Consider the following 57,671-nt stretch of genomic DNA (forward strand, 5'->3'; position numbering starts at 1 on the left):
GCACCGACGCGTCCGGGAAGCGCTCGCGATCCTGCGCCAGCGCCAGCACGCAGACCGGCTGCGCCGAGCGCAGGATCCGGGCGAGGCGCTCATCCGGGTGGGCCAGATCCATCGGCAGATACGCACCGCCTGCGCGCAGCACCGCGACCAGGGCGATGATCAGCTCCAATGAGCGCGGCAGCGCGACCACCACCCTCGCCTCGCGGCCGACGCCTTGCGCCTGCAGCTGCAGCGCCAAGGCACGGCTGCGCTGCTCCAGCGCGGCGTAGGTGAGCTGCTGCGTGCCGAAGACCACGGCGACAGCCTCGGGCGTACGGTGCATGCGCGCGGTGATCAGTGCGGCGAGGCTGACCTCGGGCACGGGGTGCGCGGTGGCGTTGATGTCATATAGATAGCGCTGCGCTTCTTCTGGCGTGCACAGCGGCACCGAAGCGATGTCGCCCCCAGCGGCCTGCACCTGCAGCGCGGCCGACACGAAATGCAGCAGCCGTGCGGCGTGCGCCTGCACCTGCGCGGCGGTATACAGCGCAGGATTGGCCTCGATCTCCAGATCGAGCACGGCGCTGCCGTCGCCACGGAAGCCAAGCGTCACATCATCGACAGGACCAGTGGAGAGCACCTCCAGCGTGGCATGGACGCCGGCCAGCTGCAGCGGCCGATAGAACGGCTGCACGTTGACCAGCGGGCCATGCAGGCGGCGCTGGCCACCAATCAAGCCCAGGTCACGCCGCAGCTGCTCGCCGCGGTAACGCCCGTGGCGGCGGCCGCGCATCAGGCGCAGGGCGACCTCACGCACGAAGGCATCCACGCTGCCCTCGCCGGCCGTGACCCGCAGCGGCAATACGTTCATCACCATCGCCGGCACACGGGCGGAGACGCTGCCGAGCCGGCCCATGAACGGCACGCCGATGATGGCCTCCGCTTCGCCGCTGATCCGGCGGCAGTATTCGGCGCCGAGCGCGGTCAACAGGTCCGGCCAGGGCTGGCCGATCGCGGCGGCGGCACGGTGCAGGCGCTCGCGCAGGGCCGGCGCCATCGGCTGTACGTGACGCAGTGCATCCGGTGCGGCGGCAGCAAGCCCGGCCTGCAGACCGGTGGCGGCCGGCGCACCGGCCATGAGCTCGCGCCAGTAAGTGGCATCGCGCGTGCGGCGCTCGCTGGCACGGTACGCGGTGTCTTCCTCCAACGCGGGGGCCAGTGGCGCCAATGCGGCGTGTGATGCGTTGCCCGCATACAGCGCGCAGACCCGCTCGGTGAGCAGGCCCATGCCATAGCCATCGGTGGCGAGGTGGTGCACGCGCAGATACCAGACGCTGCGTGCCGGGCCCAGCAGGAACAGACGCTGCTGGCTGAGCCGGTCGCGGGCCGGATCGACTGGATTGAGGCGGTCGCGCTCCATGGCCTCGCGCGCCGCCGCGGCCGGGTCCGGCTGATCGGACAGATCCATCACCTGCAGCGCCGGCGTGTGCTGTGGATCGACCCACTGCACGGGCAAGCCCTCTGCGCTCTCGACCATGCGCAGCGCCAGTGCCTCGGCTTCCTGCGCGGCCTGATCGGCGGCGCGCACGAAGGCCGCGACGTCCAGCGCCCCTTCGATCCATACCGCATGGGCGGTGTTGAAGGCCGGGTTGTCCGGCGCCAGGCGCTGCGCGTACCACAGGCCAGCCTGCGCCTCGCTCAGCCCGCGAACGATAGGCTCGGCCGCACCGGGTACCGCACGGGCCTTCATGCGCTGGCCGCCGCCTGTGCCTGCAGGCGCTGCACCACCGTCCACCAGCCGCCGAGCGTGGCGTGCTCGGCCAGGTGGCTGAACTCCAGCGCGATGCCGGTGTTGCCCCAGGCCAACACCAGCCCCAGTACACGCATCGAATCCAGGCCGAGGTCCATCAGGTTCTCCTCGGTGCTGATGTCCTCGGGCGCTTCGCCGAGCATCTCGGCGATATCGGCGCGCATGCGCGCCAGGGTGAGTGCGGTCATGCGAGGGTCTCCAGCAGGTGATCGGTGGTCATCGGCACGCCACAGGTACGGGCGATCCAGTGCAGGGCGAGGTCATGATCGGCGCGCGAGAAATCGGCCACGGCATCGGCGGCGATGAAGCTCTCGATGTCGCGCTGGAAGCCCTCGGCGACGGTGGCGGTGCAGCCGATGTGCGCGTACACGCCGGTGACCAGCAGCTGATCGCGGCCTCGCGCACGCATCATCGTCTCCAGATTGCTGCGCTGGAACGCGCTGTAGCGGTGCTTGACCAGCACGTGATCGCCCGGCGCCGGGGCCACGGCCTCGACGATGGCTTCGTGCTCTTCGGTGGCGGACATGCCCGGGCCCCACAGATCGGCCTGCAGGCCCCGGTCGCGGCGATCCTGGTTGCCCCGCTGGGCGGTGTAGAACACCGGGATGCCACGGGCGCGGCAATGCGCGAGCAGGCGGGCGATGTTGGCCACGGCCGGTGCCAGCGGCGCCGCGTCCGGCGCGAACGCGGCCAGGAAGTAACGCTGCATGTCATGCACCAGCAGCGCCAGGCGCTCGCTCTGCGGCTGCCACGCGCCGCGCGGGGTGGGCAGTTCGGCCTGGGTCGGCAGGGGGTACGGTTGGATCTTGGGCAGCGCCATCAGCGCGTTTCTCCTGTCTGTTGCATGAAACGTTCGCGCAGCTGGGCACGCAGYTCGCGGCGGCTGATCTTGCCGACCGCGGTGGTGCCGAAGGCATCGACGAACACGATCTGGTCCGGCACTTTGAACGCCGCCAGGCCACGGCCGCGCACCCACGCCTTGAGGCTGGCGGCCTTGGTCGGCTCGCCCTGGGCAATGATGAAGGCGCAGCTGCGTTCACCAAGGTAAGCATCGGGAATGGAGACCACCGCGGCATCGAACACGCTCGGGTGCGCCAGCAGATGGTCTTCGATCTCTTCGGCGGAGATCTTCTCGCCGGCACGGTTGATATGATCGGTGGCCCTGCCCTGCACCACCAGATAGCCGCCCGGCAGGCGCTGCACCCTGTCGCCGGTGCGGTAGAAGCCGTCCTCGGTGAAGGCGCGTGCGTTGGCGGCGGGATCGTTGTGATAGCTGCGGATGGTGTACGGGCCGCGGGTAAGCAGATGGCCGGTCTCACCGTCGGCAACCGGGTTGCCGTGGTCGTCGACCACCAGCACCTCGTCGTGTTCGCTGATCGGGCGGCCCTGGGTGGAAACGGTGATCTCCTCGCTGTCGTGCAGGCGGGTGTAGTTGACCAAGCCCTCGGCCATGCCGAACACCTGCTGCAGGGTGCAGCCCAGCCCGGCGATCACCCGGCGCGCGGCCTCCGGCACCAGCTTGGCGCCGCCGACCTGCACCACCTGCAGGCTGGAGAGATCGTGCGTGGTCGTGGCGGCCGCCTGCGCCCACAGCAGCGCCAGCGGCGGCACCAGGCCGACACAGGTCACCCGCTCGCGCGCGATCAGGCCGAACGCGGTCTCCGGGCCCGCGCCCGGGCTCAGCACCACACGGCCACCAGCGTACAGCGTGCCGAAGAACCCCGGCGAGCTCATCGGGAAGTTGTGCGCAGCCGGCAGCGCCACGAGATAGACGCTTCCCTGGGTGATGCCGCAGATCGCGTTGCTGGCGCGGAAGGAATACAGGTAGTCGTCGTGCGTGCGCGGGATCAGCTTGGACAGGCCGGTGCTGCCCCCGGAGATCTGCAGGAAGGCGACCGATTGCGGGTCAGGATCGGCGGGCAGCTGATCAAGATCGCCTGCCAGCGACTCCAGCGCGGTGAACCCGGCCGCGTTACCGGCGATGATGACGTGCTGCACCTCGGGCACCTGCACCTGCAGTTCGCGCGCAAGGGTGCGGTAATCGAACCCCTCGTAGCTGGAGGCAGCGATATAGGCATTGGCCTCGGCCTTGCGGGCGAAATGCACGACCTCGGTGATGCGGTGCGCGGGCAATGCATACACGGGAATCAAACCAGCGCGGAACAACCCGCAGACCACGGTCACAAATTCCGGCACGTTGCCAAGCTGCACCACCACCCGGTCACCCGGGATCAAGCCCTGCGCGAGCAGGCCGGCGCCGATGCGGCCGGCCTCCTGCCACAGCTGGGCATAGGTGAGGCGCGTATCGCCGCCGACCACTGCGATATCACCGGCGAAGCGCTCGGCGCGTTCGCGCAGGAAGCCCGGAAAGGTCTCGCCGCGCCAATGGCCGGCCGCACGATAGCGCGCGACCAGGGCCGGCGGCCAGACCTGGCGCAGCGGCACCCGGGCGGAAGAGAAGGATGCGTTCATGGACAGCTCCCGCACATCAGAAAGGACGAACGTCATGGACGCCGAGCGCGGTCAGCAGGGCCATGAACTTGGCAGCCGTTTCGGCCACCTCGAGATCGGGTTGGGACTCGGCGACGATGCCGGCCCCGGCATACAGGCGCACTTCGGTGCCCTGCACGCGTGCGCAGCGGATCGCCACATACCAGTCGCCATCGCCCTGCGCATCGGTCCAGCCGACGGCGCCGGCATAGAAGCCCCGTGCGACCGGTTCAGCCTGACGGATCAGTTCAAGTGCCGGCTGGCGCGGCGTGCCGCACACCGCCGGGGTGGGATGCAGCAGTGCGACCAACGCGGCCGAGGACACCGAAGGATCCTTCAGCGTGCCGTGGATGCGGGTACCGAGATGCCACATGGTGGCGGTGGCGTGCAGTGACGGCCGCGGCTGTGCCTCGACGTGATGGCACAGCGGTGCCAACGCGGCCACGATGGCCTCGACCACGTGGCGATGCTCGTCATGGTCCTTGGCCGAGGCCAGCAGCGTCTCCGCGGCGCGTGCATCCTCGGCCGGATCGGCCGAACGACGGGCCGAGCCGGCCAGTGGATGCGAGAGCACACGGTCACCGCGTCGGGAGATCAGCAGCTCCGGGGTGGCGCCGACCAGCCAGGCCGCGTCGTTCGTGCCTGCTGCGGGCACCGGGACGACGTAGGTCGCCACGCTGGGGTCTTTGCCCAGGCGTGCGGCCAGCACGCGCGGATGCAGCGGCTGCGCGGTGGTGACCCGCAGGCTGCGCGCGAGCACGACTTTCTCCAATGGGCAGTCGGTGCGCTGCAGTTCCGTGACGGCGGCCGCCACCGCCTGCGCATACGCATCGGCAGACGGTTCGGCGAGCACATCGCCAACGAGGGTCGGCGTTTCCACGCGGACCACCGTGGGCTGGCCAGACACCTGATCCGGCTGGTAGAGCGCATCGCCCTGCTCGGGATCGAACGGTACCGCCCCCACCAGCAGGCGCGGGCCGGAGCGCGGCGCGGCGAAGAACGCAGCGACGCGCCCGGCCAAGGTGGCGGTGGCACCGGACGGCAGCCGCGCACGCACACCGTGCGCTTCCATCGCCTGCTGCGGGCTGCGCAGCAGGAAGTACGGGGCGTCGGCCGCATCAGCGGTGGCGGTGTCGGTCATCTCATCGGCCACGCCGCTGGCGAGCATCTCGTTCATGCCGCACCCCGCGCACGATGCAGGGCGGCAGAGCCCGCCAGGATCAGCAGCACCACGCCCACCAGCAGGTACGGCGCGCTCGGCGACCACCGATACAACAGTGTGCCGATCATCGGCCCGACCACCATGCCCATGCCCTGCACCGATGCCACCGTACCTGCGGCAGCGCCCTGCTCGTGCGACTCCACCGAATCGGCCGCCAGCGCCTGGAAATTGGGGAACACGAACCCCATGCCGAACGCGGCGATCGCATAACTGGCCAGCAGCTGCCACGGCACACTGACCAGCGCGACCGACGCAAAGCCCAGCCCGGAGATCAGCGCCCCGACCAGGATCCAGCGCGTCGGGCGGATGTCCTTGAGCTTCATCACCAGACCCTGCGCGAAGATCAGGCCGACACCGACGGCGGTCAGGGCCAGCCCGGCCATGCGTGCGCCGTCTGCCGGTGAGAGCTGCAGCCGATCAATCGCGAAGAAGCCGACCGTCACCTGCGCGATGGTCACCGAGATCATTGCGGCGAACACCGCCAGCAACGGCAGGCGCAGGCGGGCATCGCCCAGGCCCAGTGTCGGTTTGGGGCCGGTGTGCGTCGGCGCGACGGGCGGCGTGTCCGGCAGCCGCCACCAGATCATCAGCAGCGACAACAGCGGCAACAACGCGGCCACATACAGGGTAAGCGAGAGATTCTGGTAGGCGATCCAACCGGCGGCGGCCGGGCCCAGCACCATGCCCAGCGCATTGGCGGTGCCAAGCTTGGCCATCACGCTGCCGCGCTGCCCCGGGGCGGCCTGGTCGGCGATGATGGCCGCAGCGGTCGGCGGCACGGCGGCGTAGAACAGCCCCACCAGGGCACGCGTGCCGACCAGGACCAGCACGGAGAGCCAGACCGCCGGCGGTGAGGTCAGCGCCACATCCACGAACACCGCCAGCGCCACGTAGATCGCCGCGTAGGCCGCCAGTGCGATCAGCAGCACGCGCTTGCGCCCGATGCGATCACTGAGTGCACCCCAGCGGCGCGCCGACAGCATCCACAACACCCCCGCCGCAGTGACCGAGAGGCCGGCGTGCCACTCGGCCAGGCCCAACACCCGCACCACCGGGCCGATCACGGACACGAACGCCATCATTGCCATGGTGCCGAGCAGCGCGGCGGAAACGAGGGCGGGCAAACCGGAAACGACAGGACGTGAAGACATTGAACACCACAGCCAATAAGAAGTTGAACCACGCGGTGCGCCGCGGCGCGCGCGGTTCTGCCATCCGGTTGCGAACGCATCACCGCCCTGTGATCCATCAAATGATAACGGCTCGCATTTGCGTTTGATAGTGCAATCTGTATGGGGTGTTCATGTGCGCAGCCCCCCACCCCTGCGACAAAAAGACACTACATATACGGTTGACGAGCTCACACCACCCCACTATGTTGTGTCCATCGGCTCCCCGCTTCCGCCAGGCCCGGTGCACCGTTGCAACGCCGCGTTGCTGTTGAACGCCCCGTTGCGCCCACCTGACCGGCGCCTGGAAGCATGGCCCGTCGCCACCGATGTGAGCCTGCGGCGACGTATTCCTGCACACGCAGGGCCTGCCCACCAATCACGCCCTCTGTCCGGCTGCCGCACGGCTCTGCCGCGCCGCCTGCTGGGCTCTGCGCCATGCATGGAGAACGCATGAACACCGACGACACCGTCGCTTCGACCCTCACCCCGCCCACGGACACCCCCGTTGATGCGGCCACCTGCAGTGAGACGCTGTGGATCACCAAGGAGGGCGGCAACCGACGCATGCCGTTCGACCAGGCGCGGCTGGAGCGCACCGTGCACAGCGTGCATGGCGAGTTCCCGCAGCTGGACGTGGCCGATTACCTGCGCAGCGTGCTGGGGCAGATCGCACGCCGCCAGCAGCTCAGCGCCGATGAAATGGTGGACCTGCTGATCCGCGAGGCGGAATCGCGCATCGACCTGACCGCGCCGGACTGGGAGCACTTCGCCGCCCGCCTCTATCTGCGCCGCCTGTACAAGCGCGCCAGCAAGAACCGTTTCTACGATGCCACGCTGAAGTACGGCTCGTATGTGGGCCTGCAGGAAAGCCTGGCGGACCGCAACGTGTATTCGATCGACATCCTCAAGGCCTATTCCAAGGACGAACTGGAGGAAGCCGGGCAGATGATCGAGCCCGAGCGCGACACCTTGTTCGCCTACAACGGCCTGTACCTGCTGGCCACCCGCTACCTCGCCACCGATCACTCGCGCGCCGTCTACGAGCTCCCGCAGGAGCGCTGGCTGACCATCGCGCTGTACCTGATGCAGCACGAACACGAGCACGGCGAGCGCTCACGGCGGCGGCGCATGCTGCTGGTGCGTGAGGCCTACTGGGCGCTGTCCAACCTGTACATGACGGTGGCGACGCCGACGCTTGCCAATGCCGGCAAAGTGGGCGGCCAGCTGTCGTCGTGCTTCATCGACACGGTGGACGACAGCCTGCAGGGCATCTACGACTCCAACACCGACGTGGCGCGGGTCTCCAAGCACGGCGGCGGCGTGGGCGCCTATCTGGGCTATGTCCGCTCGGCGGGTTCCTCGATCCGCGGCGTGGCCAATTCCTCCGGCGGTGTGGTGCCGTGGATCAAGCAGCTCAACAACACCGCGGTGAGCGTAGATCAACTCGGCCAGCGCAAAGGCGCGATCGCGGTGTATCTGGATGTCTGGCACCGCGACATCGAGGCGTTTCTCGATCTGCGCCTGAACAACGGCGACCAGCGCCTGCGCGCGCACGATGTGTTCACCTCGGTGTGCCTGCCGGACCTGTTCATGGAAGCGGTGGAGCGGCGCGGCGACTGGTACCTGTTCGACCCGTATGAGGTGAAGCGGATCAAGGGCTGGTACCTGCAGGACTTCCACGATGAGCAGCGCGGCCAGGGCAGCTTCCGCGCGAAGTACGAGGAGGTCGTCGCCGACGAGCGCATCAGCCGGCGCACCCTCAAGGCCATCGAGCTGTTCAAGCGGATCATGGTCAGCCAGCTGGAGACCGGCAACCCCTTCATGTTCTACCGGGACGAAGTGAACCGGATGAACCCGAACAAGCATGCCGGCAGCATCTACTCCAGCAACCTGTGCACGGAGATCCTGCAGAACATGAGCCCCACCCGCATGATCCAGGAGATGATCAGCGGCGACCAGATCGTGACGACCAAACAGGCCGGCGATTTCGTGGTGTGCAACCTGTCTTCGATCAACCTGGGCCGCGCGGTGACGGCCGCCCCGGACCTGCTGAGCAGCGATGTACTTGAGCGGCTGGTGCCAATCCAGGTGCGGATGCTGGACAACGTGATCGACCTCAATCAGCTGCCGGTGCCACAGGCCACCATCACCAACCGCAAGTACCGCGCGATCGGGCTGGGCACCTTCGGCTGGCATCACCTGCTGGCCCTGCAGCAGATCGAATGGAACTCCGCCCAGGCCGAGGACTACGCCGACAGCCTGTACGAGCGCATCAACTACCTGACCATCCAGGCCAGCATGACCCTGGCCAAGGAAAAGGGGCGCTACAGCGCGTTCGTCGGCAGCGACTGGCAGAACGGTGAGTACTTCCGCGCCCGTGGCTATGACAGCCCGGCCTGGCGGGAACTGGCGGCGCAGGTGGGCGTCAACGGGCTGCGCAACGGCTGGCTGATGGCGGTGGCACCGAACATGAGCACCGCCCAGATCGCCGGCTCCACGGCCTCGATCGATCCGGTGTACGGCGCGTTCTACTACGAAGAAAAGAAGGATTTCCGCCGCCCGGTCGCCGCACCGGGGCTGTCGCTGGAGACCTACCCGTACTACGAGAAAGGCGCCTACCGGGTGGACCAGTTCGCCAGCATCCGCCAGAACGCCCGCCGCCAGCGCCACGTGGACCAGTCGATCAGCTTCAACCTGTATGTGCCGAGCACCATCCGCGCCAGCACCCTGCTCGCGCTGCACATGAGTGCCTGGCGCGAAGGGCTGAAGACGACCTACTACGTGCGCTCCAACGACATAGACATTTCTGAGTGCGAATGGTGCAGCAGCTGACGTACGTCAGCCCGGTAGCTGACGACCGTTGGTCGTCAGCGCACTGACCGGTAGTGCCGGCCGCTGGCCGGCAACCCCACACATGCCCCGGTAATGCCGGCCGCTGGCCGGCAACTCGTATTGCCCGCAGAGAAACTAGGACGCACCCCCATGGCCATCCCCCTCGAACGCATCAAGATCCTCGAACCGCGCCACCCCAACCGCTCCACCGGCATCATCAACGGGCGCACCAGCGGCATCCTCAACTGGAACGACATTCCCTACCCGTCCTTCTACCGCGCGTACAAGGAGCTTTCGACCAACTTCTGGATTCCCGACGAAGTCGACATGAAGGGCGACGCGCGCCAGTACGGCGAGCTCAATGCCCGCGAGAAGAACGCCTACGACTCGATCATCGGCCTGCTCGCCACGTTGGACTCGCCGCAGACGCGCTTCATCTACAACGTCGCCGAGTACATCACCGATCCCGCCGCGCATGCCAATGCGGCGATCATCGGCCAGCAGGAAGTGATCCACAACGAAAGCTACAGCTACGTACTCGCTTCGATCGCCGGGCTGGCCGACCAGAACCGCGTGTTCGAGATCGCCCGTACCCACCCGACCATCCTGGCCCGCAACGCGCCGATCATGCAGTCCTACGATGACTTCATGCGCGAGAAGACCGCCGAGACGCTGATCCGCGCATTGATCCAGTCCTCGATCCTGGAAGGCATCAACTTCTACTCCGGCTTCGCGTTCTTCTACAACCTGGTCCGCCAGAACCGCATGACCGGTACCGGCAAGATCATCAGCTTCATCAACCGCGACGAGCTGGCCCACACCAAGTTCATCAGCGAACTGATCCGCGCCATCATCGGCGAGAATCCGGCGCTGCAGGGCGAGCAGCTGACCGCCTACGTGCATGAGGCCTTCGAGCACGCCATCCAGCTGGAAACGCGCTGGACCGGCGAGGTGCTGGACGGCATCGACGGCATCGACGTGGACGAGATGATCCGCTACGTGAAGTACCGCGCCAACAAGATGGCCGGCATGCTGGGCATCGAGAAGCTGTACAGCGAGACCAATGTCAACGTGATGCCGTGGATCAAGGCCTACGCCGACAACTTCACCGAGACCAAGACCGACTTCTTCGAAATGCGCAACGCCAGTTACAAGAAGACCAACGCGGACAACGGGTTTGACGACCTGTAAGGAGGCATGGCGATGCACATCCTGCTGGCCTTCGCCTCGCTGAGCGGCAACACCCGCGAGGTGGCCACGTTGATCCGGGCGCGCTGCGAGGCACTGGGGCACCGGGTGGACTGGGTCGACGTGGATGCCGTTGACGCGGCCGTGGCGCTGGCGGGAGAGCCGCCTGCCCTGTGCCTGGTCGGTTCCTGGACGGACAACGCCGGGCGTACCCCGGCGGAGATGAAGGACTGCGTGGCCGCGCTGCGTGATCGCTTCGGGCTGCCACTGCCGTTCCCGGTGGCGGTATTCGGTACCGGCGAGACCCAATGGGGCGAGGAGTACTACTGCGGCGCCGCCCACCGGCTGGCGCGGTTCTTCGGCGCCCCGTACCCGGTGCTGGAGATCGAGCAGATGCCGCACGGCGCCGAAGACACCCACACCATCCACCACTGGACCGACACCGTGTTGGCCCATACCCAGAGCCCTACGACATGCTGACCCTGCACGCCCAGACCCCCGAGGATTACCACGCCGCCCTGCGCGAGCACCCGGCCCTGCTGGTGGATTTCCACAAGGACGACTGCCCGGGGTGCCGGATGCTGGAGATGTCGTTGGCCAGTGTCGCTGGCGCGATTGAAGACGCTGGCATGACCCTGCTGAAGGTCAGACTCGAGACGGTTGGAGAGGGATTGTTCCGCGAGCTCGGGTTGCGCCAGACCCCCACGTTGCTGGTGGTCCGCGACGGTCACGAAACCGCGCGGCTGGCGGGATTCCAGTCGCCGAAGCAGATTCTTGGCGTGCTGGGCGCTGGATGACGCATATGTGCACGTTTGGACTCGCTAATGCGGCGCGACTGCCGCTGGCTGGCGCCTCGCCAGTGCGCCACGTCGCCGTGACAAACTGGGCCTATCGGCATATACGGATTGCAGCCTCTTAAACGCACTGAGTCGATTAGATCTTTCGATCCAAACTCACATTGGGCGTTGCGTTGCAAAAATCGAAATGCTCTGCATCCACTATCAGCGTGCCTGAATGATCAGGCCCATGACGGAGAGATATCATGCAGATGGTCAGATTATTGTCCGCAGCTATCATCTCGGGGGTCGCCGTATTCACAGCATACGTGGCGGAAGGCGCACCTCCGTTCTGTGAAAAGCAATGCGACTATGGTTACAAGGCCTGCCTGAGGATAGGGGAGGAGCCGGTAAAGTGTAGGGAGGAGTATGCGAACTGCATGCAAGCTTGCAGAGACCACTCGGAACTAGCTACAGACATTCTGAGGTAGGGGGAGATCGCCACGTGGAATCGTCGCAGGCCAACCTTGGTCTGCGACTACTTCGGGTGCCTATCAATATTGAATCGCAATCGAACTCCCTAGCTCATCGGCAAGCTCTACATCCAAACCACTCCGATAATAAACCCGCGACCGGGACACATCACTTCAATTGAAGCGCTATCTGCAATTGCAGACAGCACTCCATTCTTTACTTCATATGGCCAGCGAACATAGAGGCCCGATGCTGTCGTCAGCCATTCCGTGTAATCGGCGCCAACAAGAGCCCACGACTCTTGAACCACCACTCCAACGGCAGCGTCACCAGCGGCGGCACCGCAGCAGCCAATGCCAGCAGCGCGGCCCACCACGGCCAACGCAGGCGGATCGCGGCGAGCACCGATACAACCACGTAGACCATGAAGGCCACACCGTGCACCGGGCCGAAGATCTTGACCCCGACCGGGGTCGGATCGGCTGCCTGGTACTTGAAGTACATGCCGATCAACAGGCCGGCCCAGGTCAGGGCTTCAACGAAAGCGACCGTGGCGAACACGCGGCCCATGGGGCTGATTGGCAAGGCACGCTTCAAGATGGGCTCGGGGTCGTAACGGAAAGGACCCGCATCATAGCCAGCGAACGGTTTTGATGCGAATCATTCTCAGCATGCGGCGCCGGCCCTGCCGATCACCAGCGTGCACTGATGCGGAAGTCGGCGCGCAGGCTGTCATCGTCCTGCAGCACTTTGTCCAGTGGGTGGCCCAGGTCAAGGCTGTAGCTGTAGCGCTTGGCGAGCTGTCCATTCAGGCCGACGCCGACGCTGCTGATGCTGGCCGAGGTGGGGTAGTCGTCACGTACCTCGCCATGATCGAAGAACACGTAGACATCGTGCGCCTGCCGATAGGGCCGGTGCAGTTCGACGCTGCCGAAGTAGCCTTTCACCCCGGAAAGGGTGCCGCGAACATAGCCACGCACGCTGCCGATGCCGCCCACCTGGAACAGGTTGCTTGAGGGCAGGAAGTCGCCGTTGCTGAACTGCCAACCCAGCTGTGCGCGGTACAGCAGGCCGCTGCTGCCGATGCGCTGGGTCCAGCTGGTGGATCCGTTGGCGGTCGTGAAGGCACGCCCTTCGGCCAGCGTCTCATCGGTGCGGATGCGCGAGACGCCCTGATAGAACGTCCAGTCGTAGCCGTCATTGCGATAGCCGGTGCTGACACCCAGGGTCACCGTGGTCGAATCGACCTCCGACACCCGCACATCACCGATATCGGACACGGAGTTGCTGCGCGAGACGTTGGCGATGGTGGACAGCAGCCAGTTCGGCGTGGCCACCCACGGCTGGGTGAAATCCAGACCATAGCTGGTCGACTCGCCAGTGATGTCCAGGGCGCGGTAGGCACCGTCGATGATGTTGATCTGGCTGCGCGACACGCTGGCGCCGACACGGCCGTTGCGCGTGTTGACGATACCGGAGTAGCCGATGCGCCCTTCCAGGCCACCGCGCGACCACGCCACCGAGCCGGCCAGCAGGTCACTGATCCCCGCCAGACCCCAGAACTGGCCATGCGCACCGTAGCGCTCGCGGCCGGTGGTCTCTACGCCGGAATTATCGACGAATACGCCCCAGTTGCTTCGGTCCGGCACCTCCGCCAGCAGCACGATATCGGTCTGGCCGGCGGCCTGGCCGGGCCGCATCAGTGCACGCACCTGCAGATCGGTGGTGCGGTTGAGGTAGATCAGCTCATCGCGCAGGTGATCGCTGCGCACCACCTCCCCTACCGGCTGCCGCACCCGCCGCTCCACAAAGCGCACCGGCACCTTGCCCTCCCCGGTCACCTCCAGCGTACCCAGCGTGCCTTCCAGCAGGGTGACGTCAACGCGCCCTTCGTTGATCGACTGCTCGCGCAGAAGCGCGCGTGCCGTACTGATCCCGGCTGCCTCGTAAGCTGCATTGACGTCGGCCACCAGTGTCTCCAGCTCGGCCAAGTGGACCTCGCGCCCCTGGTAGCGGGCGGCGATCGCATCGAGCGTGGCCTTCGGCAGCAGCGCCGATGGACTGAAACGCACCTCGTTGAGCACGAAGCTGCCACGGACATCGGCCAGCCCGCGTTGCCCGGCCGGCGGAGGCGCCGGCTGCACCGGGTCCACCACCGGGCGCTCCGGCTGCAGCGGCTGGCGCTGCTCGTAGTAGCCGTCAATGCGCTGTGCGGTGTCCTTCCCCGCGGTGCCACTACTGTTCTGCGCATGTGCAAGACAGGGCAGCAGCGCGCTGCCGATCAGGAACATCCCTCGGTACATGGTGTGTTTTCCGTCGTTCATCAGTTGGGCGCCCCTAGGTTGACCGCGCCGCCCGGGGCCGGAGCCACCACATCGCGGGCGTTTGCTTCATCACCTTCCGCGGGCGCACGGGCGGGTACCGCCATCTCCGGCGAGCGGAGATTGAGCATGCGGCCCAGGTAGCGCACCGCGCTTTCGCCCAGGTAGGCCGGCCCGGCCTCGAGGTGGTCGCGGTTGTAGTTCGGGCTGCTCACCCCGACCCCATCGTTGAACCGCAGCACATAGGCGTCGGTATCCAGCAGGCGGCCATCGGTCGCCAGGTGGAAGCGGCGGTTCAACTGCAGCAGCTGCGCGTCCGCCGGGCGCAGCGCCGGGCTGGTGTTGTCCATCAGCACGTGCAGCGCCGGGGTGGTCAGGGTCATGGTGCGTTCCACATGGCCATCGGCGATGGCGACCTTCGCCGAGGAGGACGTCAGCTCTGCCTCCATGGCCCGCAGCGTATCGATCAGCCAGGCATCACGCGGCTGAACGTCCACCACGATCCGGCGGGCGACACCGTTGCGGTAGCCGGTCAGGGTGGTCGTCAGCAGGCCTGGGCCAGCATCGGACTGACTTACCTGCGCCTGCACCTCATCGGCGGCCAGGTTCAGACGGGTATCGACCATGGCCTGTGCCAACGACACGGTGTCACGTGCGGCCAGCTGTGCAGACGCCGCCTGCAACTGCCCACCGGCCAGCGAACCTGCCTGGGCGTCCATGTAGGCCGTGGTGCCTGCGCTGGCCCGCTCGAAGCCGATGCTGCCACCCGCAAGGATCGACTGTGCGCCACCGCTGCGACCGTCACCGAAATGGATATCCCGACCCGCCTGCAGCGCTGCATCGCCGCCGGCCTGGTACACACCCCATTGCTGGGTGCCGCCGCTGGTGGCCACCAGGTCGCTGCCGGTGCTGGCCGCTTCGATCCGGATATCGCCCGCAGCCAGCACCTGCAGTGCCATCCCCGCGTCCACCTGCCGGCCTTGGACATCCGAGCCGCGCGATGCCAGTGCGATGCCGCCAGCCGCCTGCAACGCGTCGAACCGCAGCGCCTCGGTGGACGTCAGTCCAAGATTGCAGCCCACGTTGAGCGTGCCGATGACCAGTGCGACACCGGCATCGCCACGGAAGTTACAGCCCACGGTCACCTCATCGGCGGAAAGCTGGGTGCCTGCGATCCAGTCACCATCCACACCGATCACGGCCGTGCCCACATCGATGGCCTGGCCGGCGCGCAGGGTCATCGAGCCGTCGACCGCCGCGCTGCCGAGGGTGATGGCGCCGTCAGCATTCGCCACCAGATCGCCGCGGCCATCGAAACGCTGGACGTGGGTGTCGCCACCGCTGCCCACCTGGGCATTGCCGCCGATGCGTGCGTTACCGACATCGACGTGACCCGCAGCGTTGATCACCAGTGACTGCGCGACCGTTGCATTGCCAAGCTGCACATCCGTGCCGCCATCCACACTTGCCTGCCCCCCCACGGCGGCATCGTCGATGGCCAGCAGACCTCCAGCGTTCGCAGCGAGGTCGCCGTTGCTGGTCAGCTGCTGGATCTGCAGCGCACCGGCCGCATCCAGCTGCATCGCCGCACCGGAGGACAGCGTCTGCGCTACCAGCGTGGCACCGCTAGCCGCGCTCATGGCGCCCTGCGCCTGCAGTTCGCCAATGCCCATCGCCCCGCCGCTGCGAAGCTGCGCATCGCCGCCGACCGTGGCAGTACGCATGTCCAGCGCCCCGGCCGCCGCAACGTCCAGCGACTGCCCGACCACCACCTGGGCCAGGCGTACATCCGCGTCGCCTTCAAGGCGCGCATCGCCATCGGCCACCAGATCGCCGATGGCGAGCAGCCCACCTGCCGTGGCGGCCAGATCGCCCCCGCTGTGGAGCTGCTGCACATCCATCGCATCGGATGCCTCCAGCTGCATCCCCGCCCCGGAGGACAGCGTCTGCGCTACCAGCGTGGCACCAGTGATTCCGCTCAGCGCCCCCTGCGCCTGCAGTTCGCCAATGCCCATCGCCCCGCCGCTGCGAAGCTGCGCATCGCCGCCGACCATGGCAGTACGCATATCCAGCGCCCCGGCCGCCGCCACGTTCAGCGACTGCCCGATCACCGCCTGGGCCAGGCGTACATCCGCGTCGCCTTCAAGGCGCGCATCGCCATCGGCCACCAAGTCGCCGATGGCGAGCAGCCCACCTGCCGTGGCGGCCAGATCGCCCCCGCTGCGCAGCTGCTGCACATCCAACGCATCGGACGCCTCCAGCTGCATCGCCGCACCGGAAGACAGTGTCTGCGCCACCAGCGCGGCACCGGTAGCCGCGTTCATTGCCCCCTGCGCCTGCAGCTCGCCAATGCCCATCGCCCCGCCGCTGCGAAGCTGCGCATCGCCGCCGACCGTGGCAGTACGCATATCCAGCGTGCCGGCCGCCGCAACGTCCAGCGACTGCCCGACCACCGCCTGGGCCAGGCGTACATCCGCGTCGCCTTCAAGGCGCGCATCGCCATCGGCCACCAGATCGCCGATGGCGAGCAGCCCACCTGCCGTGGCGGCCAGATCGCCCCCGCTGCGCAGCTGCTGCACATCCAGCGCATCGGATGCCTCCAGCTGCATCCCCGCGCCGGAAGACAGCGTCTGCGCTACCAGCGTGGCACCACTGGTTCCGCTCAGCGCCCCCTGCGCCTGCAGCGTGCCAATGCCCATCGCCCCGCCGCTGCGAAGCTGCGCATCGCCATCGGCCATCAGGTCGCCCACTGCGAGCAGCCCACCTGCCGTGGCGGCCAGATCGCCCCCGCTGCGCAGCTGCTGCACATCCATCGCACCCGACGCCTCCAACTGCATCGCCGCGCCGGAAGACAGCGTCTGCGCTACCAGCGTGGCACCACTGGTTCCGCTCAGCGCCCCCTGCGCCTGCAGCTCGCCAATGCCCATCGCCCCGGTACTGCGAAGCTGCGCATCGCCACCGACCGTGCCGATACGCATATCCAGCGCCCCGGCCGCCGCAACGTTCAGCGACTGCCCGATCACCGCCTGGGCCAGGCGTACATCCGCGTCGCCTTCAAGGCGCGCATCGCCATCGGCCACCAGATCGCCGATGGCGAGCAGCCCACCTGCCGTGGCGGCCAGATCGCCCCCGCTGCGCAGCTGCTGCACATCCATCGCACCCGACGCCTCCAACTGCATCGCCGCGCCGGAAGACAGCGTCTGCGCTACCAGCGCAGCACCGCTAGCCGCGTTTATTGCGCCCTGCGCCTGCAGTTCACCAATGCCCATCGCCCCGGTACTGCGAAGCTGCGCATCGCCACCGATCCTGCCTTGGCCCAGGGTAAGTCCGCCGGCGCTGGTCACGACGGCATCCGCGCCAGCCTCCAGGTGGCCGATGTCCAGCGCTCCCCGCGCCTGCATCGCCACCGAGTGACCGGCGACGCCGTGGCCGATGTCGGCGGAGGCCGTTTCCAGCCGGACATCGGTTGCCGCATCCAGCAGATCCGCCTGCAGGTGCGCGTCGCTGTGCAGCGACAGCGCACCCGATGCGGCAACCACGTCGCCCACAGCACCCCCGTTGGGGAGGCGCAGGTGGATGTCACCGTGATCGCTGCGTGCCAGGACAAGCCGGCCGACATCGACCGTGAGGGCCTGCGCGTCACTGCCGATTCCGTCGCCCGCCTGCAGGCTGGCCAGCACGTGACTGCCGCCACCGACATTGACCGCGGCATCCCCATTGGAGTGGATACGACCGTCCGCCTCGAGCATCACGTTGCCGGTGGCCGTGTTACCGGTCACGGCCAGCTGGCCCACGCTGATATCCGCGCTGGAACGCACCGCGACCACCCGGCCAGCACTCAACTGGCTTCCGGCGCCCATCGCGAAGCCGCCCGCGTCGATCTGCACGCTGTCGCCGGCGCTGACCTGCGCGCCTGCCGCCAGCGATGTGGCCTGCAGCGAGAGCAGCTGCAGGACCTGGTCAATGGCGGCGTCCCCCAACTGCAGGCCGCCACCGGCGGCGACATTGGCGGAGGCAGCGCGCAGGTTGCCGATGCGGACATCCCCCATCGGGGCGCTGACAATCGCGTCGCCCGCCGCCTGCACCGAACCCAGGTCGGCACCGTTGTACCCGGTGGCGCCCAGATCGCCACCGGCCTGCAAACGCACTGCGCTCAGCTTGCCCGCCGTGCTCAAAAGCTGCAGGTCGCCCCCTGCGGTAAGCGTGCCGATCGGCATATCCACGTCGCTGGAAAGACGCACCTCGCCCCCTGCCGCGCCATCCAGCCGACCGCCGGCAACGATGCGCAAGGCCAGCGAACCGCCGTCCTCGTCGCGGATGTCGTCGCGCACGGCGAGCTGGATGTCGCGCCCGGTCAGCGTGCTCACGCCCTTCAGGTACGACAGCAGGCTGCCGCCGCCGACGTCCAGTACGACGTCCTGGTTCGCCCTCACCAGGCCGATACGCAGGTTCCCGTTCTGCTGGGCCAAGCGCACGTGTTCACCGGCGTTGGCCAGCAGCAGGCGGCCGTTGATCTGCACACGCAGCGGCTGACCATCGTGGCCCATGATGCTGCGCAGGGCGCTCAGGCTGAGGTCCTTGCCGACCCTCAGAGTCGCACCGGCCGCACTGCCACCGGTATCGGTGATATCGCCGTCACTGCCGATACGTACATCGCCACCGGCGTCGAAGCTGTTCAGCGCCAGTGACGTGCTGCCATGCAGGTAGGCATCGCCCCCCACATCGGCCTCGATCCCGCCCGTGGCTGCCAGCACCACCGGAGCCGTGCTGCGGATGCGCAGCGAGACCACCACGGCACCGCCGCGCACCTGATCGGGCGTGAGCACATTGCCGGCCGCGTCGAGCATCTGCACATCGCCCGGCGTGGTCGCAAGCCGCATGGCCAGCATCGCCTCGGCACTGAGGTTGCCGCTGTTCACGTCGGCCAGGCTGACCGTGTATTCCTTGTCCAGGCGGCCCAGGTCATCGCGGGCATGCAGGCTGACATTGCGCCCGATGATCACCGGTTCGGCATTCAGGGCTGAACCGGTGGAGGGTTCCAGCGCATTGGCGTTGAACACGTAGCGCAGCTGGTCCTGGCTCCACTGAGAGTCAGCCGTCATGCCATCAAGAAGTGCCGCCTTGCGTGCCGCGACCATCGCGCTGTCGCCACCGCTGGCAGCCAGCTCATAGCGGTACCCCGCGTTGAAGGACGCGAAGATCGCTTCCTGCTGCCAGCCGCTGCCGAAGGCGTCGGTGAACACCGTCCCCAGACGGTTGAAGCGCTCGGCGAGGTAGTCACTTACCCCTGCATCGTCCAGGCTGCCGCCCCGCGCGGCTTCTGCCATGGAGCGGAACAGGTTGATGGCAGTGCCACCGGCCAGGTAGCGCCCATCGACGACACTGCCCAGCGCGTGGAGCTGGAAGTACTCGGCGTAGCTGGCGTCGACCTGGCTCTGGTAGCTGACGATCGACTGCTGGCCGCCGCCCTGGAACAGCTTGAGGTTGTCGCGCAGGCTGGCCAGCTGTGCTTCGTTGAGGAAGCTGAACGAGGCGCGCTGGGCACCGCTGTAGATCGAGCCCGAGGGGGCCTCGATCAGCACGTCACCGGCCAGCGACTCGATGCGCTGTACCCAGAAGTCGCCGCCGAGGTCGCGCAGCGCGATGTCACCGGTCGCCCGCGCCGAGATGAGCCCACCCTCCAGCACGCCGTCGCTGCGGGTACGCTCGCCGGCATCGACCACCAGGGGCCGGGAGAGCGAGCCGATGGCACCGTAGACGCTGTCCAGGGTGATGTCGGCACCGATGATCGACGCAGCATTGCCGGTGGCCGCACCTTCAATGTCGTACTTGGCGCGCAGCCACACATCGCCACGGCCGGTGCCACTGCCGGCGCTGATCAGCACCTTGGCTGCCGAATCCACGTCCAGTGCAATGTCACCGCCCGCACGGGCCACCAGGTTGCCGGCAGCCACGGTAGCGCCGTTGGCATTGGTGTAAGACACCATCTGGACATCCAGCGGGTTGGCGGCTTCGCCGGCCTGTGCGCCGACAATGCTGCCGATGCTGCCGGCCGCGTCGAGGGTAAGCTGGTTCGTGATGATCCTGGCGTCACGCGATGCGCTGACGATGCTGCCGTTCTCGCTGGTCAGGAAGGTCCGGCCATCGGTGTTCTTCAGAACACCATTGATACGGATGGTCTGGCCCGAGTCGACGTCGAGCAGGCCTGCATCGTTGGCGCTGAAGTTGATGCCGATCCGGTTGTCGGCCTTGGCCGTGTTGGTGACGACCAGCGTGCCACTGCGCGGGGCGCGCTGGTACCAGCTCGTGCGCCACGTGCCGCCGTCATCGAACTCATTACTGCCGGGGAACCCGTAGTTGTAGCGGCAGCCACTTTCGTTCTTCTTTTCGCAGCGGTAGTTGACGCGCGAATTGAGGTTGCTGCCGAAGTCGCCGGTCAACTGTGACTCGAACACCGCCACGCCGCCTGCCTTGTTGCCGTACGTGACGCTGGACGTTTCCCACTGCTGGCCGTTGAAGACGGTGTTGTTGTCCCTGTCCACCCAGCGCCAGTTCTCAGCAGTAAGCACGCCGTTGTCGGACTGGATGTTGCGCGCGATGCGGGCCGTCTGTGTCCAACTCGCAAACATGCCGGCGCGCGGGTCATACGCGGTCGTGTTGCTGAGGGCCGATACTCCCGGGGCATCCCAGTTCAGGGCATTCACTCCGCCCTGATAGCCCTTCACGTTGCCGTTGCCGTCGCGCAGATACCACGACGCAGTATTGAGCTCACGGTCGCGGATGGTGATCTGCCCGGGCGCCCCGTTGCCGACCAGGATGTTGCCAAGCTGCAGGCCCACATCGGCCAGGCCATTGTTGATGATCACCGAGCCCTTGCCACTGACCACATTGAGCGAGCCGGCGGTGGATGTGCTGACGATGCGGCCATCGAGGTAGATCGAACCGCCCCCGTTGGCCGAAATGTCCGGCACGATGAACTGGCGGTTGAGCGAATCGTACTTCAGGGCGATGCGGGAAGAACCTGCGCCGGATTTCGCCACGAACATGGCAGGCACATCGAAGATGCCCTTGCTGGCCTGGTTGTCCTTGCCGTCGATCCAGGCGCGCAACGCGCTGCTTTCGACCAGGATCGCCGAGTAGTCGACCGGCCGGCCCGCCTTCAGCGCGACGTTGACGTCGATGTAGTTGGCCGTGATCTTGATGCCACTGCCGGCGTTCACACCGCTGCCCGTGCTGGGCACCTGGCCAAGGCTGGCGTTGCTGACGTCGTCGGGCTGCGTGGTAAGCAGGGTGCGCAGATTCCGGGCATTCACCTTTGGCAGGTAATTGGTGTCCTTGTGGCTGTACCGCGATACCACGCCACCGTCGTAGTACTGCCCACCCAGCGCTGAAGCGGTGCAGTCCTTGTCGCCGATGCGATAGCGGCATGCACCAAACACCAGGATGCTGGGGTTGTTGACGTCGTTGCCGGTGCCATACAGCAGATAGTCGGTCAAGCTCATGCCGGCCGCGGCGGCCGCTGCGCCGTACTTCGCGTTGGCGATGTACGCCGCGGCGTCGTCGGCATTGGTGATGCCAGATGCCACGCTGTGGCGTGCCCACAGCGCGCTCACCACACTGCCGTACCAGTTTTCCGAGCCCCGGTTGTAGCCGACCTCACCGTTGGGCGCATTGATCGTCACGCTTTCGGCGAGCTGCTCGCCCCAGCTCTGGATGTTGCCGAGCGCGTTGTACATGTCCAGCTCGCCGCCCGTGACCGAGATCAGCCCGCCCGCACCGATCGCAGCGGTGCCGGTGGTCGCCTCGTTGCGGATGCTCACCAGCGCATTGCTCTGCCCCGGGTTCTGGCTGACGCCGATGCCCACGGCCTGGTTGCTGTTGCCGGTGAACAGCACGTTGCCGCCGCTGTACTCCGGTACCAGGATGTCACCGGCCAGCAGCAGGTTGTCGGTACTGCGGTTGGTGATGGTGATCTTCGGGGCGCCCTTGGCGGTGACCGAGCCGCCACCGCGGATGTTGCGGCCATACAGGATCACATCGCCGCCGGCCGCATACAGGTCGCCGATGGTGTGGGTGTAGAGCGCATTGCCGGCGATCGCATCGAAATCGTGGATGCCCGACGCGTTCAGTCGCGCCTTCAGCGCGCTGCTGAGCTCGCGCTGGGTATCGAACGGCAGCACATCGCCGCCCGCGCCGCTGCTGGTCAGCTTGCCATTGGCATCGATCAGGATATCCAGCACGTTGTAGCGCCCGGCAACGACGCGGCCATCGATCAGCACATCACCGCGGGTGCTGCCACCACTGCGGCTGTCGCGCACGGTGACCGGAATGAACCCCAACTGGTAGCCGGTGGCGGCGCCATCGGCGTTGCGGAAGACATTTTCACCGTAGGCACCGAGCGACACGAATGCGCCGCTGAGCAGCTCACTGCCCGCAGCCAGAGCGGTGCTCGCGTTGCTGTCCACCGTGGAGGACGCCGAGGAATCCGGCACCGCGATCAGCCCGCGGCTGTACCCCTGCGAGACCGCATTGGCGGCCAGGCGTGAGGTCCAGCCATTCATGCCGTCCTGACCGGCGGAGACGAAAGCGTTGTGCAACGATTCCAGCTTCGCGCCGCGGCCGACATTGACCTGCTGGTCCATCGCCAGCGCCACGTTCGCATCGGAGATGCCGACCGCGGCCAGCACACCCCAGGTGTTCACCAGCGCGGTGGCGCCGATGTCCGTCGCGGCGTAAGTGCCGACGTTGAGCATGTAGCTGCTCTGCAGGCGCGCGTCATCGCCGATGTTCACGCGGTTGCCAAGCATCGCATTGGTGCGGGCCTTGACCACGGCGGCATTGATCGCCCCGCCGGTGGTCAGCCCCGCACGGTCATCGGTGTTCGCACGGGTGTTTGCCACGATGTCCAGCGCGCCGCCATCGCTCGGCGTCGGTGCGACACCGGCGCGCAGCAGGGCGCCCTTGCCGATATCGATGGTGCTGCTGCCATCCAGCCGGGTGACCACCTGTGCGGCACTGCCACTGAGGACACCGCCGCCGGCCGCGCTGGCGGCAAGCTCGCTGCCCAGCGTGCCGGTGTAGTTGTTGTCGGTGCGCAGCACCAGCGATCCGGCCGAGACAATCTGGGCATCCTCGTCCACCAGCAGCCCGACGGTCGCGTCCGCACGGTTGCTCACGTTGGCGCCACTGGCGTTGAGGACGCCTGCGCTGGTGCTGTTCGCGCTGCCCGCGTAGTGGCTGTCGTGCAGCGCCCGGGCGTCAAGGCGACTGACATCCAGCACGGCGTTGCGGCCGATGGACAATTGCGTGGTGCTGCCGGTGTGCGTCGCTGCCAGCGCCGCGTTGCCCGCAATGAGCCCGCCGGTGCCCGCCGTGGCGTTGGCGCGATTCTCGTCCTTGCCGCTGGCGGCGAGCGTGGTGTTGCCTGCGTACAGCAGGCTCCCGGCCCCCACGGTGACGCCGGTGGTCGCCGCGGAACGCGCGTTGGCATCGACGACGCCAGCGGCCAGCAGCCCCGCCACGCTCAACCCGGTGGCATCGGCATGCTGATTGCTGTTGTTGACTGCGCGCATCGCGATCGTGCCGCCGCGCGCGTAGTCGGTGATGTTGTTGATGGAATAGGCCTCACCCTGCACCACCACGTTGGACCCAAGCGCTGCCTGCACCGCGTTGGTACTGGCAGCGGTGGCGAAGGCGCCGGCGCCGGCCAGATACAGGCCACCGGAACCGGCGACCGCGCGTGCATCCACGCTCCCGCCGTGGACGCTGGCCAGGACATCCAGCCCACCGCGGTTGGACAGCACCACACCATTGCCTACATGGGCGTCCACCTTGGCACGGGAGGTGGCATCAGCGACCGCCGCACCGACCGCCAGCCCGCCGGCCAGTGCAGCACCGAAGGCCTCGGCCGAGACCTGCGGGGTGGCCTCGGCATGCACCTCAATGCTGCCGCCCACCCCGGATACGCGTGTCCGCTCGCCCAGCCAGGCGCGCACGTCGGAGCCATCGTCGGCCAGTGCGACGGCGGCGCTGACGCCGGCCAACACGCCACCGGCCGCACCCCACGCGCCTGCATGCGCGCCGCCCAGCGAGCTGGCGGCGAAGGTCACGTTGCCAAAGCCGGCCAAGGTACTGTCGTTGTGCAACCACGCCTGGACGTTGGCGTTGCGTGCCGCGGTTGCAAGGACCGCACCGGCCGCGAGTGCACCGGCCGCCATGCCGGTGGCTGTCACATCCAGCGTGCTGGCATCGCTGGCACGGACCGCAAGACCCTGGCCCTGGCTGCCTGCCTGCAGGTCACCGGCCACCGTGGCCGATACCGTCTGTTCCAGGCGCGCCAAGCCGATGGCCGCACCGACGCCCACCAGGCCGGCACCGCCGGCATAGACGTCCAGACCTGCGGCCTTGCCTGCGCTGCCGTCGCCGGCGTTGGCGAGCACCGCGATGGAACCGGCCCGCGTGGTGTTCGCCGCCAGCACCGCCTCGGTGCTGCCATACAGGCCGGTCATGCCGAATGCGCCGCCCACCCCGAGGCCACCGGCGCCGAGGCCACCGACCGTGTTGCGGCTGCTCATCAGGGTCTGCGCGCTCACCTCAAGCGCGCGTGCCTGCACGCTGCCGCCACGGATGCTGGCGCTCACCAGGTCCCCACGACCCTGCAGACTGCCGATGTCCACCTGGGCGCGGCTGTTCAGCGCGCCCGCGCCCTGCCCCCCCAGGGTGCCGTCCAGCGCGGCGGCGTCGATCTTCTGGCCATTGCCCAGCTGCTTCAGGCTGGCAAAGGTGCCCCCCAGTTCCGTATCACTGTCACCGCGGTCGCCAATGCCGGCCAGCAGCAGCCCGGCAGCGCCGCCGATGCCGGTGGTGGCGCCCACGCCAGCCGTCACGGTGACCATGTCCACCGCGCGATCGGAGACGGCATTCACATCGATGCTGCCCGTGGTCGACAGCGTGCTGTCTTCCACGGTGGCCTTGACGGTGCTGCCAAGAATGGCCACCGAGGCGCCCGCACCTACACCGCTGCCGGCGATGCCCACGCCCACCGCACCGGAGTACGCGGACAGCCGCAGGATATCCTCGGCCACCACCGCCATATCGGTGGCATCCACCGAGGCCTGGGTGACCAGCGCACGGGTGTCGTTCTGCAGCAGGTGCACCTGTGCCATGCCGGCGATGCCGGCGGCGCCGGCACCCGCGCCGCTCACCGCCACGCCGTTGAAATCGGAGCGGCTGCGCGCGTTCACGTCGAGGTCGCGTGACACGAAAATGTTGGTCGCGCGCCCACGTTCGCCCACCTGCGCCAGCGTGGTTGCGGTGCCCATGTTGACCAGCGCGGTGCCGGCCACCGCCGCGCCACCCCCGACGGCGCCTGCGCCGCCCACCAGCGAGGCGGCGTTGTCGCTGTTGGCGTTGACCGCCAGGGAGCCCGCCCGCAGGGTGCCGCCCAGCACGCTTGCGCGGGTATCGGTGGTGAAATTGTTGACCACGCCGGTGGCGGCGCCGCCGGTCAGGCCTGCGGCCGCGCCGACCACGATCGCCAGCGCGTTCTGGCTTGCATTGGCCTCCACGGTCACCGCGTCGGCAGCCGACAGGGTGACGCCCTCGATGCTGGCGCTGGCGTGGCTGTCGAACAGGTTGGTCGAGAGCGCGCCCGCCCCCGAGAAGACGCCTGCGCTGGCAGCGATGCCGGCCACATAATTGGCCGAGGCCACGTGATGGCTGGCGCGCACATCCACGCTCTGCTCCGCTGCGGCGAGACCTGCGCTGTCCTGGTCGGGGTCGCTGCTGGTGCCCAACCCATGCTGGTTGATCCGTGCGTCCTTGATGATCGCGGTGGTACTGCCGGCGATGTCGTTGACGGCCGCCATCACCGCCACCGCACCACTGGCGATCGGGGTGGTACCCAGCGCGCCACTGACGCCGATGGTCCTGACCTGCTGGCGCGTGGCCGCATTGACCGCGATGCCATGCACGTCGATATGGCCAGTGCTCAGGTCCACGGTATCGAAGGCCATGCCGGCGGCGTCGGTACGGGTGCTGTGGGTATTGCCCGCCGTGCGCCGGCCACTGTCCACGCCTGTCAGCGCATCTCCCAGCCCCAGCGCGGTCACGGCAGTTCCGGCACCGGTGATCGCCGCCTCGGTGCTGCCATCCACCAGGTTGACGACGGTCCCCAGGCCGATGCCCGCGTTGACGCCCCCGCCGACGCTGCCGGCGTACACGTCAATCTGCTGCGCCTGCGCGGCGAGCACGCCGACGTTGTCCTGTGCGAGGACATTGGCGCCTGCTTCAATCCGTGCCGAGACAGCGCCCTTCATCCGGTTGACCGCCACCGAGGCTGCGCCACCGACCGCGCCGCCGCCGCCCAGGCCAGCGGCCACGGTGCGGATGCGGTTGCCCTGTCCGCCGGCCGCACCGGACGCATCGGCCTGCACCAGTAGATTGCGGACATCCAGCTCCAGCGCGCTACCGGACACCACCGCCGAGGTAGTGCCGCCGATATCGTTGTAGGCCACTGCCGCGCCCACGCCCACGCTGCCGCCGACCGCTGCGCCACCCGCCAGCGAATCGATGCTGCGCTCGTCACGGGCGCTCACCTTCACATCGGCCAACGCGTTGTGCAGGCTGCTGTCAGTAAGGCTGGCCTGGGTATCGGAATGGATCAGGTTGGTGGTGACACTGCCGGCCACCGCGGCCGTGCCCGCCCCCGCACCGGACACGGCCGCGGTACGCACCAGGCTGCGGTTGGCCGCATCGATGCTCAGCGCACTGGCGCCGCCCAGCGTGGCATTGTCCACCACGGCACGGGTACGGCCGCCGATGTCGTTGACGCTGCTGGCTGCGCCGATGCCTGCCGTCCCCCCGGCCGACAGCGCGCCCCCCAACGAATAGGCCGCACCCGAGGTGTCGGCGCTGACGGACACCGCACCGGTGATGCCACTTCCCTGCCCGGTGACACCCCGCAGGCGGGCCTCGGTGAGGGTGTCGATCAGGTTGGTGGTGTTGCTGCCGGCAATGGACGCGGTGCCCCCCAGCGCACCGGCAATGGCGAGTGTCTTGGTGGTGGCGGCCGACGCCGCACTGACATCCAGCGCAGTACTCACCTCCAGCGCGGTTCCATCCACCTCGCCCAGCGTGGTATCGCCGATGGTGGCCACGTTGATCGCCGCGCCGATGGCGGCGGTGCCGCTGCCGGCGACCGCACCGGCCAATGTGTGGATACGCGATTCGTTGCTGGCGGCCACCTGCACGATGCCTGCCTGCACGCTGCCTTCCCGCAATGCGGCCTCGGCATGGTTGTCGATCATGCTCCAGCCCACCGAGCCTTGAATGGCGACATTGTTGGCTGCGCCTGCGGCAACCGCACCGGACAGGATCCTGGCGGCATTGGCGGCCTCGACATCGACCCGGCCAGTGCCAGCGGTCAGCTGCGCATCATCGACCAGCGCCAGCGTGGTGTTGCCGATGTCATTGATGGTCAGCGCCGCACCCACGGCGACCTTGGAGCCCAGCGTTGCCGCCCCCGCCAACGAGCCGATGAAGGATTCGTCGCGTGCCTGCAGCTGGATGCTGCCTGCGTTGAGCTGTGCGCCATCCCGCGGCACCTGGCCCTGCGCGTCCGCCAGGCCACGGCCGACCAGCACCGAGGTGGTGTTGCCGATGGCGTTGTAGGACGCACTGCCCACCCCGGTGAAGTTGCCGGTGCTGCCGCCAATGCCGGCACTCACTGCCAGGATGTCGGACTGGTCGTTGGCGGTGAGTGCGATGTGCCCGGCATCCAGCGTGGCATCGTTGACCGAGACGGTATGCGTGTTGTTGATGGTGTTGTAGGCGAAGGCCACCCCGGCATTGTTGCCTCCCACCTGGACCATGCCGGCAACGGCGATGATCGAGCTGCGGGCATTGTTGCGACCCGCCGCATCTACCCGCGTATCGTCAGTGCTGGCGGTATCGGCATTGGGGTCGACCTCGATGGGGCCGATCCCGGCGCCACAGTAATCGACCGCAAAGCCCGAGCCGCAGCCGTCGCTGGTGCCACGCAGGTCGTCGATCGTCGCCGTCCCGGCGAAGGCTTCGATGTCACCACTGGCAGTGATGCGGCTGCCGCCGTCAATGCTGGCGGCGGTCTGGCTGGCGATCTGGTTGACCAGCACCGAACCGGCGATCGCCACGCCGTCGCTGCGCGTGGACGCGCCCCCACTGGCAGCCGCCGCCACGATCCGCGATGCATCGGCCGCACGCACGCGCACGTCCTGTACGCCCTCGATGTCGGCACCACTGACTGACGCGCGGGTGCTGTCGCCCACTTCGGCATACGTCACTGCCGCCCCCAGGCCGGCCTTGCCACCCGCATACAGTGCACCACCCCCGTTGGCGATCTTCGAGGCGTTCACGGCCTTGACATCGACATCGGCGGCCGCGCCGCTCATGCCGCGGAGGCTGCCCCCCACGATGCTGGCGGCCGTATCGTTGTGGGACATCGCCACGGTCGCCGAGATCGCGCCGGCACCGGCCGAGCTCTGGTTGGAGGAGGCATTCACGCCCACGCTCAGCCCGACGTTGACCTGTTCGCTTTCGTTGCGTGCGGTCACCGTGACGGTGCCGGCATCCTCCACGGTACTGTCGCGCAACTGCGCGGTGGTCGTGTTCTGGATGTCACCGTAGGCCACGCCACCGGCCAGCGATGCGCTGCCCTGGGTGTTGTCCGACCCGGCCGCGGCCACCGACAACGCGCCGCTGACGCTGACCAGCAGCGTCTGGTTGGTCGCGGCAAGATCCAGCTTCAGGCCCTTGCCGCTGTTGTCCTTGACCACGGCCGAGCTGATGTCCGCCTTGGTGTTCTGCCGGGCACGATTCACCGTCGCACTGCCGGACAGGGCGATGCCGAACTTGGGTTGCGGCGTCTGCGCGCCCTGCCCCTGCCCCGGTGCTGCATTCCCACTGCCCAGCAGGCCCTTGGCCTTGTCGAAGTACGCGGTCAGCCCGGCGCTGCCGTTGCTGTCTGCCTTGTTGGCCATGCCTTCCAGCGCCGTGACCTTGCCGAGCGCACGGGTCTTGAGTGAGTCCAGGAAGCCAGGATTCTCCGCATTCTGCTTCGCCGCCAGCTCATCCTGGGCCTTCTGCAGCTGCTCGGACGAGCTCTTGGCGACTGCGCCGGCTGCGGCCACCGCACCGGCCAGCCCGCCGCTGGTGGCGTTGACCGCCAGCTCACCCGTGGTGATCGCGCCTACCGGCCCCGTGCTGCTGCCGGTGGCGAAGGCTGCAGGCACCGCACCGATGAAGGCGCGGGTATCGGTGTCCAGCTGCTGGTAGGCAACGCTGGCCCCCACCGACACACTGTCGCTCATCGCAACCGCGCCGGCCACGGACCACACGAACAGGTCTTCATCGGCACGCACGCCAACCGTGGCGGCACGGATGTCGGCACGGTTGCTGATACCGGCCAGCGTGGTGCTGTCCAGGTCGAGCGCGGTGGCCGTTCCGCTGACACCGATGCTGCCGCCCTGGCCTGACTGCAGCGCCAGCGCCACCACGGTTTCTTTGTTGTCGGCCTGCACTGCCAGGCTGCCTGCACCGGCATCGACGCGGACGCCATCATGGATGATCGCCGCCGCCGTGTTCTGGTAGTCGATATAGCCGACGCTGCCGCCCAGGGCAGTTCCACCCTTGCCGACGTTGCTGTCCTTGAGGTTCTTCAGGGCAAGATCACCGGCCGCGTGCAGCCCGGTGACGTCGGTGTTGGCGCGCACGGTGGTGGTGGCGTCAAACGTCCGGCTGCGCGCAGCGCCGGCATGGTCCTCACCCTCCAGCGCGGCGCTCCACGCCGCGGTGCTGGTGTCGCGGGTGGTCAGCGAGGCACCGGCGGCGACATCGGTACGTGCGCTGTTGGTGGCCTTGAACCAGCTGACCGCGCCCCCGATGGCCACTTCCTCGGCCGAGCCCCGCGCCGCCGCGTAAGAGGCGAACAGCTCCGATGGGTCGGTGATCAGGTCCTTGGCGGCGGAGATCGAGGCCTTGAACGCGTCGAAGCTGCTGAAATCCGGGACGGCACCGGTGAGCGCACTGAAATCACGCGGCAGGCGTACGTCCGACGACAACCCGATGCGTTGCGCCGCGAGCTCGGCCGAACTGCCCACCAGGGTCCGTGCCTCATGGGTGAGGTTGGCGATGTTGACCGCCCCGGACAACGCGAACGCTGAACCATCCGCGCTCTTGCCCTTGGCCAGCACATTGCTCATCGCATGGTTGCCGATCTGTGCATCGGTTACCTGGCTGTCGACCACGATCGCGCCGGCGCTGTCGACCTTGGTGCCCGCGCCGATGCTGGCGGTGGCCGCATGGTCGCCGTCGACAACGCTGATCGCCCCGCCGAGGCGGAAGGGCGACGCCGTGGTCGGGGTCGTCGCCGGCGGCGTGCTGCCACCGTCCTCGCTGCCGCTCAGCTTGGCGATGGCGCCGCCAATGCCGGCGCCGGCCAGCGACTGCGCCACACTCATCAGCCCATCGCTGCCGCTGCTGATCGCTTCCACCTGTTCCTGGCCGGGCAACGGCTCGCTCTTCGGGCCGGTGATCAGCGTGCTGGTCTTGTTGAGGCGGGTGATGCTGGCCGCCTGCACGGTGACGTCGCCCGCCGTGGTGCGGGTATCACGGGCCAGGCGTGCTTCGGCCGCGATATCCTGCAGACTGATCGCGCCGGCCAGGCCGACCGCGCCATTCTTGTCGGCGCGCGCCGTGGCGGAGGTGTCCAGAGAGACCGCGTTGACGGCAGAAACGTTGACGCTGGCGGCGTTGAGCGCTGGCCCACCGGCTTCAATCACCGCGCGGGTGTCAACGTTGACGTTGCTGATCGCCGCCGTGAACGCAGCGGTCGTGTTGTTCACCGCGAACGATTCGGCCGCAAGCTTCAGCGTCGTATCGGCATCGGCCTTCACCGCCACATCGCCGCCCGCCACCAGCGTTGCGCCCGAGCGCACGATGGCTTCCGTGGTGGCGTTGATCTGCGCGTATGCCGCGCCCAGGCTGAGCAGGTGCTTTTTCGGAATGGGGTTGCCATTGGCATCCTTCACCGGGTCGCCGTTGGCATCGGTCACCACATCGCCCTTCTCGTACGTCTTTCCGGCGGCCGAATTATCGATGGCCTGCCGGGTGCTGGCGTGCAGCGTGATGTCATCGCGCGCGGTCAGCGCCGCGCTGTCCTTCACTTCCACCCGCGCCGTGGTGGCGCCGTGCAGGAACGAGATCTGTTCCCCCAGCAGCTTGTCCGCCCCCAGGTTCACCAGCGCATCGCCGAGGTCCGTGAGGTTGCTGGAGTCGGTGACGCTGTTGACGAGGTCGGCCTTGATCTCGTCGAATACCGCACCGTCCTTGTCGTAGCCGGAATCAATGACCGCAAGCGCGGTCAACTCGATATCGTCCGCCTCCAGACGTGCGTTGCCGCCCACCGTCACCGAAGCATCGGCACTGCGCACGCCCAGCCCGGTATCGGAGATCGCCGCCGCGCGCAGCTGAATCCGGCCGCCCTCGTTGACCAGGACCAGCGGCTGCGAGGCGCCGGTATTGACGGCCGCCCCGATGCCCTGCAGATCGCCATTGGCATCGCGCGCGCCGGCCGGCACGAACAGCGTGCCGGTGACATCAATGGCCCTGGCCTGTACGCGGATGCCGTTGCGTGCGTTCACCGTCCCGTGCAGCTCCACCGTCTTGTCGGTGAGCTGTCCCGGCGTCAGCGTGCCGTACATCAAGGCATCCAGGCTCTCTCCGGCGCCGAGGATGTCGCTGGCCGTGGCGCGGTTGGCCGTGGCCACCGACAGCGAGCCGACATTGAGCACGCCACCGTTGCCGACCACCAGGCCATCCGGGGCGACGAAGAACACTTTGCCGCCCACCGCATTGGTCGATTCCAGCACGCTGTTGAGGTTGCCGTTGATGTACGCACGCGCGTCGGTGACCAGGTTGACCAGGTTGTGCACCTGTTGCTGACCCTGGGTGGGTAGCACAAGATCAACGGTCTGGCCGAGTTCCACGCCGAACTGCCGGAAGGAGTTGAAGGCGACCTGGTTGCCGGCCGCGCCCTTCACTGTGCCGGTGGTCACCTTCCAGTGCGGATCGTTGCCCTGCCGCGTCACGTGGGTGTCGGTGCGACCATCGGTGACCATCGCACTGCCGTCATCGCCGGCGATCACGCTGCCTGGCAACGCCAGCCCCAGCACGGAGCCGATGGCCACGGCCAGTCCGGCAGGGCGCAGGCGATGGGGACCCAGCTGCGCGTTACGCACGGCGGAGGACAGGCAGGACGAAGGGTCGCGATGGTTCATGGCAGGCTCCGGGCAGTGGCTGGCGGGGCAACCGCGGGCCAGCAAGGGTCGCGGCAAGGCATGCGTGCCTTGCCGCTCGGTGGCGTTACTGGGAAGGGATCAGTGCGTTGCGGCAGCGGCTGGACGGCTGTCCAGCGCGCGGCTGAGCAGCTCGACATTGCCCAGCGAAAGCAGATGGGCGTAGATCAGCCCAAGATCGCCCGAACGCGCCAGATCCTGGAGCGCCTTGCCCTTCAATTCGCGCAGCTTCTGCTCATCGACCACAAAGAAGCCATCCAGCGAGAAGCCCTCGCCCAGCGCGGTCTGCACGTTCACCTGCCGCGGCACCAGCAGCCCATGGCTGGCCAGCGCCGCACTGAAGGCACGCGTACGCGCCAGGTGTACCTGGTATTCCTGCAGGAACTGCAGTGCGTTGCTCAGCAGCGGGCTGTCCTTGCCCTCGTCATCGAACAGCGGCGCACCTTCCTCACCACCTTCGCGGATACCCGCATAGGCCTCATCCAGGCACACGGTGAAGTCGCTGCCCTTCTCATCGCGTTCGGCAAGCACGAAGGGATAGCGGCGCAGGAACGCCGGGACGTAGGCCCCTTCGGCCCAGCTGCCCTGCGCATCGACCATCAGGTTCTGGCCGGCACGCAGGCCCAGCAGTGCGGCCGGCACCACCGCGTCGGCGCTGTTGCCGGCGAACAGGATCGGGTATTCGCGGGCGACCGGCGCGAATTCCACGCAGGCCAGCGGCACGGAGTTGAGCGCGGCGGCGAAGGCGAAATCGCCCGGAGTGGCCACCACCCGGTGGTGGCGATGGGCGACGCGGTTGAGCTGGATCGGACGTTCGTAGATGAGCAGCTGCTTCATGGTGGTTCCCCCTGGAGTGCAAAAAGTGCCCCTTTGCCTAACAACCGTGGAAAGCAGCGCCGTCTCATCAGTCAGCAGGCAATTCGTCACACTTTTTTAATGAACGCGTTCACAAACCCCCAGGCGCCACGCGCCATCGGACCTATGCGCCTTCCCGCCCCATCCCCATCCCCATCCCCATCCATCGCAGCGCGCGCCGTCGTGGCGCGCGCCTTCATCCGGCCCGCCGCTGCCGGCACGGCCACTGCGCGTCATCCTGGTGATGCGCCCTCAGACGAACATGCCGCCCGACGCCTCCACCCGCTGCGCATTGATCCATGCCGTCTGCGGCGACAGCAGCGCCACCGCCACCGGGCCGATGTCATCGGGCTTGCCGGGACGGCCCATCGCGGTCACCGAGGACACCATCGCGTTGACCTGCGCATCGTCGCGCACGCGGCCGCCGCCGAAGTCGGTCTCGATCGCGCCCGGGGCCAGCGTGTTGGCACTGATGCCACGTGCGCCCAGCTCCTTGGCCAGGTAACGGGTAAACACTTCGATGCCGCCTTTCATCATCGCGTAGGCCGAACTGCCCGGCAGCGAGAACCGCGCCAGCCCGCTGGACACGTTGAGGATGCGACCGCCATCGGCGATCAGCGGCAGCACCGCCTGGGTCAGGAAGTACGGCCCCTTCAGATGCACGGCGACCAGTGCATCGAACTGCGCGACCGTGGTGTCGGCGATCATCGCGTGCAGGCCTTCGCCGGCGTTGTTGAGCAGCCCCTGCAGATGGGACTCGCCCCAGCCCTCCAGCACGCTGCGAACCTGGCCGGCGAAGGCACCGAAGCCGGCGCTGTCGGCCATGTCCAACGGAATCGCGGCGGCACGGCGCCCCAACGCGTTGATGCGGGCGACCGCCTCCTGAGCGGCCTCGGCCTGGCTGCGGTAGGTGAGGATGATGTCGGCGCCATCGGCCGCCAGTGCGAGGGCGGCGTTGCGGCCGAGGCCACGGCTGCCGCCGGTGATCAGAACGACTCGGGTTGTCTTGCTCATGTCAGTGCACCTGCCAGGGGAATGGGAGACCAGCGTATTGGTGTTGCAGGGCTGCATAAATCGGCAGATGCTGATTTGACTGTCCATACATCACGAACAATCAATGGATCGCCTCGATCAACTGCGCTGCTTCCTGCGGGTCGCCGAACTGGGCTCGTTCACCGGCGCGGCCGACAGCCTCGGCCTGCCCAAGGCCAGCGTATCGCTGGCGGTGCAACGTCTGGAGGCGGAGGTCGGCGTACAGCTGCTGCACCGGACCACGCGCCGGGTGCAGCTCACCGCCGATGGTGCCCAGTTCCAGACCCGCGCCCACGATCTGCTGCATGACATGGACGACCTGCAGGGCATGTTCCGGGTCGATACCAGCCAGTTGAAGGGCCGCCTGCGGGTGGACATGTCCAGTGGGCTGGCCCGGCAGCTGGTGATCCCACAGCTGCCGGGCTTCCTCGCGCAGCATCCGGGGGTGGAGATCGAGCTGAGCGGTACCGACCGCCGGGTCGATCTGATCCGCGAGGGGTTCGACTGTGTGCTGCGGGTCGGGCCGCTGGATGACAACACGCTGGTGGCCCGCCCGCTGGGACGGCTGCTGATCGTCAACTGCGCCAGTCCCGCGTACCTGGCCGCGCGCGGTATACCGGTCACGCTGGATGATCTGGCCGGCCATGCCCTGGTGCACTACGTGGGCACACTAGGCCAGCGCTCGCCCGGCTTCGAGTACCACGATGGCGAGGGCTATCGCAGCCTGCCGATGCGCGGCGCGGTAACGGTCAACAGTGGCGACGGATATACCGCTGCGGCGCTGGCCGGGCTGGGGATCATCCAGGTCCCCCGGCTGGGCGTCCGACGCGCGCTGGCGGACGGCACTCTGGTGGAGATCCTGCCGGACTGTCTGGCCGAGCCGATGYCGGTCTCCCTTCTGTACGCCCAGCGCCGCCATCTGCCGCGCCGGGTCGCGGCGTTCATGGAATGGGCGGCCACAGTGATCCGGCCGGAGCTGCTGCCGCAGGCGTGAGAGCGTGGTGCGCACCCGATCTGAATGAACCCGCGCATTCGCGCACCTTCGTGCACACATTCGCACACGAATCGTCGTTTCATGTTAAGGTTCGCTCCAGATACAGGCGCATACGTGCACTTTCGTGCATGTTCAGGCAAGCCGCCGCCGCGCCTCCGCCCTGACCCGAGGTTACCCATGACTACCCAGGACGCCCTGCCGGGCGAGCGCCAACAGACCATCCTGCGCCTGCTGCGCGAACACGGCCGCGTGATGTCGGCCCAGCTGGCCGTCGAACTGCAGGTCTCGGAGGATTCGATCCGCCGTGACCTGCGTGAGCTGGCCGCGCAGGGTCTGTGCCGCAAGGTGCACGGCGGCGCACTGCCGGCAGCTCCGGCGTTTCCGGCGTTGGCCGAGCGCCACGAAAAGGACCATGACCGCAAGCTCGCGTTGGCCCGGATCGCGGCCGCGCAGGTGCTGCCCGGTGAACTGGTGTTTCTCGACGCCGGTTCGACCAACAGCGTGATTGCCAGTTGCCTGCCCGCGGATCAGGGCGTGCGCGTGGTGACCAACGCCCCGGATATCGCGCTGGCCTTGATCGCGCGTCCGGGCATCGAGGTCAGCCTGGTCGGCGGCCGCGTGGACCCGCGCATCGGCGCGACCGTGGGCGCGCAGGCGCTGGAAGCGGTCGCCGCACTGCGCGTGGACGTGTGCTTTGTCGGCACCTGCGCGGTGGATGCCGACGCTGGCATCTGGGCGGTGGATGGCGAGGAAGCAACGCTCAAGCGCGCCCTGCTCGCCGCGAGCAGCCGCTGCGTGGTGGTGGCCACGAACGACAAGCTGGGTGCGCAGGCCTCGCACCGGATCGGTGATGTGGACCAGATCGATCTGCTGGTCGTCGAGGCCGACGCGCCGCCTGCACAGGTCGCCGCGTTCGAGCGTCGTGGCGTTGCTCTCCAGCGCGCCGCGCAGCACTGAGGTCCGGACCCATGTCGACACTTTCCGCGCCCTCGTCCCTCCTCGCCCGCGGCCAGCAGCACGCCACCCGCGCCGCCTTCTTCCTGCCCGGCTTCGCCACCGCCGCCTGGGCGCCGCTGGTCCCGTTCGCCAAGAACCGCACCGGTCTGGATGAAGGCTCACTCGGCCTGGTGCTGCTGTGCCTGGGCGCCGGTTCGCTGCTGGCGATGCCGATCGCGGGCATGCTCGCCGCACGCCACGGCTGCCGCGCCGTCATGATCGCCACGCTGATGATGGTGATCGCCACCCTGCCCCTGCTGGCCATCGCGCCCTCGCCAGTGACCCTGGGCCTGGTGCTGTTCGTGTTCGGTGCCGGCGTGGGCGCCTGCGACTGCGTGATGAACATGCAGGCGATCATGGTGGAGCGCGACAGCGGCCGGCCGATGATGTCCGGCTTCCATGCCTTCTACAGCATCGGCGGTGCGGTCGGCGCCGGTGCGATGACCGCCCTGCTGGCGCTTCACCTGCCGCCGTGGCTGGTGTGCCTGCTGGCCTCGGCGGTGATGGCCGCGCTGCTGGCCATCTCGCTGCCGTACTGGCGGACCGACAAGGCACCCAGCGATGCGCCGATGTTCGCGGTGCCGCACGGCGTGGTGCTGGCGATCGGCGTGCTGTGTTTCGTGGCGTTCCTGGCCGAAGGCTCGGTGCTGGACTGGAGCGCGGTGTTCCTGCATGAAGTGCAGCACGTAGATCCCTCCCGCGCCGGCCTCGGTTATCTGGCCTTTGCCATCGCGATGACGATCACCCGGCTGGTCGGCGATGGCGTGGTGGCCAAGCTCGGCCGCCATCGTTCGATCCTGATCGGCAGCCTGGTGGCGGCATCCGGCTTCGCCCTGGCAACGTTCGCCACCTGGATGCCACTGGCACTGTGCGGCTATGCGCTGGTCGGCCTGGGCTGCGCCAACATCGTTCCGGCGCTGTTCTCGATGGCCGGCAACCAGAAGGTCATGCCAGAGAGCCTGGCCATCCCGGCGATCACCACGCTCGGCTATGCCGGTGTGTTGGCCGGCCCGGCACTGATCGGCTTCGTCGCGCAGGCCAGCAGCCTGGTGTTCGCGTTCAGCGCGGTGGCGGTGACACTGGTGCTGGTGGGGCTGTGCGCGCGGTGGGTGCGCGCCTGAGGCTGCCCACGCCGCTCAGACGCTAGCGCCCGTAACGCGCGAGGATCACCAGCGCCAGCAGCATGATCGCGCTCAGTACCAGCACCATCACGAAGATCATGCGCCAGCGCGCGGCCTTGCCCTGTTCGCGGCGCAGGCGCTGGCGGTAGGCCGGGTCACGCAGATAACGGATGGGGCTGACCCTGAACAGCGGCGCCAACAGCAGATCGATCACCTCGAGCATGCCTGCCTCCTTGGCCCGGGCTGCGGGCGCTGCGCCAGCGTTGCATGTGGCGCGGGCCCGGGCAAGCCGCCCGGCCGCGATAACGCACATGATTCCCATTTGCTGTACGATCCGCCGGCTTTTTCCCAGGCGCGCACGCGCGACCTGCCCCCTGCCCGCTCCGGACCGCCGTACGCATGCACCCCCTTCCCGCACGCCTCTCTCTCGCCGCGATCGCGGCCGCCATCGGTTTAGCGCTGGCCAGCGCGCCGCACTTGGCAGCAGCCCAGGCCACCCCGCCCACCGCCACGGACCTGGACACGGTCGAGGTCACCGGCAACTGGCTGGACAACCCCACCGAAGCCAAGCTGCTCGACCACCCGGGTGCGCGCAGCATCGTCGAAGCGCAGCGCATCGCCGAGAGTGGTTCGACCAGCGTGCGTGACGTGCTGCGCCAGATCCCGGGCGTGCAGGTGCAGGAAAGCAACGGCACCGGCGGCAGCGATGTGTCGCTCAATGTGGGCGTGCGTGGCCTGACCTCGCGCCTGTCGCCGCGCTCCTACGTGCTGATGGACGGCGTGCCGATGTCCTACGCGCCCTATGGCCAGCCGCAGCTGTCGCTGGCCCCGGTCGCGCTGGGCAATCTGGAATCGGTGGACGTGGTGCGCGGCGCCGGCTCGGTCCGCTACGGGCCACAGAACGTGGGCGGCATCATCAACTTCGTGACGCGCGCGATTCCGAAGGACTTCGCCGGCTCGCTGGGCTTCGCGTCGGAGATGTACGGCCAGGGTGGCAACCTGAAGACCGTCCCCAGCCTGTTCCTGGGCGGCACCACGGACGGTGGCATCGGCGCGGCGCTGCTGTACTCCGGCACCCATGGCGACGGCTGGCGCAGCAGCAACGACAAGAGCGATATCGACGATGTCCTGCTCAAGGCGTCCTATGCGCTGGGCAACGCGGGCGACCTGGCGATGTCGCTGCATCACTTCGAAGGCAGCGGGCGCATGCCCGGAGGCCTGACCACCGCCGAGTACGCCGCCGATCCGTTCCAGTCCACCCGGCCCTATGACGTGTTCAACGGGCGCCGCAGCGATGGCTCGCTGAAATACAGCTACAGCGACGGCAGCAACAACCTCGAGGTGCTGGGCTACTACGTGGATTCCTTCCGCGGCAGCTACATCGAGCAGGACGGTAGCGGTGCCAGCAACGGCCAGCGCCGGCTCACCGCTGCCCCGCGCAGCTACCACTACCTGGGCGTGGAGCCGCGCTATTCGCGCCTGTTCACCACCGGCACCGTGGTGCAGGAAGTGAGCGTGGGCTACCGCTACCTGAAGGAGGCCAGCAGCGAGGTGGCCTCGCGCACCAGCTACTACCGCCCGAACGCTGCGGTGGCCGGCGTCGATCTGCCGCTGCTGCCCTACCAGACCAGCCGCGGCGGCACGACCGCCAACGCGTTCTACATCGATAACCGCATCGACATCGGCAACTGGACCATCACCCCGGGCGTGCGCGTGGAAGACATCCGCACCTTCAACACCGTCACCAACCTGGCCACCAGTGGCGCGGTCACCAGCGTGCTGACCCCAAGCATCGACTCGCGCGAGACCCTGCCGACGCTGTCGGTGCTGTACCGCCTGACCGATCACTGGTCGCTGTTCGCCAATGGCGGCAAGTCATTCGGCCCGCAGCAGTACAGCCAGCTGGCCTCGACCACCGAAGGCCTGCACCCGGAGTCGGCGACCACGTATGAGCTGGGCACGCACTACACCGGCAACGGCCTGAGCGGTGAGTTCACCCTGTTCAACGTCGACTTCGACAAGGAACTGCAGCTGGCCCGCTCGATCGTCGGCGAAGGCATGTGGACCGACCTGGGCGCGACCCGTCACCGCGGCGCGGAATCGGCGCTGCGCTACGAGATGGGCCAGTTCAACGACGCACTGGCCGGCCTGCAGCTCTCGATGACCTACACCTGGACCGAGGCCACCGCCCGCGCCGGTGCGTTCGCCGGCAAGGACCTGCCGTTGTACTCACGGAATGTGGGCTCGTTCGGCGCGCGCTATGCGATCGACCGCTGGACCTTCAACGCCGATGTGTTCGCCCAGTCCGGCCAGCGCTCGCCGGGCACCCCGAACCCGGGCGCCACCTATGTGACCGAGGAAGACCCGACCGGCCGCCTCGGCAACATTCCCGGCTACGCCACCGTGGCCGTGCGCGCCGGCTACGACTTCGGGCCGGAGCTGCACGATCTGAAGCTGGCGATCGGGGTCAAGAACCTGTCCGACCGCCGCTACTACACGCGCTCCACCGACAACAACGGTGGCAAGTTCGTCGGCCAGCCGCGCACGCTGTACCTGCAGGGCACGATCGCGTTCTGAGGTGCCGGCACACTGCGCGGCCCACGTGGTCGCGCGGCGCAACAAGGGCGTGGCGGCCGCTGGCGTTACCATCGGGTGACTGCTTACCGGATGCGTACCATGACGGACCTGTCCTTCGATCCCCGCCCGCGCCGCGCGGCCTTCCGTGCACTACATGACACGGGCTGCTTCGTGCTGCCCAATCCGTGGGATGCGGGCAGCGCACGTTACCTGCACAGTCTCGGCTTCCAGGCGCTGGCGTCGACCAGTTCCGGCTATGCGTGGAGCCAGGCCCAGGCCGATGGCTCGCTGACGCTGGATGAAACACTCGCCCATCTCCATTCCCTCGCCGCTGCGACCCCGCTGCCGTTGAACGCCGATTTCGGCGATGGCTTCGGCACGCTGGACGCGGTGGGCGGCAATGTCATCCGCGCCATCGCCACCGGCGTGGCCGGCATCTCCATTGAAGACGCCAGCCTGGATCCTGCGCATCCGCTGCGCCCGCTGGACGATGCGGTAGCACGGGTCCGTGCCGCGCGCCGTGCGATCGACGCGTCTGGCCAGGACGTGCTGCTGATCGGCCGCGCCGAGAACTTCTTCGTCGGCCGCCCCGACCTGGACGATGCGATCACCCGTCTGCGTGCCTATGCAGAAGCCGGTGCGGATTGCCTGTATGCGCCGGGCATCACCACCCGCGAGCAGATCGAAGCGGTGGTGGCCGCGGTGACGCCGCGACCGGTCAACCTGCTGGTTGGCAGCGCGCTGCCGTTCACCCTGCAGGACATCGCCGGTATGGGCGTGCGCCGGGTCAGTGTCGGAGGTGCGATGGCGCGCACCGCCTGGGGCGGGATGATGCGGGCCTCGCAGCTGCTGATGGACGAGGGCCGCTTCGACGGGTTCGCCGATGCGGCCTCCGGGGCAGTGCTGAACCAGTTGTTCCGTTGATCGGGCTCAGTGACTGGACAGCACCACCACCGCACCGGTGACCAGCGCGATCCCCACCCAGCCGATCGGGCGCAGGCGGTTGCCGAACAACGCGCGCCCGCAGAGGGCCGTGCCGATCACGCCGATGGCACCCCACATCGCATAGGCCGTGGCCAGATCCATGGTCTTGACCGCCTGACCGAGCAGCGCGAAGGCGATCCAGACCAGCACGATCGCGGCCAAACCCCAGGCGGGCTTACGGAAGCCATCGGACTTGGCCACCATCATGTTGGCCGCGATATCGATCAGTGCCGAGCACAGCACGAAAAGGAAGGCAGTGAGGTTCATGGCGTGTGCGCCTCGCCAAGGGTGACGCAGACGATGCCGACCGCCGCCATCACCAGCCCGATCATCTGCTGCACCGAGAGGCTGTCCTTGAACACGACAATGCCGACCACCGTCAGCAGCGTCAGGCCCAGGCCTTCCCACACGGCGTAGGCCACGCCCACCGCGATACCCCGCACGGACAGCGCCAGGAAGTAATACGAAATGGCCAGGGCGACGGCCATCACGACATAGCCCAGATAGCCGCCATGACGGGCGGCATCGGCCATGAATGAGGTGCCGACCACTTCAGCGACGATCGCCACGGTCAGGCAGGCCCAGGCGATCAGACCGCCACGGGCACGCGGTTGTGGATGCACCTGTGTGTGCATGGAAAGCTCCTTGGATGCACCTACGTCGCTGTTGACCGGGTGATCTGTGTGATGACACCGGAGCGACGCGCCCATTATCATCGCCGTTTCCATCAGGCCAAAGATGGAATCCATCGATAAAGGCGATACATCCATGCGCTACGGCCCCGAATCCCTGCACGCCTTCGTGGAAGCGGCGGCCCTTGGCACGTTCTCCGCCGCCGCGCGGCGCCTGAAAAAGACCCAGTCGACCATCAGCACCGCGATCGCCACGCTCGAGGCCGACCTGGGCCTGACCCTCTTCGACCGCAGCGGCCGCTACCCCGTCCTGACCGAAGACGGCCGCAAGGTGCTCGGCCATGCGCAGGAAATCCTCGCTGCCGCCGACCGCCTCGAACAGCTGAGCATCCGCCTTGCCGACGAGGTCGAGCCGCGCCTGAGCCTGGTGTTTTCGGATATCTACCAGCTCAACCCGGACCAGCACCTGCTGCGCCGGTTCGAGCAGCGCTTCCCGGATATCGAGCTGGAATGGCTGGATGCCGAAGGCAGCGATGTGCTCGATGTCGTGCAGCGCGGCCGCGCCCATCTCGGGCTGATCCCGCATCAGCCGGCCTACCCGTCCGAACTGGCCGTGCGTGCCCTGCCCCTGCGCGCGGAGATGGCGGTGTTCGTTGCGACCGGTCACCCGCTTGCCGCGCTGCACGCGCCGGACGAATCCCACCTGGCCAGCCACCGTCAGATCTGTCTGAGTGGCGATGCGGCGCGCGAGGGCCACGCACGCGGGCGCACGTGGTCGGCCTCGGACTATCTGATGGTGCTGGAGATGGCCGAGGATGGCTTCGGCTGGGCGGCATTGCCGCGCGCACTGGTGGCGCGCTATGGCCGGGGCATGCTGGTGGAGCTGCCCCTGCCCGGCTGGCCGCGGCTGGTCTCCACCGATGCGGTATGGCGCAAAGGCGCGCCGCTGGGGCCAGCGGCGCTGTGGTTGCTGGATCAGTTTCTGGGGGCAGCCAACGTGTAATCGATCGCCGCGCAGATCGCCGCTACCTGGGCGTCATTGCACTGCTGTGGGGTAGCGCGGGTGCTGTCCGGATACACCTCGGTGGTGGTCGTGTATCTGGCGCCGCTGACGCTGGCGCACAGGCCCAGCTTTTCCAGCGGGTACTCGATCACCCCGGGGGCGACCACCGGGGAACCGATGATCTCGCCCTTCTCATCCGCCGGGGCGATGTGGGTGACCTGCTCGACCGCTGCGTTCACTGCGGTCTGGAACGCAGGCTGCGGGTTCTCGCTGTCATCGACCAGATAGAAACCATCGGGAATCAGCCCCGGTTCGAACGCCTTGCCGTCGCGTGCGGCCAGGGCCGGGCGGAATTCGGTCTCATCCGTGTCGGTGGTTTCGTGCAGGTCGATATGCATCGCGATGCTGCCGCGCAGCGGCGCGACGAGGGCCATCAGCGCCGCGGACTCGGCCGCCGGGCTGTTGGCCATGAACGAGCGGTTCGGATCGATCGCATCGGCGTTCCAGCGCTGGATGCGTTCGTAACCCCAAGGGCTGACGCAGGGCACCACCAGCAGATTGGCGCGGCCTGCATACTCCGCTGCGCGGGTCTGCAGGAACTGCAGTGCGCCCTGCACGCCACTGGTTTCGTAACCGTGGATGCCACCGGTGACCAGCATCGTCGGCAACGCCGGATTCCAGTCGCGGCTGCGCACCGCGAACAGCGGGTACTGGTCCGGCGCGTAATCCAGCGTGCCGTACTGGCTCACATCGAACGCATCGCGCAGCGCGTCGACCGCTGGCAGGACATCATCGGCATAACGCCGTAGCGGCAGCTGGCGGGCACGCCACTGCGCCTTCTCCGCTGCGCCCCAGGGCTGGCCGGGGGTGCCGATGGGATAGAAGGGGGCATTGGTCATGGCGTGCTCGTCTGTGTTGCGGGTGGAAAGGTGATTTTACCATTGCCGCCCACCCGGACTCCCACCTCCCACCTCCCGCTTACCCTCGGCCAAGCTGCGCGATCGCCTCATCGACCGGCTGATCGCCGTCGGTCAACTCGATGATCGTGTGCCGCAGCTTCGGATGTTCCACCAGCGCCACCAACGCGGCAGCCACATCCGCGCGCGGGATATCGCCATAGGCGATCGCCGGGCCGGCCGTGACGCGGCCCGTGCCTGCTGCATCTTTCAAGGTGCCCGGGCGCAGGATCACCCAGTCCAGATCGGTCGCGGCCAGATACACATCGGCGCGCTTCTTGACCGTCATGTAATTCTCGAAGCCCTCGCCCATGCCCTTGTTGCGGCCCGCTTCCGGGAATGCCGAGACCAGCAGGAAGCGGCGCACGCCCGCCTGCCGGGCGGCATCGACGGCAAGTTCAAGGCCGCGGCCATCGATGGCGTTGGTCACTTCCACGCCTGCGCCACCGGCACCGGCCGTGAACACCACCACGTCACTGCCGCGCATCTGGCCGGCCAGCGTGTCCACGTCGGTGGCGGTGAGATCACCGGTGACCGGCGTTGCGCCCAGGTCGCTCAGTTCAGCGGCCTGCTCGGCGCGTCGATGCAGCGCACGTACGTGATGCTGCTTGTCGGCCAACTGCTTGACCAGGTGACGGCCGACCTTGCCGGCCGCGCCAACGATGAAGACAGTGCTCAAGACGGTTCTCCTGTTTCAATCCGCCTGTCAGGGTACGCAGGTGGATGTGACACGGCCGTCCCCATCGCGGGGCGTGGTTCAGTTGCCGCTGTACTGCGCGTCGCTGACCTGCTCCATCCACGTCACCGGTGAGCCATCGACTGCTTCGGCGATCGCGATATGGGTCATTGCGGTGGCCGCTTTCGCGCCATGCCAATGCTTGACGCCCGGCGGGATCCAGACGATGTCGCCCGGGCGGATCTCCCGCACGGGTTTGCCCCATTCCTGCACGCTGCCCACCCCTGCGGTGACGATCAGGGTCTGACCCAGTGGATGGGTATGCCACGCGGTGCGTGCGCCGGGCTCGAAGGTGACCGTGGCCCCGCCGACGCGCGCAGGCGCATCGGTCTGGAACGGTGCATCGATGCGCACACGGCCGGTGAAGTAGTCCGCCGGGCCGGCCGCCGAAGGGGCGGTACCGGCACTGGTGATGCGGATGGGCGCGGTCTCGGCGGGTACGGTGGCCACCATGGAAAGCGACAGTGCTGCTGTGAACAGGTCCATGAAGCGATCTCCTGTGGGGAGCGGCGGTTCGCGCCGCCGGGAGGGTCACTGTAGGCCTGCCCCCGCACGGGCACTAGCCGCCCCGATCGGCATGCAGCCATGACCGCAGCTCATCAATCACGAAACAAAGCCGCTTGAGTTCATCAGTCCGCCGCCCTCATCATGGGCGCGCATGACTGCCATGCGCTCTTGGCCCCGCCTCATGGCCCGCGAGAACTTCAACGATCTGCAGGTGTTCGTCACCGTCGCGCGCGAGCGCAGCTTCACCCGTGCGGCCGCGCAGTTGGGTGTCTCGCAGTCCGCACTCAGCCACACGGTGCGCGGGCTGGAAGAGCGCCTCGGCGTGCGCCTGCTGACCCGGACCACCCGCAGCGTCTCGATGACCGAGGCCGGTGAACGGCTGTACGACACCGTGGCGCCGCGCATGCAGGAGATCGAGGCCGAGGTCGCCGCGATCAGCGAGTACCGTGACCGGCCCGCTGGCACGATCCGCATCACCACGGCCGAGCATGCCGCCAACACGCTCGTGTGGCCCCGGCTGTCCGCCGTGCTGCCCGCCTACCCCGACCTGCATGTGGAACTGACCATCGACTATGGCCTGGCCGACATCGTCGCCCAGCGCTACGACATCGGCATCCGCCTGGGAGGCCGCGTGGCCAAGGACATGATTGCCGTGCCGATCAGCCCGCCGCTGCGCATGGCGATCGTGGCCAGCCCGGCCTACTTCGCCACGCATGCCGCGCCGCAGCTGCCGGCCGACCTGGCCGCGCACAACTGCATCGGGCTGCGCCTGCCCACCCACGGCGGGCTGATGGTGTGGGATCTGGAGAAGGACGGCGAGGAAGTGAACGTGCGCGTGGATGGTCAGTGGACCTTCAACGGCAGCAGCGCGATCCATCGTGCCGCACTCGTTGGTGCGGGCCTGGCCTATCTGCCCGAGGACATGGTGCGCGATGACATCGCCGCCGGCACCTTGCGGCGTGTCATGGAGGACTGGTGCGACCCGTTCGACGGGTACTACGCCTACTATCCCAGCCGCCGGCAATCCTCGAGCGCCATGAAGGTCGTGATCGAGGCGTTGCGCGCAGGCCGGTAGAACCGACCGTGTACATCAGGGACGCAGCAGCACCTTGCCGTTGCGGCCCGGCTCCAGGCTGGCCTTGGCGGCAGCGGCCACCTCGTCCAGCCCGAACACGCCGTCCACCGGCAGGCTCAATCCACCGCGCGCGGCCAGCTGCAGCAGTTCGCCAACGAGGCGACGCTTGTCCTCCGGCGCCATGGCCTGGCTGACCCTGCTGCCCCAGAAGCCCTTCACCGTGGCCTGCTTGAAGATCACATCGCCCGAACTGAGCTGCATCGGCTCGCCGGTCATCGAGCCGAACGAGACCAGCGTGCCGCCATCGCCCAGCAGCGTCATCAGCTCGCTGCTGGCGCGTCCGCCGACCGAATCCACGGCGGCGGCGATCGAGGCCTTGCCGACCTTGGCCTGCACCTGCGCCATCCAGTCCGACTGCGCGGTGGAGATGGTGTGGTCGATGCCGAGCTCAGCCATTTCTGCCACGCCGGCATCGCGCCGCACCAGGTTGATGCAGTGCACCCCACGCGCCTTGGCCAGCATCGCCAAGGCCTTGCCGACCGCGCCATTGGCGGCGTTCTGGAGGATCCACTGGCCCTCCTTCACCTGCAGGAATTCCAGCAGCATCAGGGCACTGAGCGGCATGGCGATCAGCTGCGCGGCGGTGTTGTCATCGATGCTGTCCGGCATGGGGATGACCATGCGCGCCGGCGCGATGAAGTACTCGGCCCAGGTGCCATGCACCGAGGCGGCGCTGACCCGCTGGCCGATCTTCAGGCCCTCGACGCCCTCGCCCAGCGCCTCGATCACGCCGGTGCCTTCGCTGCCGCCGACCGCAGGCAGCTCGGGCTTGTAGCCGTACTGGCCACGCACGGTCCACAGGTCGTGGTTGTGGATGGGCGCCAGCACGGTGCGGATCCGCACCTCACCGGCCGCGGGGGTCGGCTGCGGCACATCGCCGCCGTGCAGGATCTGGGTCGGATCGCCAAAGGCGGTATGGATGGCAGCGCGCATCAGCAGCGCTCCTTCATCACGATGTTCATGGGGGTGTCTCCTGCAGAAGGAATCAACGGCGATGACGGTGGGCGGCGGCGATCGCGCGCGGCTGGCGGTATGCGCGTACGCGCAGCCAGACCGTCTGGATCACCACGATGATGATCAGCACCAGCGCCAGGGTGGCGATGTTGGCCGCGCCCGGCAGGTCCCAGCCGGACTGTTTGACGTACATGCCGGCCAGCGCCCAGATGACGGCGGCTGGATAGGCGAAATGCCCGCGAAGCAGCTGGTTGACCACCAGCACCAGCAGCGTGGCCAGGACCAGCAGCACCAGGCTCCAGCCGAGCATGTTGTCGGTCGGCAGCCAGCCGTAGGCGACGATCACCTGGGCGGTATTGAGGTAGGCCGCCAACGACAGCCAGCCGGCGTGCAGGCCCAGCGGGTACGCCGCCCAGGCACGCTGCCCGCCCGGGGCGGTGATCGGCGAGGCGCGGTAGGCGGCCACGATCAGGCAGAGCAAGGCGGCCCAGATGATGGCCAGCGCCGGCAGGAACCACTGGTTGGAGAACACCGGCATCCAGGCGGCGGTGAGCGCGAAGCCGGCCGCGGCCCACGGGCGCACGCCGGTGATGTCCGGCTTGCGCAGGCGCAGCTGCCAGAACCCGAACAGCACATCCCACAGGAAGATCAGGCCCCAGATCGCGAAGGCGTACCCGGCAGCGACCAGCAACGTGGGGTACTGGTCGGAGACTGCACCGTTGGTCGGGCCGAACATGCCGGTCTGTGAGAACCACGCCACCACGGGCATGGCCAAGGCGGCCAACAACACGATCCAACGCATGCACCCACTCCAGCTGAAAAGAGCGGTGACGATACGCGGTTCAGGGTTAAGGCGTTGGGATGCCTCAGATTGCAAAGCCTTACTAACATAGCCTCTGCTATATTGCGCCCGTGGACAGTCAACGCCGCCCCGAGAGCTCCCCCGCCTGGCCGTCGTCGGCCGGGCATACGCCCAGCCTGGGCGAGATGAACGCCAGCGTCGCGGTGCCTACGGGCGGACATTGGTGGTTCCGCCTGCTGGCCTTCCTCGGCCCGGGCTACATGATTTCGGTCGGCTACATGGACCCCGGCAACTGGGCCACCGATATCGCGGGCGGTGCGCAGTTCGGCTATCTGCTGCTCTCGGTGATCCTGCTCTCCAACCTGATGGCGATCGTGCTGCAGGGGCTGTCGGCACGCCTAGGCATCGCAACCGGGCGTGATCTGGCGCAGGCCTGCCGCGACCACTACTCACGCCCGGTGAACCTCGGCCTGTGGCTGCTGTGCGAGATCGCGATCATCGCCTGCGACTTGGCCGAGGTGATCGGCACCGCGATCGCCTTGAAGCTGCTGTTCGGCATCCCGCTGCTGGCCGGCGCGATCATCACGGCGGTAGACGTGGTGCTGGTGCTGCTGCTGATGAACCGCGGCTTCCGCGCCCTGGAGGCGTTCGTGATCGCGCTGCTGCTGGTGATTTTCGGTTGCTTTGCGATCCAGATGATCATCGCTGCGCCGCCGCTGCAGGCGGTGCTCGCCGGGTTCATTCCGCACGCGCAGGTGGTGACCGACCCCAAGGCGCTGTACCTGGCGATCGGCATCATCGGTGCCACCGTGATGCCGCACAATCTGTACCTGCACTCCTCCATCGTGCAGACCCGCGCTTATCCGCGCACCGATGCCGGACGCCGCAGTGCGCTGCGATGGGCGGTGACGGACAGCACCATCGCGTTGATGCTCGCGCTGTTCATCAATGCCTCGATCCTGATCCTGGCCGCCGCCGTGTTCCATGCGCAGGGCCGTACCGACGTGCAGGAGATCGAGCAGGCGTATGAGCTGCTGGCGCCGATGCTCGGCGTCGGGCTGGCCTCGACCCTGTTCGCGGTCGCCCTGCTCGCCTCGGGCATCAACTCCACCGTGACGGCGACGCTGGCCGGCCAGATCGTGATGGAGGGTTTCCTGCGCCTGCGGATCGCCCCGTGGGCACGGCGCTTGATCACCCGCGGCATCGCGATCGTGCCGGTGGTGGTGGTCACCGCGATCTATGGCGAGCAAGGCACCGCGCGATTGCTGGTGCTGAGCCAGGTACTGCTCTCGATGCAGCTGCCGTTCGCGGTGGTGCCGCTGGTGCGGTTCGTCTCGGACAAGGCCAAGATGGGGGCGCTGGTGGCGCCACGCTGGCTGATCGTGCTGTCGTGGCTGATCGGCGGGTTGATCATCGTGTTGAACGTGAAACTTCTCGTGGATGTGTGGCGGGGCTGAGCGGTGGCACTTGACCTCAACGTTGGTTGAGGTGGCACAGTGCAGCCTCCTTATTCCACTGGCAACGCCAGATCGAGCCCTGCAATGACCGACACCTCGCAGCACGCGTTATGGAATGGCCCGGCCGGTGAGGCCTGGGTGGAGGCGCAGCGCATCCTCGATCAGATGTTCGCACCGCTGGCCACTCACCTGCTCGATGCCATCGCGCCGGGTACCGATGCCCAGGTGCTGGATGTGGGCTGCGGGACTGGGGCGGTGGCGCTGGCCATTGCCGGGCGGCTGGGTCCGGAGGCACACGTCACCGGGGTCGACATCTCGGCCCCGATGCTCGCCTTGGCGCGTGAACGCGCGCAGCGCGCCGGGCTGGCAGTGGACTTCATCGTCGCCGATGCGCAGCAGCATGCGTTCGCACCCGGGAGTCTGGACCGGATCGTGTCGCGCTTTGGCGTGATGTTCTTCGATGACCCGGTGCAGGCCTTCGGTCAGTTGCAGCGCGCCGCCAAACGCGGCGGCGTGCTGCAGGCGCTGGCCTGGCGCGGTCCGGACGAGAACGCGTTCATGACCACCGCCGAGCGCGCCGCGGCACCCTGGCTGAGCTTGCCACCTCGCCAGCCCGGGGCACCGGGTCAGTTTGCGTTTGCCGACCAGGCCCGGGTCGAGCAGATCCTGAGGGACGGCGGCTGGGAGCATATCGAGCTGCTGCCGCTGGATGTGGTGTGCCGCATCGACCGTTCGGATCTGGCGACCTACGTCTCGCTGCTCGGACCGGTCGGGAGCGCGCTGCGCAATGACGACCTTGCTGCGGACGTCCGAACGCAGGTGATCGACGCGGTGCTGCGTGCGTTCGAGCCGTTCGTCGACGCCGATTCAGTGACGTTCACTGCTGCCTGCTGGGACGTGCGCGCCCGCGCGTGGTGACGGCCGGCCGGATCCACGCCCTGCGCGGACGCCAGCTTCGGACTGTCTAGCGCCTGGCCATCAGCGTGCTGGTCAGCAGCATCGCTACCAGCGCCATCGCCGCTGCGGTCACGAATGCATACGCGGCGCCATCGGCATACGCCTGGCGCGCCAGCAGTGTCAGGGTGTCGTGTGCCGCCCCGGACACGGACAGCTCGCCGACCACCACGCGCTCGATCAGCGCCGGCGACCCTGTCTGCCCTGCCTCGCTCAGCGCCCCGCGGGCGGCGTCGCGTACGTGGCTGGACAACACCGCGCCCAGCGTGGCGAACCCGATCAGGATGCCGGAGAAGCGCGCGGTGGTGCTGATGCCGGAGGCCATGCCGGCGCGGTCCGGCGGGATCACGCTCATGATGGCCTTCTGTGTTTCGCCGTTGAGCAGGCCACCGCCACTGCCGAGCACGGCCATCGCCAACAGCAGACCGGAATCGCTGTGTTGCCACAGCGCCAACGCGATGCCCAGGTTGCCGATCACGGCAACGCCCAGGCCCAGCGCCAGGATCCGACCGGGCGCCCACCGCGTCCCCAGCCGGCGCCCCGCGAACGGGAGCAGCAGCATCGCCAGCGCGAACGGCAGCATGTGCATGCCGGCCTGCAGCACGCTGTCACCGCGGGCGTTCTGCAGCAACAACGGCAGCAACGAGGCCATCACCTGCACGCAGGCGGCGTAGGCGAACATCGCCAGCACCGCGCCCACCAGTGCAGGCGCACGGAACAGGCGCAGATCCAGCATGGGCTGGGCACGGCGCTGCTCGACCACGATGAAGCCCGCGCCCAACGCGGTGCCGGCCAGCAGCCACGGCAGCACTGCGGCACTGCCCCAGCCCTCCACGGGGCCACGGATCAGCGCCCAGGTCCAGGACAGCATGCTGCCGGCGAACAGCAGCACGCCCGGCACATCGATGCGGCGGCTGACCGGATCGCGCGACTCGGGCCCGAAGGCCCAGCTCAGGCTCGCCAGCAGCAGGCACAGCGGAAGATTGATATGGAAGGCCCAGCGCCAGCCAAACCAGGTGGCGATAGCGCCGCCGATCAGTGGTGCGAGCACCATGGTCAGGCCCATGATCGCGCCCCAGATCGCCCACGCGCGCGCGCGTGATGTCGGGGTCTGGTGCGCATGGCCGATCAGCGACAGCGCTGGCGCCAGCATGAAGGCTGCGGCCGCCCCCTGCCCGGCCCGTGCCAGGTACAAGGCCATGGCGGTGCCGGCGATACCGCACGCGACCGAGGTCAGCGCGAACAGGCTCAGGCCGATCAGGAACAGGCGTCGACGCCCGATCCGGTCGGCCAGGGTGCCGGCGGGCAGCAGCAGCGAGGCGAAGCACAGCACATAGGCACTGACCACCCATTCGATGTCTGCGAACGAGGTGGACAGATCGCGGGCGATGGTCGGCAGGACCACGCCGACCACGTTGGTATCGAGCACGGTGAGCGCACAGCCAGCCGAGCCGAGCAGCAGGACGAAGTCCGCGCGGTCCGCGCCGGCCCGGCTCATGGCCGCGCGATCCCTCCCGCCACCGCCAGCCGCACGCGCAGCTTCTCGACGATGTCCCGTTCGTTCATTGCATAGCCGTAGACATCCTGCAGCTGCCCGTCAGCGCCGAGCAGGAACCACGAGGCGGTGTGCTCGAAGGTGGCCATGTCGCCCTCACCCACGCGCCGGTAGCTCACGCCCAGGCTTTCGGCAATGGCGCGGGTACCGGGTTCGTCAGCGGCCAGGCCCAGGAACGTGGTATCGAAGGCCGCCAGATACTCGCGCAGGTGCGCAGGCGTATCGCGCTGCGGGTCGACGGTGACGAAGGCCACCTGCAGCTGCGCTGCCGCCGGGCCCAGCAGCTGCTTGATCTGAACCGCCTTGACCAGGCTCAGCGGGCACACTTCGGGGCAATGGGTGAAGCCGAAGAACAGCAGGGTCGGCTTGCCCTGCAGATCGCGGATGGCGAGCGTGCGCCCGTCGCTGCTCTCAAACTTGACCGCCCCCAGTGCCGCCTGGCCCATCACCGGCGCCTGGCCGTCGGCGCAGCCGCCCAGCAGCGCCAGCGTGAGCAGGCCCGTGGCTGCCCAGCGGGTCACTTCACCGCCCCGTGCGGCACCAGGCCATCGCGCACACTGAAGTCCACCACCTGCGCTGCGCTGCGGGCAAACTGCAGCGTCACCCGCACCGTCTGGCCGGCCGACACCGGCCGCTTCGGCTTCAGCAGCATCAGGTGGTATCCCCCGGGCTGCAGCGCGACGGTCTGGCCCTCCGGCAAGGCCAGGCCATCGGGCAGCGCTTCCATGCGCATCACTTCCCCGTCCATGCGCATGGCATGGATCTGCACCTCGGCAAACGCCGGGGACGCGGCTGACAGCAGCCGGTCCTCACCGCCGCCGTTATGCAGCTGCACGTACCCGGCGGCTACATTCGCCGCCGGCGGTGGCAGGCGCACCCACGCATCGCTGACCGACACCGTTGCCGCGGTGTGGGCCTGCGCGGCCGCAGCCACCACCGGCATCACGGAACACGTCAACAGCAGCCCGGCAGCCAGGACACCCGAGCGTGACCAGCTCATGGCGCGGCCGACATCTGCATCGGCATCATGTTGAGGTTGGCGTTGTGCATCACCCACAGCGAACCGGCCACCACGATGGCGATCAGGAACGCGGTGCACAGGAAGATGCCGGTGTTCTCGCGCTGGCTGCGCCCTGCCCCGATATGCAGGAACAGCACCAACTGGGCGACCAGCTGCACCACGCACAGCACCACGATGGCGGTCAGCCGCAGCGGCTGCGGCACCAGATCGGTCATGACCACGCCGAACGAGGCGCCGGTGAGCACCAGGCACAGCAGCAGGCCGAGGATGTAGCCCTTCAGAGTGGCGTGGCCGCTCATACAAACTCCCTCAGGTACACGAAGGTGAACACACAGATCCAGATCAGATCCAGGAAGTGCCAGAACAGGCTCAGGCAGGCCAGGCGGCGCCGCACGATGCCGTCCAGGCCGAACGTCAGCACCTGGTGGACCATGATCGCCAGCCACAGCAGGCCGAAGGTGACGTGCAGGCCGTGGGTGGCCACCAGCGTGAAGTACGCCGAGAGGTAGGCACTCACATCCGGGGTGGCGCCTTCATGGATCAGCTCGGCGAACTCATACAGCTCCATGCCGATGAAGACCGCACCGAGCACGCCGGTCACGGCCAGCCAGCCCACCACCTGGTTGCGTTTGCCGGCCTGCATGCCGAGCATCGCCAGGCCGAAGGTGAAGCTGCTCAGCAGCAGCACCACCGTTTCGGAGAGCACGAAGCCGAGCTTGAACAGGTCCTTGCCGCTGGGGCCATCGGCCGTTCCGTTGAGCAGCACGCCGAAGGTGGCGAACAGCACCGCGAAGATCAGGCAGTCGCCCATCAGGTACATCCAGAACCCGACGACGGTCTTGTTGCCGTCGTCGTGGTGCTCGTGGGCGTGGTCGTGATGACCGGCCGCGAGCTGCCCGTGCTGCGTGGCAGCGGTCAGGGTATCGCCGCTCATGCCTTGGCTCCTTCCATCTGCGCGAAGTGCGCCTCTTCGATGCGCTTCACCTCGGCGGCGGGCACGTAATAGTCCACATCACGGTCATACGAGCGCAGCACGAAGGTCGCGATCACACCGATCAGGCCGATACCGGCCAGCGCCCACATGTGCCAGACCAGGGCGAAGCACAGCACCAGGCTGAACACCGAGATCACCACACCCGACGCGGTATTGCGCGGCATGTGGATGTCCTCGTAGGTGTCCTGGCGTTGCCAGGCCCGGCCGTGCTGCTTGTCGTCCCAATGCTGCTCCAGCGAGGTGATCGCCGGGAGCTTGGCGAAGTTGTAGAACGGCGGTGGCGAGGACGTGGCCCACTCCAGGCTGCGCGCATTCCACGGGTCGCCGGTGAGGTCCATGTTGGCCTTGCGGTCACGCACGCTGACATAGAACTGGATGAACATCGCGGCGATACCGGCGGCGATCACCAGCGCACCGATGGCGGCCACGATCAGCCACGGCTGGTAACCCTCCACCCCGTAGTGGTTCATGCGGCGGGTCATGCCCTTGAAGCCCAGCACGTACAGCGGCATGAAGGCCAGATAGAAGCCGACCAGCCAGCACCAGAACGAAATCTTGCCCCAGCGCTCGTTGAGGGTGAAACCAAACGCCTTCGGGAACCAGAAGCTGATGCCCGCCAGGCAGCCGAACACCACGCCGCCGATGATCACGTTATGGAAGTGCGCGATCAGGAACAGGCTGTTGTGCAGCACGAAATCCGCACCCGGGATCGCCAGCATCACGCCGGTCATGCCACCCAGCGCAAAGGTGACCATGAAGCCGATGGTCCACATCGTCGAGGAGTGGTAACGGATCCGGCCGCGGTACATGGTGAACAGCCAGTTGAACAGCTTCACCCCGGTGGGGATCGAGATGATGGAGGTCATGATGCCGAAGAAGGCATTGACGTTCGCACCCGAGCCCATGGTGAAGAAGTGGTGCAGCCACACGAAGAACGACAGGATGCCGATCGACGAGGTGGCATAGACCATCGAGCGGTAGCCGAACAGCGGCTTGCCCGAGAACGTGGCGATGATCTCCGAGAAGGCGCCGAAGCACGGCAGGATCAGCACGTAGACTTCCGGGTGGCCCCAGATCCAGATCAGGTTGACGTACATCATGGCGTTGCCGCCGGCGTCATTGGTGAAGAAATGCATCCCGAAATAGCGATCCATGGTCAGCAGCGCCAGGGTCGCGGTCAGCACCGGGAAGATCGCCACGATCAGGATGTTGGTGATCAATGCGGTCCAGGTGAACACCGGCATCTTCATCAGGTCCATGCCCGGCGCACGCATCTTGAGGATGGTGACGATGAAGTTCAGGCCGGTCAGCGTGGTGCCGATGCCGGAGACCTGCAATGACCAGATGTAGTAGTCCACGCCCACCGTGGGGCTGTACTCGATGCCGGACAGCGGCGGATACGCCACCCAGCCGGTCGCGGCGAAATCGCCGACGAACATCGACAGCATCACCAGCACCGCGCCCACCGCCGACAGCCAGAAGCTGAGCGAGTTGACGAACGGGAATGCCACGTCGCGCGCGCCGATCTGCAGCGGCACCACGATGTTCATCAGGCCCACGATGAGCGGAGTGGCCACGAAGAAGATCATGATCACGCCGTGCGCGGTGAAGATCTGGTCGTAGTGTTCCGGCGGCAGGTAGCCGGCGCTGTCATTGGCGGCGATGGCCTGCTGGGCACGCATCATCAGCGCATCGGCGAAGCCGCGCACCAGCATGACCAGGGCCAGGATGATGTACATCACGCCGATTTTCTTGTGGTCCACCGAGGTGATCCACTCGGTCCAGAGGTAGCCCCACTTCTTGTAGTACGTGATGGCCGCGACGATCGCCACGCCCAGCAGCAGCGAGCCCACCAGCGCCGACATGATGATCGGGTCGTGGTAGGGAATCGCTTCGAGGTTCAACTTTCCAAGCACAATCAGTTCTCCGCGGTACGGCTGGCAGACGCGGCCAGGCTCACGAGTTGGGTTTTCGCGCCGGGTTCTTCACCGGGCAGGCAGATTTCGTCGTCGGGCATGCCGCCATAGCGGCGCAGGATGCTGTCGAACAGGCCGGTATCCACGCTGGCGAAGCGCTGCATCGGCGCGCCGTGGGTCGGCTTCTCCAGCTCGGCCAGGCGGGCCTGGTTCAGATGGACGGCGGTGCCGCGCGACTGCGCCAGCCACTGGTCGAAGTCCGCCGCCGTCACCACCCGCGCATCGAACTTCATGTCCGAGAAACCCGAGCCGCTGTAGGCCGATGACATCCCGGCATAGGTGCCCGGCGTGTGCCCGATCAGGTGCAGGCGGGTCTGCATCGCCGGCATGGTGTAGACCATGCTGCCCAGCTGCGGCACGAAGAAGGCATTCATCATCGACTCGGAGGTCAGCTTGAAGGCGACCGGCGTATCGACCGGCATCACGAGCTCATTGACCGTGGCCACGTTGTGGTCCGGATAGATGAACAACCACTTCCAGTTGAGCGAGACCACTTCCACGCGCAGCGCGGGCGTGTCCGATTCGATCGGGCGGTAGGGATCCAGCGCGTGGGTGCTCTTCCAGATCAATACACCCAGAACGACCACGATCAGGCACGGAATCGTCCACACCACCACTTCGATCGCGGTGGAGTGCGACCAGTTGGGTGCGTAGGTGGCCTTCTTGTTCGACTCGCGGTAGTGCCACGCGAAGTACAGCGTGAGGATGATCACCGGGATCACCACCAGCAGCATCAGGCCGGTGCAGACCAGGATCAGCTGCATTTCCTGCTCGGCGATGCTGCCCATGGGATTGAACAGCTCCAGGTTCTTGCAGCCTGTGAGCAGCGGCAGCAGCGCTGCCAGGCCGAACCAGCGTCCGGCGCGGGCTCGACCGGCCAGCGTGGCGCGGCGAGCGGAGTGTGTAGCGGGGTTCATGCGTGACGGCCCTTCCAACGCAGTGCCGGGCCGGGCGGCCCGGATCATGAAAAGTGGCGAACACCCCCCTGCATGACCGATATGCATGGGGGGTGCCCGCCGCAGCCGCGTACGTTAGGCAACGACATGATCCATACATGATGCGACACACTGTCGCAGCCGCTCGCCCTGGCGCGCGTACCATGCGCGCATGGAATGGAGCCCCCTCATCGCCGATGGCCACGGGCCGGTGTACCTGCGCATCGTGCAGGCGCTGGAACGTGCGGTGTGGTCCGGTGCGTTACGTCCCGGCCAGCGCCTGCCCGCACAGCGTGCGCTGGCCACCGAGCTGAAGGTGGACCTCACCACCATCACCCGTGCGTTCACCGAGGCACGCAAGCGCGGGCTGATCGATGCGCGTGGCCCGCTGGGGTCGTTCGTCGCGCCGCCGCAGGTGGAACTTGCCCAGTTGGTGGACCTGAGCATGAACCTGCCGCCCAGCCCCGGCGGCGGCCAGGTCGCGGACATGCTGCAGCGTGGCCTGTCATCGGTGCTGACCCGCAGCGACGTCGGCAACCTGATGACCTATCACGTGGGCGGCGGAAGCCGGGCGGATCATCGGGCTGCACAACAGTGGCTCAAGCCGATCCTCGGCAAACTGGATGCCGACACCTTGATCGTCACGGAAGGCGCGCAGGCTGCGCTGTCCGCCCTGTTGCTGGCGCTGACCGACGCCGGTGACACGATTCTGTGCCAGCCGCTGGTCTATCCCGGGCTGCTGCATGCCGCGCGGGTGCTGCAGCGGCACCTTCAGGTGGTCGAGTGCGACGAGCACGGGATGCGCCCGGATGCGCTGGCCCGTACCGCGAAAGAACGGGGTGCGCGCGTGGTCTATCTCAACCCGACCGCGCAGAACCCCACCGCCCACACGATGCCGC

General features: G+C 67.6%; 40 protein-coding genes (2 of these 40 running past the window's edge). 14 read left to right on the forward strand and 26 right to left on the reverse strand.

Features of this window, described 5'->3' with window-relative positions; translation table 11 throughout:
* The 6 genes in view from AC1DIQ_RS05730 to AC1DIQ_RS05755 are tightly spaced (at most 16 nt apart) and all read right to left on the reverse strand, a layout consistent with a single transcriptional unit that may run on beyond the window.
* Positions 1-1,729 carry the start of an amino acid adenylation domain-containing protein gene (locus AC1DIQ_RS05730; RefSeq protein WP_478049612.1) on the reverse strand. It extends 2,183 nt beyond the left edge of the window, so only the first 1,729 of its 3,912 coding nucleotides appear in the window; it begins with the start codon at positions 1,727-1,729; its stop codon lies beyond the left edge, outside the window.
* Positions 1,726-1,977 (reverse strand): phosphopantetheine-binding protein, encoded by a 252-nt coding sequence (locus tag AC1DIQ_RS05735; protein WP_282261143.1) that lies wholly within the window; start codon positions 1,975-1,977, stop codon positions 1,726-1,728. Before AC1DIQ_RS05735 ends, AC1DIQ_RS05730 begins: the two co-directional genes overlap by 4 nt.
* Positions 1,974-2,609, reverse strand: coding sequence for an isochorismatase family protein (locus AC1DIQ_RS05740; protein WP_461769895.1), 636 nt, complete (start codon positions 2,607-2,609; stop codon positions 1,974-1,976). Before AC1DIQ_RS05740 ends, AC1DIQ_RS05735 begins: the two co-directional genes overlap by 4 nt.
* Positions 2,609-4,261: a (2,3-dihydroxybenzoyl)adenylate synthase gene (locus AC1DIQ_RS05745; RefSeq protein ID WP_478049613.1), complete on the reverse strand. Its 1,653-nt coding sequence runs from the start codon at positions 4,259-4,261 to the stop codon at positions 2,609-2,611. Before AC1DIQ_RS05745 ends, AC1DIQ_RS05740 begins: the two co-directional genes overlap by 1 nt.
* Positions 4,262-4,277: 16 nt before the next feature.
* Positions 4,278-5,456, reverse strand: a complete 1,179-nt coding sequence (locus AC1DIQ_RS05750) for an isochorismate synthase (RefSeq protein WP_478049614.1) — start codon at positions 5,454-5,456, stop codon at positions 4,278-4,280.
* Positions 5,453-6,652, reverse strand: coding sequence for an MFS transporter (locus tag AC1DIQ_RS05755; protein WP_478049615.1), 1,200 nt, complete (start codon positions 6,650-6,652; stop codon positions 5,453-5,455). Before AC1DIQ_RS05755 ends, AC1DIQ_RS05750 begins: the two co-directional genes overlap by 4 nt.
* Before the next feature lie 471 nt (positions 6,653-7,123).
* Between AC1DIQ_RS05755 and AC1DIQ_RS05760 the strand changes: the two genes are divergently transcribed.
* From AC1DIQ_RS05760 to AC1DIQ_RS05775, 4 genes are all read left to right on the forward strand, one after another.
* Complete coding sequence (locus AC1DIQ_RS05760; RefSeq protein ID WP_121036936.1) at positions 7,124-9,505, forward strand: ribonucleoside-diphosphate reductase subunit alpha; 2,382 nt, start codon at positions 7,124-7,126, stop codon at positions 9,503-9,505.
* A gap of 150 nt (positions 9,506-9,655) precedes the next feature.
* Positions 9,656-10,696, forward strand: a complete 1,041-nt coding sequence (locus tag AC1DIQ_RS05765; RefSeq protein WP_088434232.1) for a ribonucleotide-diphosphate reductase subunit beta — start codon at positions 9,656-9,658, stop codon at positions 10,694-10,696.
* A 12-nt stretch (positions 10,697-10,708) separates the two neighbouring features.
* On the forward strand, positions 10,709-11,173 hold the full coding sequence (locus AC1DIQ_RS05770; protein ID WP_121036937.1) for a flavodoxin: 465 nt from the start codon (positions 10,709-10,711) through the stop codon (positions 11,171-11,173).
* Complete coding sequence (locus AC1DIQ_RS05775) at positions 11,167-11,490, forward strand: thioredoxin family protein (RefSeq protein WP_121036938.1); 324 nt, start codon at positions 11,167-11,169, stop codon at positions 11,488-11,490. The genes AC1DIQ_RS05770 and AC1DIQ_RS05775 overlap by 7 nt, the downstream gene beginning before the upstream one ends.
* Positions 11,491-12,201: 711 nt before the next feature.
* Here AC1DIQ_RS05775 and AC1DIQ_RS05780 read toward each other — a convergent pair.
* From AC1DIQ_RS05780 to AC1DIQ_RS05800, 5 genes are all read right to left on the reverse strand, one after another.
* Complete coding sequence (locus tag AC1DIQ_RS05780) at positions 12,202-12,513, reverse strand: DUF3817 domain-containing protein (RefSeq protein WP_478049709.1); 312 nt, start codon at positions 12,511-12,513, stop codon at positions 12,202-12,204.
* 122 nt (positions 12,514-12,635) lie between these two features.
* Positions 12,636-14,246, reverse strand: coding sequence for a ShlB/FhaC/HecB family hemolysin secretion/activation protein (locus AC1DIQ_RS05785; RefSeq protein WP_478049616.1), 1,611 nt, complete (start codon positions 14,244-14,246; stop codon positions 12,636-12,638).
* A gap of 20 nt (positions 14,247-14,266) precedes the next feature.
* A complete protein-coding gene (locus tag AC1DIQ_RS05790; protein WP_478049617.1) occupies positions 14,267-32,578 on the reverse strand; it encodes a leukotoxin LktA family filamentous adhesin in 18,312 nt (6,103 codons plus the stop codon).
* A gap of 99 nt (positions 32,579-32,677) precedes the next feature.
* Complete coding sequence (locus AC1DIQ_RS05795; protein WP_478049618.1) at positions 32,678-33,433, reverse strand: SapC family protein; 756 nt, start codon at positions 33,431-33,433, stop codon at positions 32,678-32,680.
* A gap of 270 nt (positions 33,434-33,703) precedes the next feature.
* A complete protein-coding gene (locus tag AC1DIQ_RS05800) occupies positions 33,704-34,465 on the reverse strand; it encodes an SDR family NAD(P)-dependent oxidoreductase (protein WP_121036943.1) in 762 nt (253 codons plus the stop codon).
* 103 nt (positions 34,466-34,568) lie between these two features.
* On the opposite strand from AC1DIQ_RS05800, the gene AC1DIQ_RS05805 reads away from it, so the two are divergent.
* From AC1DIQ_RS05805 to AC1DIQ_RS05815, 3 genes are all read left to right on the forward strand, one after another.
* On the forward strand, positions 34,569-35,477 hold the full coding sequence (locus tag AC1DIQ_RS05805) for a LysR family transcriptional regulator (protein WP_478049619.1): 909 nt from the start codon (positions 34,569-34,571) through the stop codon (positions 35,475-35,477).
* 177 nt (positions 35,478-35,654) lie between these two features.
* Complete coding sequence (locus AC1DIQ_RS05810; RefSeq protein ID WP_461769901.1) at positions 35,655-36,434, forward strand: DeoR/GlpR family DNA-binding transcription regulator; 780 nt, start codon at positions 35,655-35,657, stop codon at positions 36,432-36,434.
* An 11-nt stretch (positions 36,435-36,445) separates the two neighbouring features.
* The gene (locus tag AC1DIQ_RS05815; RefSeq protein ID WP_478049620.1) at positions 36,446-37,594 is read left to right on the forward strand and encodes an MFS transporter; all 1,149 of its coding nucleotides are present in this window, start codon (positions 36,446-36,448) and stop codon (positions 37,592-37,594) included.
* 22 nt (positions 37,595-37,616) lie between these two features.
* Here AC1DIQ_RS05815 and AC1DIQ_RS05820 read toward each other — a convergent pair whose 3' ends face one another.
* Positions 37,617-37,817, reverse strand: coding sequence for a hypothetical protein (locus AC1DIQ_RS05820; protein ID WP_478049621.1), 201 nt, complete (start codon positions 37,815-37,817; stop codon positions 37,617-37,619).
* Positions 37,818-37,993: 176 nt separating this feature from the next.
* On the opposite strand from AC1DIQ_RS05820, the gene AC1DIQ_RS05825 reads away from it, so the two are divergent.
* Together AC1DIQ_RS05825 and AC1DIQ_RS05830 are read left to right on the forward strand one after the other, a co-directional pair.
* Positions 37,994-40,171 carry a TonB-dependent receptor family protein gene (locus AC1DIQ_RS05825; RefSeq protein ID WP_478049622.1) on the forward strand — a complete coding sequence of 726 codons (2,178 nt, stop codon included), beginning with the start codon at positions 37,994-37,996 and terminating at the stop codon, positions 40,169-40,171.
* 99 nt (positions 40,172-40,270) lie between these two features.
* Positions 40,271-41,095 carry an isocitrate lyase/PEP mutase family protein gene (locus AC1DIQ_RS05830; protein WP_478049623.1) on the forward strand — a complete coding sequence of 275 codons (825 nt, stop codon included), beginning with the start codon at positions 40,271-40,273 and terminating at the stop codon, positions 41,093-41,095.
* Between the two features lie 6 nt (positions 41,096-41,101).
* Here AC1DIQ_RS05830 and AC1DIQ_RS05835 read toward each other — a convergent pair whose 3' ends face one another.
* Both AC1DIQ_RS05835 and AC1DIQ_RS05840 read right to left on the reverse strand, forming a co-directional pair.
* A complete protein-coding gene (locus AC1DIQ_RS05835) occupies positions 41,102-41,422 on the reverse strand; it encodes a DMT family transporter (RefSeq protein ID WP_152151411.1) in 321 nt (106 codons plus the stop codon).
* Complete coding sequence (locus AC1DIQ_RS05840) at positions 41,419-41,790, reverse strand: DMT family transporter (protein ID WP_121041074.1); 372 nt, start codon at positions 41,788-41,790, stop codon at positions 41,419-41,421. Before AC1DIQ_RS05840 ends, AC1DIQ_RS05835 begins: the two co-directional genes overlap by 4 nt.
* 133 nt (positions 41,791-41,923) lie before the next feature.
* On the opposite strand from AC1DIQ_RS05840, the gene AC1DIQ_RS05845 reads away from it, so the two are divergent.
* Complete coding sequence (locus AC1DIQ_RS05845; RefSeq protein WP_478049624.1) at positions 41,924-42,790, forward strand: LysR family transcriptional regulator; 867 nt, start codon at positions 41,924-41,926, stop codon at positions 42,788-42,790.
* Here the strand turns inward: AC1DIQ_RS05845 and AC1DIQ_RS05850 are convergent.
* From AC1DIQ_RS05850 to AC1DIQ_RS05860, 3 genes are all read right to left on the reverse strand, one after another.
* Entirely contained in the window at positions 42,763-43,689 is a 927-nt protein-coding gene (locus tag AC1DIQ_RS05850; protein WP_478049625.1) for a M14 family metallopeptidase, read from the reverse strand. The two genes, AC1DIQ_RS05845 and AC1DIQ_RS05850, sit on opposite strands and share 28 nt — an antisense overlap.
* Before the next feature lie 79 nt (positions 43,690-43,768).
* Positions 43,769-44,425 carry an SDR family oxidoreductase gene (locus AC1DIQ_RS05855; RefSeq protein WP_282260314.1) on the reverse strand — a complete coding sequence of 219 codons (657 nt, stop codon included), beginning with the start codon at positions 44,423-44,425 and terminating at the stop codon, positions 43,769-43,771.
* A gap of 78 nt (positions 44,426-44,503) precedes the next feature.
* A complete protein-coding gene (locus tag AC1DIQ_RS05860; protein ID WP_121036954.1) occupies positions 44,504-44,968 on the reverse strand; it encodes a (R)-mandelonitrile lyase in 465 nt (154 codons plus the stop codon).
* Positions 44,969-45,170: 202 nt separating this feature from the next.
* Between AC1DIQ_RS05860 and AC1DIQ_RS05865 the strand changes: the two genes are divergently transcribed.
* Positions 45,171-46,064: a LysR family transcriptional regulator gene (locus tag AC1DIQ_RS05865; protein ID WP_121036955.1), complete on the forward strand. Its 894-nt coding sequence runs from the start codon at positions 45,171-45,173 to the stop codon at positions 46,062-46,064.
* Between the two features lie 15 nt (positions 46,065-46,079).
* Here the strand turns inward: AC1DIQ_RS05865 and AC1DIQ_RS05870 are convergent, their stop codons facing one another.
* Positions 46,080-47,057, reverse strand: a complete 978-nt coding sequence (locus AC1DIQ_RS05870) for a zinc-binding dehydrogenase (protein ID WP_152151404.1) — start codon at positions 47,055-47,057, stop codon at positions 46,080-46,082.
* A 52-nt stretch (positions 47,058-47,109) separates the two neighbouring features.
* Entirely contained in the window at positions 47,110-47,880 is a 771-nt protein-coding gene (locus tag AC1DIQ_RS05875) for a hypothetical protein (protein WP_478049626.1), read from the reverse strand.
* 110 nt (positions 47,881-47,990) lie between these two features.
* Between AC1DIQ_RS05875 and AC1DIQ_RS05880 the strand changes: the two genes are divergently transcribed.
* Entirely contained in the window at positions 47,991-49,337 is a 1,347-nt protein-coding gene (locus tag AC1DIQ_RS05880; protein ID WP_121036958.1) for an Nramp family divalent metal transporter, read from the forward strand.
* 84 nt (positions 49,338-49,421) lie between these two features.
* Positions 49,422-50,255 (forward strand): class I SAM-dependent methyltransferase, encoded by an 834-nt coding sequence (locus AC1DIQ_RS05885; RefSeq protein WP_478049627.1) that lies wholly within the window; start codon positions 49,422-49,424, stop codon positions 50,253-50,255.
* A 46-nt stretch (positions 50,256-50,301) separates the two neighbouring features.
* Here the strand turns inward: AC1DIQ_RS05885 and AC1DIQ_RS05890 are convergent, their stop codons facing one another.
* The 7 genes from AC1DIQ_RS05890 to cyoA are packed head-to-tail and all read right to left on the reverse strand — an operon-like array spanning position 50,302 to position 56,754.
* Positions 50,302-51,789, reverse strand: coding sequence for an MFS transporter (locus tag AC1DIQ_RS05890; protein ID WP_478049628.1), 1,488 nt, complete (start codon positions 51,787-51,789; stop codon positions 50,302-50,304).
* Complete coding sequence (locus tag AC1DIQ_RS05895; RefSeq protein ID WP_478049629.1) at positions 51,786-52,367, reverse strand: SCO family protein; 582 nt, start codon at positions 52,365-52,367, stop codon at positions 51,786-51,788. Before AC1DIQ_RS05895 ends, AC1DIQ_RS05890 begins: the two co-directional genes overlap by 4 nt.
* Complete coding sequence (locus AC1DIQ_RS05900) at positions 52,364-52,846, reverse strand: copper chaperone PCu(A)C (RefSeq protein WP_478049630.1); 483 nt, start codon at positions 52,844-52,846, stop codon at positions 52,364-52,366. Before AC1DIQ_RS05900 ends, AC1DIQ_RS05895 begins: the two co-directional genes overlap by 4 nt.
* On the reverse strand, positions 52,843-53,166 hold the full coding sequence (cyoD, locus tag AC1DIQ_RS05905; protein WP_121036963.1) for a cytochrome o ubiquinol oxidase subunit IV: 324 nt from the start codon (positions 53,164-53,166) through the stop codon (positions 52,843-52,845). The genes AC1DIQ_RS05900 and cyoD overlap by 4 nt, the downstream gene beginning before the upstream one ends.
* The gene (cyoC, locus tag AC1DIQ_RS05910; protein ID WP_478049631.1) at positions 53,163-53,801 is read right to left on the reverse strand and encodes a cytochrome o ubiquinol oxidase subunit III; all 639 of its coding nucleotides are present in this window, start codon (positions 53,799-53,801) and stop codon (positions 53,163-53,165) included. The genes cyoD and cyoC overlap by 4 nt, the downstream gene beginning before the upstream one ends.
* On the reverse strand, positions 53,798-55,777 hold the full coding sequence (gene cyoB, locus AC1DIQ_RS05915; RefSeq protein ID WP_461769915.1) for a cytochrome o ubiquinol oxidase subunit I: 1,980 nt from the start codon (positions 55,775-55,777) through the stop codon (positions 53,798-53,800). The genes cyoC and cyoB overlap by 4 nt, the downstream gene beginning before the upstream one ends.
* 2 nt (positions 55,778-55,779) lie before the next feature.
* Complete coding sequence (cyoA, locus tag AC1DIQ_RS05920; RefSeq protein ID WP_478049632.1) at positions 55,780-56,754, reverse strand: ubiquinol oxidase subunit II; 975 nt, start codon at positions 56,752-56,754, stop codon at positions 55,780-55,782.
* 190 nt (positions 56,755-56,944) lie between these two features.
* On the opposite strand from cyoA, the gene AC1DIQ_RS05925 reads away from it, so the two are divergent.
* A protein-coding gene (locus AC1DIQ_RS05925) for an aminotransferase-like domain-containing protein (protein WP_478049633.1) crosses the window boundary here: on the forward strand, positions 56,945-57,671 show its 5' portion. It continues 638 nt past the right edge of the window; the window shows 727 of its 1,365 coding nt (coding positions 1-727); it begins with the start codon at positions 56,945-56,947; the stop codon falls past the right edge of the window.

The organism is Stenotrophomonas sp. 05L413, assembly GCF_056397945.1.

What these genes read in the sequence shown, in the direction of transcription:
- AC1DIQ_RS05735 (WP_282261143.1), bottom strand. Translation starts at nt 1,977, where the DNA reads ATGACCGCACTCACCCTGGCGCGCATGCGCGCCGATATCGCCGAGATG.
- AC1DIQ_RS05740 (WP_461769895.1), bottom strand. Translation starts at nt 2,609, where the DNA reads ATGGCGCTGCCCAAGATCCAACCGTACCCCCTGCCGACCCAGGCCGAA.
- AC1DIQ_RS05750 (WP_478049614.1), bottom strand. Translation starts at nt 5,456, where the DNA reads ATGAACGAGATGCTCGCCAGCGGCGTGGCCGATGAGATGACCGACACC.
- AC1DIQ_RS05755 (WP_478049615.1), bottom strand. Translation starts at nt 6,652, where the DNA reads ATGTCTTCACGTCCTGTCGTTTCCGGTTTGCCCGCCCTCGTTTCCGCC.
- AC1DIQ_RS05760 (WP_121036936.1), top strand. Translation starts at nt 7,124, where the DNA reads ATGAACACCGACGACACCGTCGCTTCGACCCTCACCCCGCCCACGGAC.
- AC1DIQ_RS05765 (WP_088434232.1), top strand. Translation starts at nt 9,656, where the DNA reads ATGGCCATCCCCCTCGAACGCATCAAGATCCTCGAACCGCGCCACCCC.
- AC1DIQ_RS05770 (WP_121036937.1), top strand. Translation starts at nt 10,709, where the DNA reads ATGCACATCCTGCTGGCCTTCGCCTCGCTGAGCGGCAACACCCGCGAG.
- AC1DIQ_RS05775 (WP_121036938.1), top strand. Translation starts at nt 11,167, where the DNA reads ATGCTGACCCTGCACGCCCAGACCCCCGAGGATTACCACGCCGCCCTG.
- AC1DIQ_RS05780 (WP_478049709.1), bottom strand. Translation starts at nt 12,513, where the DNA reads ATGGGCCGCGTGTTCGCCACGGTCGCTTTCGTTGAAGCCCTGACCTGG.
- AC1DIQ_RS05785 (WP_478049616.1), bottom strand. Translation starts at nt 14,246, where the DNA reads ATGTACCGAGGGATGTTCCTGATCGGCAGCGCGCTGCTGCCCTGTCTT.
- AC1DIQ_RS05790 (WP_478049617.1), bottom strand. Translation starts at nt 32,578, where the DNA reads ATGAACCATCGCGACCCTTCGTCCTGCCTGTCCTCCGCCGTGCGTAAC.
- AC1DIQ_RS05795 (WP_478049618.1), bottom strand. Translation starts at nt 33,433, where the DNA reads ATGAAGCAGCTGCTCATCTACGAACGTCCGATCCAGCTCAACCGCGTC.
- AC1DIQ_RS05800 (WP_121036943.1), bottom strand. Translation starts at nt 34,465, where the DNA reads ATGAGCAAGACAACCCGAGTCGTTCTGATCACCGGCGGCAGCCGTGGC.
- AC1DIQ_RS05810 (WP_461769901.1), top strand. Translation starts at nt 35,655, where the DNA reads ATGACTACCCAGGACGCCCTGCCGGGCGAGCGCCAACAGACCATCCTG.
- AC1DIQ_RS05815 (WP_478049620.1), top strand. Translation starts at nt 36,446, where the DNA reads ATGTCGACACTTTCCGCGCCCTCGTCCCTCCTCGCCCGCGGCCAGCAG.
- AC1DIQ_RS05820 (WP_478049621.1), bottom strand. Translation starts at nt 37,817, where the DNA reads ATGCTCGAGGTGATCGATCTGCTGTTGGCGCCGCTGTTCAGGGTCAGC.
- AC1DIQ_RS05825 (WP_478049622.1), top strand. Translation starts at nt 37,994, where the DNA reads ATGCACCCCCTTCCCGCACGCCTCTCTCTCGCCGCGATCGCGGCCGCC.
- AC1DIQ_RS05830 (WP_478049623.1), top strand. Translation starts at nt 40,271, where the DNA reads ATGACGGACCTGTCCTTCGATCCCCGCCCGCGCCGCGCGGCCTTCCGT.
- AC1DIQ_RS05835 (WP_152151411.1), bottom strand. Translation starts at nt 41,422, where the DNA reads ATGAACCTCACTGCCTTCCTTTTCGTGCTGTGCTCGGCACTGATCGAT.
- AC1DIQ_RS05840 (WP_121041074.1), bottom strand. Translation starts at nt 41,790, where the DNA reads ATGCACACACAGGTGCATCCACAACCGCGTGCCCGTGGCGGTCTGATC.
- AC1DIQ_RS05845 (WP_478049624.1), top strand. Translation starts at nt 41,924, where the DNA reads ATGCGCTACGGCCCCGAATCCCTGCACGCCTTCGTGGAAGCGGCGGCC.
- AC1DIQ_RS05850 (WP_478049625.1), bottom strand. Translation starts at nt 43,689, where the DNA reads ATGACCAATGCCCCCTTCTATCCCATCGGCACCCCCGGCCAGCCCTGG.
- AC1DIQ_RS05860 (WP_121036954.1), bottom strand. Translation starts at nt 44,968, where the DNA reads ATGGACCTGTTCACAGCAGCACTGTCGCTTTCCATGGTGGCCACCGTA.
- AC1DIQ_RS05865 (WP_121036955.1), top strand. Translation starts at nt 45,171, where the DNA reads ATGGCCCGCGAGAACTTCAACGATCTGCAGGTGTTCGTCACCGTCGCG.
- AC1DIQ_RS05870 (WP_152151404.1), bottom strand. Translation starts at nt 47,057, where the DNA reads ATGCGCGCTGCCATCCATACCGCCTTTGGCGATCCGACCCAGATCCTG.
- AC1DIQ_RS05875 (WP_478049626.1), bottom strand. Translation starts at nt 47,880, where the DNA reads ATGCGTTGGATCGTGTTGTTGGCCGCCTTGGCCATGCCCGTGGTGGCG.
- AC1DIQ_RS05885 (WP_478049627.1), top strand. Translation starts at nt 49,422, where the DNA reads ATGACCGACACCTCGCAGCACGCGTTATGGAATGGCCCGGCCGGTGAG.
- AC1DIQ_RS05890 (WP_478049628.1), bottom strand. Translation starts at nt 51,789, where the DNA reads ATGAGCCGGGCCGGCGCGGACCGCGCGGACTTCGTCCTGCTGCTCGGC.
- AC1DIQ_RS05900 (WP_478049630.1), bottom strand. Translation starts at nt 52,846, where the DNA reads ATGAGCTGGTCACGCTCGGGTGTCCTGGCTGCCGGGCTGCTGTTGACG.
- cyoD (WP_121036963.1), bottom strand. Translation starts at nt 53,166, where the DNA reads ATGAGCGGCCACGCCACTCTGAAGGGCTACATCCTCGGCCTGCTGCTG.
- cyoC (WP_478049631.1), bottom strand. Translation starts at nt 53,801, where the DNA reads ATGAGCGGCGATACCCTGACCGCTGCCACGCAGCACGGGCAGCTCGCG.
- cyoA (WP_478049632.1), bottom strand. Translation starts at nt 56,754, where the DNA reads ATGAACCCCGCTACACACTCCGCTCGCCGCGCCACGCTGGCCGGTCGA.